We start from the raw sequence: 57,671 nt of genomic DNA, 5'->3' as shown, positions 1-57,671 counted from the left end.
GATTCGCTGGCAGGGATCGCCTCGCTGAAGTCATGGGGCAAGCGCGTGGTGGCGCAGCCGACTAGCAGCATCGCGAACAACATGGCGCAGAGGAACCGGGACATGGGCTGGCCCTCAACATCGACGGGTGTAGATAGGGACCCGGCATCCAGCCAGTACCGGCTGCCGAGAACATGCAGCCCTCGATAATCCGCACGACTTTTTCCAGTAAAGCCCGTTTCAGGCAACGTGTCGAAATTTACCGGTTCCCTGCAGAGATGCAGCCGGGCAGTAGAGAATTGCGAAAAAGATTTTTTGATGGCGGAAAAAACTAAGGGCCTGCATGAGGTATCTCACGCAAGCCCTTGATATTCATGGTGCCCGAAGCCGGAATCGAACCGGCACGCCCTTACGAGCGGGGGATTTTAAGTCCCATGCGTCTACCAGTTTCGCCATTCGGGCGGTAGCGCGGTGAATCGTCCAGGTTGTGCCAAATAACGATCTGGCAATTCTGACGCCTGTGCAGCAGAGGTGGAAATATATACATCCCGCCCCGGTGAAGCAAGTTCGCAAATACCCTTTTCAAGACTAAATCTTGCAGGCTGCTGAAAATAAAAAAGCTCCGTAAATCATAGATCTACGGAGCTTGTTTATTAGTGGAGGCCGAGGTCGGAATCGAACCGGCGTAGGCGGATTTGCAATCCGCTGCATAACCATTTTGCTACTCGGCCTCAAAACATTTGATATCTAGTAGCGCGACATCAAATGCGTACAAACTTGGAGCGGGAAACGAGACTCGAACTCGCGACCCCGACCTTGGCAAGGTCGTGCTCTACCAACTGAGCTATTCCCGCGTCTTGGTGTGGCGCATTCTATAGAATCCAGAAGCCCCGTCAACCCTTTGATTCAAAAAAGTTTTATTTCTTTTCAACGTCGGTCTTCAGATGTGGCCAGGCAGCCCGCAGGTACTGGACCATCGACCACAAAGTCAGGCCGGCCGACACCATCAGCAGCGTATAGCCCAGCAAGACCCAGAAACTGAAATCCTTGGGATTGGCCAGCAGGATCACCAGCGCGAGCATTTGCGCGGCGGTTTTCCATTTGCCAAGGTTCGATACGGCGACGTGGGCACGTGCGCCCAGTTCGGCCATCCATTCGCGCAGGGCCGAGACGACAATTTCTCGACCGATGATCACGGCAGCCGGCAGCGTGAGCCACAGGTTTGCGTGTTCCTGCACCAACAGTACCAGCGCAACCGCGACCATCAGCTTGTCGGCAACCGGATCGAGAAAAGCCCCGAACGGTGTGCTTTGTTCCAGGCGGCGGGCCAGGTAGCCGTCCAGCCAGTCGGTGGCGGCAGCAAAGGCGAAGACCGAGGCGGAAGCCAGGTAGCTCCACTGGTAAGGCAGGTAGAACAGCAAAATGAAGATCGGAATGAGCAGAACGCGTAGAACGGTAATCAGATTAGGGATATTCATCGGCACAACTGGCTACGAGGTGAGGGGGCATTCTACTCGCTGTGCAGATTTGCATAAATCAACTCTGCGAGCTTTTTACTGATCCCGGGGGTTTTGGCAATTTCTTCGATGCTTGCACGAGACAGCTCCTGCAATCCACCAAAATGTTTCAACAAATCCCGCCGACGTGTTGGACCGACGCCAGCGACGCCTTCCAGTGTAGACGTCCGACGGGTTTTTCCACGCCGGGCGCGGTGCCCGGTAATGGCAAATCGGTGGGCTTCGTCGCGAATCTGCTGGATCAGATGCAGCGCGGGAGAATCGCCGCGCAAGGTGAATTCATGCGCGGCGTCGTTCAGGTACAGGGTTTCGAAACCGGCCTTGCGCGTCGCGCCTTTTGCCACGCCGAGCAGGATCAGATCAGGTACGGCCAGTTCATCGAGCACGTCACGGGCCATGGACAACTGACCTTTACCACCATCCACCAGCAGGATATCCGGCAGCTTGCCCTCCCCGTCCTTCAGTTTGCTGAAACGTCGGGTCAACGCCTGGTGCATCGCCGCGTAATCATCGCCGGCCGTAACACCCTCGATGTTGTACCGGCGGTAATCGGACTTGATCGGGCCTTCGGGGCCGAAGACCACGCAGGACGCCACTGTCGCCTCGCCACTGGAGTGACTGATGTCGTAGCACTCCAGGCGTTGTGGAGGCTCATCGAGTTTCAGCACCTCGGCCAGTGCATCGAAGCGCGCCGTAATGTGCTGACGATTCGCCAGGCGCGCATTCAGCGCCTGCTCGGCATTGGTCACGGCCAATTGCTGCCAGCGCGCTCGCGTACCACGCACGCGATGGCTGATGGTCAATTCACGACCGCGCAGCTCGTCGATGGCCGCGATCAGTGTTGGAAAGTCATCGTGGACCACATTGACGATCAACTCGCTGGGCAAGTCGCGTTCAGGGCTGCTGATGAAGTATTGGCCAAGAAACGCGGCCATGACTTCAGAAACATCTTCTTCAATACCGACTTGAGGGAAGAAGTTCTTGCTGCCCAACACCCGCCCGCCCCGCACGCTGATCAAGTGCACACAGGCACCGCCCGGGTTGACGAACGCGGCGATCACATCGACGTCCCCGGTCCCGCCTTCCATGCTCTGCTGGTCCTGGACCCGGCGCAGCAACGCAATCTGGTCCCGCAGCTCGGCCGCTCGCTCGAACTCCAGATTGATCGCCGCTTCTTCCATCCCGGCAGACAACTCGTCAGTCAGCGCGCTGCTGCGTCCTTCAAGAAACATCACCGAGTGGCGCACGTCTTCGGCGTACACCTGGGGTTCCACCAGCCCGACGCAGGGTGCCTTGCAGCGTTTGATCTGGTATTGCAGGCAAGGACGGGTGCGGTTCTTGTAATAGCTGTCTTCGCATTGCCGAACGAAAAACGTCTTTTGCAGCAGGCTCAGGCTTTCGCGGATCGCGCCGGCGCTGGGGTAAGGACCGAAATACTTGCCCTTGGCCTTTTTCGCACCGCGATGAATGCTCAGGCGCGGAAACTCTCCGTCGGAGAGAAAGACATAGGGATAGGATTTGTCGTCGCGCAGCAGGATGTTATAGGGCGGGCGCCATTCCTTGATCAGCGTCTGCTCGAGCAGCAAGGCTTCGGTTTCGTTGGCCGTGATCGTCGTTTCGACCTGGGCGATACGCGCTACCAGTGCGGCGGTCTTGGGGGCAAGCCCGGTCTTGCGAAAGTAACTCGACAGGCGATTCTTGAGGTTTTTCGCCTTGCCGACGTAAAGCAACCGCGCTTCGCTGTCGAACATGCGGTACACGCCGGGGCGCCCGCTGACGGTCGACAGAAAGGCGCTCGGATCAAAGGTTTCGGTCATTTTCAGAGGCTGGCGTCGACCATGCCATGACGCACCGCCAACAGCGTCAACTCGACATCACTGCTGATCGAAAGCTTTTCGAAGATGCGGTAACGGTAGGTGTTCACGGTTTTCGGGGACAGGCACAATTTGTCGGAAATGATCTGTACTTTCTGGCAGCCGACTATCATCAGCGCGATCTGGATTTCCCGCTCGGACAGGGCATCGAAAGGCGAGTCGTTGGTGGGCTGGAAGGACTTGATCGCCAGTTGCTGGGCAATTTGCGGGCTGATGTAGCGTTGCCCGGCGAACACCAGGCGGATGGCCTGGACCATTTCCGGCAAACCTGCCCCCTTGGTCAGGTACCCTGCCGCACCGGCTTGCAACAGCCGCGTAGGAAACGGGTCCTCTTCACACACGGTCACCGCGACGACCTTGATATCCGGATGACTGCGCAATAATTTGCGAGTGGCCTCAAGACCGCCAATACCCGGCATCTTGACGTCCATCAACACCACATCGGGTTTCAGCTCACGCGCCTTGAGCAGGGATTCTTCACCCGACTCGGCCTGGCCGACTACTTGCAGGCCATCGATGTCAGCCAGCATTCGTGTAATGCCTGTACGAACGAGATCATGGTCATCGACTACTAGCACCCTAATCAAGCAGACACCTCGCGATATGGTCTTATTGGGTTGCCAGACACCTTAGCAAAAAGCATCTGGCAGACCTAGCGGAAAGCATCAGATTAAAAGTTTCAATTCATCTTGAAAGGCCGGTCGCAAACGCGTTGCGCCAATGTCATGGACTGATATCAAGCTGCATTCTCAGGAAACATTCATCCTTACCCACCACCGTGAATCCCTTGCGCTCGTACAACGCCCGCGCCGGGTTATTTTCAAAAACCGTCAAGCGTAACGCCGATCGCCGCTCCTGGTATGCGACTGACAGCACCTGATCGATTGCCCAGGAACCAATGCCCAGCCCGCGAAACGCTTCGACGACCTGCAGTTCGCGGATGTACAACGCTCTGGCATCACGGCTCAAGCTCACATAACCGGGCAACTGATCGCCGCTTGTCAGCATTCGGTTGTCCCGCCCTGACCAGGCCACGTCAAAAGCTTCGTCCAGCCATATCAGGTCGTGCCGAATGTAGTAGCGCAGCATGTTTTTACAGGTCAGGTGGCGGGCGAAGGCCAGGTCCTCTGGCGTGGCCGCACGCCATGCGCAATCCATCACACCGGCTCCACGGCGACGACTTCCCCGCTCCAGCCCTCGCTGTTGCGCCGGGCCACAACCAACTGGCTGCCGGTACCGGTGGCGGCCGCAATCAACAAACCGTCCGACGCCCAGATCGCGCTGCGTCCTGCCGACGTCCAGCCACCTGTCGCGCCACCATGATTGGCCATCAACACCACCATGGAGTGCTGCGCGGCATAGCCTTGCAGCAACGCGGTATCCGCGACGTAGCCGTTTTCCGTGATCAGCACGCCTGCGGCGTAGACATCTGCACCCTGGCACGCTGCAGCAGCGGCATGGCTGGAGTGGGAAAAGTCGGCGCAGACCGCCAGAGCAATAGTGTCTGTCCCGATGGTAAGGGGCTCCCCCCCGGCGCCCGGTGCAAACGCCACTTCTTCCCCGGGATGCAGATGCTGCTTGCTGTAGACCCCAAGCGAACCATCGGCCCCCAGCACCAGCGCACCGATCAGGACCGACTGGTTATCCGGCAGTCGAATCGGCATACCGACGACAGCCGTCACACCGACTGCCCGGGCGACGTCTCGCAGCGGTTGCAGAAGGGCGTCATCCGACACAATGGCCAGCTCGGCCGCGAGCCCGCGCTCGTAGCCGGTCAGCGACAATTCAGGGAACACCAGCAACTGCACGCCCTGCTCCGCGGCTGCCGCGATGAAGCGTTGGTGCCTGGCGATATTGCCAGCAATGTCTCCGGCGATAGAGATCGATTGGGCTGCGGCGATGGTCAGCGGTAACATGAGGCGTCCTTGTGTCGATGTACTTTTAAACAGACGCAGAGTTTGTCACAACCCTCAGGCCACTCAAGCGATAGAAAACCCTGTCGCCGGCCAATAGCATTTTCTGATTGAATCTGCGCACCGGCCTCTAGTAAGCTCGACCCATCCATCGGAGACAGACCATGTTCAGCACCCTCTCACAGCTTCGTACCGCCAGCGCCCTGCGCTCGGTTGCGGCTGCCCGGGTGAACGACGGCTGTGCTCCAGTCAGCTTTTATTTTGGGTATTGGTTTAGCCACTGGCGCGCCTGATACCCACACGGCGCCCACTTTAAACGGGTCGCCACCAGAGAATTCTCAACCCCCGGTCGGCCTCCCGACCGGGGGTTTTGTTTTTTCAGCCCCAAAGTTTTTAGCGACACACCAGACATTTAGAGGATTCAGACCATGAACTACGCCACTTATTACCGTTACGACAGTTTTACCGCCTGGCGATTTACCACCCACCGCTCGGGACAGCCTGCCGCCTCCGATCGGTCACCCACAGGTGGCAAGCGCACACACACAGCCAGTCTGGCCAATTGTCGAACACCCCAGTAGGGCCGAGCGCGCGGGCACGAACCCGCCACCAGCCCAGGAAGCCTTGAATATGAACTCGTCCGTCTCCGCACTGCCGCTGTCCACCTTGAGCCCTGCCAATGAAGCGCTGACCCTGCGTCTGCCCAGCTCATTGCAACTCAAACAGCAATTGCCCCTCGGTAACATCCTGACCCAGCAAGTCGCCACCCACCGCCAGGCGGTTCGCGCGATTCTCAACGGTGAAGACTCCCGTATGCTGGTCATCGTAGGCCCATGCTCGATCCATGATCCGGAATCAGCCCTCGAATACGCCAGCAACCTTGCCCGCCTCGCCACAGAAGTCAGCGACGAAATGCTCCTGGTGATGCGCGCCTACGTCGAAAAACCCCGTACCACGGTTGGCTGGAAAGGCCTGGCCTACGATCCGCACCTGGATGGTAGCGATGACATGGCCGCCGGCCTGACGCTGTCCCGCGAGCTGATGCGCGAAATGCTCCGCCTGGGTTTGCCCGTCGCAACTGAACTGCTGCAACCGATGGCAGCCGGCTACTTCGATGACCTGTTGAGCTGGGTGGCGATTGGCGCCCGGACCACGGAGTCGCAGATCCATCGGGAAATGGCCAGCGGCCTGGGCATGCCTGTCGGGTTCAAGAACGGGACTGACGGCGGTGTCGCTGTCGCCAGCGATGCCATGCGTTCCGCCGCCCATCCCCATCGCCATTTCGGTGTCGACAGCCAGGGCCATCCGGCGATCATTCAAACCCCGGGCAATGCGGACACTCACCTGGTATTGCGCGGCGGCCATCGCGGGCCGAACTACGACAGCGCCAGTATCGCCCGGGTCAACAGTGACTTGGCCCGGCTCAGGATTCCGGCCCGCATCATGGTCGATTGCAGTCACGCCAACAGCGGCAAAGACCCGTTGCGCCAGCCGGCCGTGTTCAACGATGTGCTTGAACAGCGCCTGCAAGGTGATCGTTCGCTGATCGGCATGATGATCGAGAGCCATTTGTTCGAGGGCTGTCAGCCGTTGAGTTCGTCAATGCAATACGGTGTGTCAGTGACCGATGGCTGCCTTGGTTGGGCCGGGACAGAACAGCTGTTGCTTGAAGCGGCAGATCGGCTGCGAGTGCAAGACAACGCCCAATAACCGGCATCACCTGTCCGCCCTCCGGCCTTCATCTGAAGACTGGAGGGCAAATGGCGATCAATGTCCCATCAGGGATTGCACCTTAACCCGTGTCACCCCGGATTGTTGAGAGCTGTCATCAAGGCGCTCGACCGAACAGGAAACACGGATCGCAGAATCTCGATGTTCCCTCCAGAACCGGTAGGGAACGATGAATATCAACGGCTCGCCCGCGGTGTCTCTGGTGATTTCGCGCTCGTCACAGTGATTGAATTTCTCCCCGTCACATCTCAGGCAAACCAGCTCCCCTTTTTCAGCCCTGGGGTTTTCGATGACGACGGTCACTCCATCCTGCACGTCATGCAGATCCACCCAGCCTTCGTCGGCTTCCAGCACAATAGGTGCTGGCAGTGGTCCCCGCTCCATCTTGCCAATCATCAGTGTCGTTACTTCAGAGTATCGAGGGCCATGCCCTGCTTGCTTGACGCAATAATCGACGGAAACGGATGACCCCAGATTGGGCGCAATGCACTCCGGGCTGACCCAGAACGACAACTCATTGCCCACAGCAAAGGACTCGACCTTGAGTGCATCACTGAAGCTTGCTTCGAGCGAAACACCCGTCCAGGTCAGCAACACCCAGTCGCCCGCCGTCATGCGCGCATAGGGTTTGATTGTAACGATCGCCCCTTCCTTGACCCGATCCGGATCAAGCGTTCTGCCCACCGCGTCGTCCACCGTCGCGGGTAACAGGTCTGATTGCACATCACCCACACACAGCTGTAAACGATGGGAGTGCACGATCCCGATAAAACGACTGCTCAAGAGCGAGTAGCTGATTTCGAGTGAACCACCGTCGAGCGCCTCGATATAAGCGCTACCCACGGCAAAGATCATGTCCTCGCCGACCCTGTCGTCACTGACGAAACGCGTCACCTGATGATTGCAGGCGAGGCCATCGGCATCAAGCCCCGCCCAATTCAATAGCAATTTGTCGCCGCAGGTCATGCCTGGGTAGGGGCGGACCCTGATGACGGCTTTTCGGTCAGAGGGGTTCAGAACACCGTTTTCCGCCTGCTCCAGTAAGGGCGGGGGCAATGGTTGCAGGACGAGATTCAAGGTGTCGGCTTCATAGACAGTCATTCATTCGCTCCAGTCCTTGGAATAAACACCGAACGGGTGGCCGGTTTTGGATGACGTCTATTTAACCTCACGACTATCCGCCGTGATGTCGGCCGCTCACTCAGCCTCGCTCGGAAAGTCGATACATGTGAAGTAGGTCTTTGATCAAGAGCCACCTGATTGCCGTGAAAAATCGTCAAACGATTCCGACAAAGCCTCAGAAAATCTTCAGCATTCACACTTGCACTATTCCGCTTTCCGGAGGTTTCAGCGGACTTTTCATACATCGCGCCAACCTCGAGTGTTTTAGAGTGAAACGCCATGCAGTCCCGACGAACTTCTGTGCAAAGGTGTGAATATGCAAAGGAATGCAAGCACTCGTTATCCAATACTGCTGATCCACGGCCTTTTCGGCTTCGAAAGAATCGGCAAGTTCGAGCTGTTTCACGACATCAGGCAGGCGCTGAGGAATGCCGGAGCAAGGGTGTTCGTTCCCCACTTGTCGGCCATCCATGACAACGAAGTACGCGGTAAGCAATTGCTCATGCAGATCGAGCGGGTACTGGAAGGAACCGGTGCCTGCAAAGTCAACCTCATAGGCCATAGCCAGGGTGCACTGGCCGCACGTTATGCCGCAGCGGTTGCACCACGCAGTGTGGCATCGGTGACTTCCGTCAGCGGGCCGAACCATGGCTCGGAGCTCGCCGATTTCCTGCGCAAGGCATTGACACCGGGCCGTCTGCCGGAACATGTGGCCGAGACGGTGGTGACCCTCTTCGCCGACTTCCTCGCGACCCTGAGCGACAACCGGTACCAGCCGCGCAACGCCATTGCCGCCCTCAATGCACTGACCACCGAGGGCGTAGGCGCCTTCAATGACAAATACCCGCAAGGGCTGCCCGCCACCTGGGGTGGCAAGGGTAACGAACGGGTCAACGGTGTTCGTTACTACTCGTGGAGCGGCATAGTGCCTTCGAATGTGCTCAAGGAGGGGCTCAATGCGCTCGATCCGCTCAACGGTTTCTGTCGGCTCCTTTCCGGGTATTTCGTCACGGAAGCCGGGCAGAACGACGGTTTGGTCGGTCGCTTCAGTTCTCACCTGGGCACGGTTATCCGCTCCGACTATGCGCTGGATCACCTGGACACCCTTGGCCAGCCGGCAGGCCAGTTGCGCACAGGCGTCGACCCGGTCGAACTGTATGTCCAGCATGCCGATCGCTTGAGAGCCGCCGGCCTTTGAGGGGCTACCTGCCGTGAATCCCGCATGGAACGGAACTTTGAGGAGAAATAGCTCACTGAATCCGGTAGGCTGCGCATTTTACCGAATATTGAATGGAGTATTTTCCCATGGCCAGAGCCACTGCCCGTCACATCCTTGTTGCCTCGGAAGCCAAGTGCAACGAACTCAAGGCCCAAATCGAGGCTGGTGCCGATTTCGCCGAAGTTGCCAAGGCAAACTCCACCTGCCCTTCCAGCCGCCAGGGCGGTGATCTGGGTTCGTTCGGTCCAGGCCAGATGGTCAAGGAATTCGACACCGTGGTTTTCAGCGCGCCGCTCAACGTGGTCCAGGGCCCGGTCAAGACCCAGTTCGGTTACCACCTGCTGGAAGTGACCAGCCGTCAGGACTGATCGACGCTTGAGCTATTCACACAACGGCCCGCCTTTTGGTGGGCCGTTGTGTTTCGCACGCGTAATTCGGCTGGCGAGGGACGCGCCGCTAGCGTACAAATTGTCGTTAACGACCACCCGGCTCTAAGGCTGACAATGCGACTGGCTTTCCCTACCTTGTTGTTCACGGCCGTGGCCCTGCTGTCGGGTGCCGCGGGTGTGAATGCGGCACCGCAACCGGCAATGACCGTGTACGGCGAACCGGCAAAATATCCTGCCGGCTTCAGTCATTTCGCCTACACCAATCCGCTGGCCCCCAAAGGCGGCACGATGCGGCGATCGGCGATCGAAATCGGGCAGTTCGACCATGTCTTGCCTTACATCGACAAAGGCATCGGCGTCACACAGATCGACGGCTTGCTCTATTCGCCGCTGGCCCAGCGCTCGCTGGACGAGCCGTACACCGTGTACGGCCTGGTGGCAGAGAAGATGGAGCGTTCCGAGGACGGCCTGTCACTGCGTTTTTACCTCAACCCCAAGGCGCGTTTTGCCGATGGCAAAGCCATTACCGCCGAAGACGTGCGCTATACCTTCGACCTGCTGATGACCCAGGGCAGCCTGCGTTACCGCACCCAGTTCGCCGACGTCAAAGGCGTGGAAGTGGAATCTCCTCTGACTATCCGCTTTGATTTCAAGAACAACGAAAATCGCACTCTGCCGCTGGATATCGCAACCCTGCCGGTGTTTCCCGAACACTGGTGGAAGACTCGCGATTTTGCCGGTGGCGGCGGCTATGAAGCGCCGTTGGGCAGCGGCCCCTATAAAGTGGGCAAGATCGATTCTGGGCGCAGCATCACCTTCGAACGCAATCCCGACTGGTGGGGCAAGGACCTGCCGGTCAGCCGTGGCCTGTACAACTTCGATCATTTCAGCATCGAGTACTTCGGCGATACCGACGTGGCGCGCCAGGTTCTGCGCGGTGGCGCCTATGACTACAACCGGGAATTTTCCGCCACCGGCTATTCCATCGGCTATGACAGTCCGGCACTGAGCGACGGTCGTCTGCAAAAGGCCCACCTCGCCACCCAGGCGCCGCAGCCAGCCCAGGGTTTTGTGTTCAATCTGCAAAAGCCCATGTTCCAGGACCGACGCGTGCGCCAGGCGCTGGTGATGCTGTGGGACTTCGAGTGGAGCAACCGGCAGATGATGCGCGACATGTACATCCGCCAGCAGAGCTTTTTCTCCAACACCGATCTCGCCGCCCGGCAACTGCCGGATGCCGGGGAGCTGGCGATTCTCGAACCGCTGCGCGGGCAGATTCCCGACGAAGTCTTCACCCAGGTGTTCGAGGCACCGAAGACCGATGGCAGCGGCGTGATTCGCGACAAGCAGCTACAGGCCCTGGACTTGCTCGAACAGGCCGGCTGGAAACCCGACGGCGACCAACTGGTCAACGCCGACGGCGAGCCGTTGAGCTTCACCTTCCTGGTCAGCCAGAACGGCATGGACCGTCTGCTGTTGCCCTATAAACGCACGCTGAAACAGATCGGCATCGACCTCAATATCCGCCGCATCGACTCGTCCCAGTACGTCAACCGCCTGATGAGCCGCGACTACGACATGATCGTCACCGGCTACCCCGTCACCACTTCTCCAGGAGGCGAACTGCTCAATTACTTCGGTTCCGAGGCGGCCACCGACCCGGGCTCCAACAACTACATGGTGTTGAAGAACCCGGCAGTGGACACCCTGATCACCGGGCTGATCCGGGCCAATACCCAGGCTGACATGCTGCATTACGCCCATGCCCTGGACCGGGTGCTGCAATGGAATTACTACTGGATTCCCAACTATTACCCGCCGGGCACCTCGACGGTGTGGTGGAACCGCTTCGGCATCCCGAACGTGCAAGCGAGCAATGACGAAGCCATCGAGAGCTGGTGGGAGATGAGCACCACGCCATTGACCAACCAGCAGATGACGGCCGAGCGTATCCGTCGTGGCAAACCCGGAGGGCCGCACTGATGTGGGCTTACATACTGCGGCGCCTGCTGTTGATCATTCCGACGCTGGTGATCATTCTTCTGGTCAACTTTGTCATCGTTCAGGCGGCACCGGGCGGGCCGGTCGAACAGGCCATCGCACACTTGCAGGGCATCGGCGGCGCGGCGGTCGGCGGCGGCTCCGGCGAGCCCATGAACGGCAAGTCCCGGGCTAGTCGCGGGCTTGATCCGCAGCTGATCAAGGACATTGAAAAACAGTACGGCTTCGATAAACCGGCACACGAACGCCTCTGGCTGATGCTCACCAGCTACGCGCGCCTGGACTTCGGCAAGAGTTTCTTCCGCGGCGCCACCGTCACCGACCTGATCCTCGACAAAATGCCCGTGACCATTTCCCTCGGGCTCTGGGCGACGCTGATCACTTACCTGGTGTCGATTCCCCTGGGCATCCGCAAGGCCGTGCACCATGGCAGCCATTTCGACATCTGGAGCAGTACCGCGATCATCATCGGCTATGCCATGCCGGCGTTCCTGTTTGCGATGTTCCTGATCGTGATGTTTGCCGGCGGCACTTCGCTGAACTGGTTCCCCGTTCGCGGACTGGTCTCGGACAACTTCGAATCGCTGTCGACTATTGGCAAAGTGGCCGATTACTTCTGGCATCTGGTGTTGCCGGTGACCGCGCTGGTGATCGGCGGCTTCGCCACGCTGACCATCCTGACCAAGAACTCGTTCCTCAATGAAATCACCCGCCAGTACGTGGTCACTGCCCGGGCCAAGGGTTTGAGTGAGCGACGGGTGCTCTATGGGCACGTGTTCCGCAACGCCATGCTGCTGGTGGTGTCGGGCATTCCCCAGGCGTTCATCAGTGTGTTTTTTGCCGGTTCCCTGCTGATCGAAGTGATCTTCTCCCTCGACGGCCTGGGCCGCATGAGTTACGAAGCAGCGGTTTCCCGGGACTATCCGGTGGTGTTCGGCTCGTTGTTCATCTTCACCCTGTTCGGCCTTTTGATAAAACTGGTCGGCGACCTCTGCTACACCCTGGTCGACCCGCGTATCGACTTTGCCGCGAGGAACGCCTGATGCTCAAGCTTTCACCGCTGGCGCGCCGGCGATTCGAGCGTTTCAAGAAAAACCGTCGGGGCTGGTGGTCGCTCTGGCTGTTTGTCGGCCTGTTCCTGATGACCCTGGGCGGCGAACTGATCGCCAACGACAAACCGCTGATAGTCAGCTATCAAGGCCAGTGGTACTTCCCGGTGTTCAAGCGCCACACCGAACAGGAGTTCGGCGGGCAACTGCCGTTCCAGGCCGACTACCGCAGCGACTACGTGCAGAAGCTGATCAAGAAGGATGGTGGCTGGTTGCTGTTTCCACCGATTCCATTCAGTGACGACACGCCCAACTATGACCTGAACAAACCCGCTCCAAGTCCGCCCACCAGCGTCAACTGGCTGGGCACCGACGACCAGGCGCGGGACGTTCTGGCCCGGGTGATCTTCGGTGCCCGGGTGTCGATCCTGTTTGCCTTGATGTTGACGTTTGTCAGCGCGCTGATCGGCATTGCGGCCGGTGCCCTGCAAGGCTATTACGGGGGCTGGGTGGATTTGCTCGGCCAGCGCCTGCTGGAAGTCTGGTCCGGGTTGCCGGTGCTGTACCTGCTGATCATCCTGTCGGGTTTCGTCGAGCCGAATTTCTGGTGGCTGCTGGGAATCATGGCACTATTTTCATGGCTGGCCCTGGTGGACGTGGTGCGCGCCGAGTTCCTGCGCGGGCGCAACCTGGAATACGTCAAGGCCGCGCGCGCGCTGGGCCTGACCGACCGCAAAGTCATAGTCCGGCACATTCTGCCCAACGCCATGAACGCGACCTTGAGCTACCTGCCGTTCATTCTCACCGGGGCGATTTCCACCCTGACGGCGCTGGACTTCCTCGGCTTCGGCATGCCCGCGGGCAGTGCTTCCCTGGGCGAACTGATCGGCCAGGGCAAGCAGAACCTGCAAGCGCCATGGCTGGGCCTGACGGCGTTCTTCACCCTGGCGCTGATTCTTTCTTTACTGGTGTTTATCGGCGAGGCGTTGCGAGACGCCTTCGATCCGAGATCTTGAGCGGACGGCGGCAATGACCAACCTGATCGAAATCCGTGACCTCAGCGTGGCCTTCAGTGGCCAGACCGTGGTGCGCAATCTGTGCCTGGACATCCGCCCCGGCGAATGCCTGGCGCTGGTGGGCGAATCGGGATCGGGCAAGTCGGTGACGGCCCACTCGATCCTGCAACTGCTGCCGCAAACCGATACCCGGACAACGGGCAGCATCCGCTATCGCGGCCAGGAACTGGTAGGTGCCGATGCCGGCAAGTTGCGACAACTGCGCGGCAATCGCATTGCGATGATCTTCCAGGAGCCCATGACGTCCCTGAACCCGCTGCACAGCATCGAAAAACAGATCGGCGAAACCTTGCTGGTGCACAAAGGCCTGGCAGGCAAAGCGGCGCAGGCGCGGATCCTTGAACTGCTGCACCTGGTGGGCATCCAGAAACCCGAGGAGCGCCTCAAGGCCTATCCGCATCAACTGTCCGGCGGCCAGCGCCAGCGGGTGATGATTGCCATGGCCCTGGCGTGCGAACCGGAACTGCTGATTGCCGACGAACCGACCACCGCGCTGGATGTGACTGTGCAGCGCAAGATCCTGCTGCTGCTCAAGTCCCTGCAACAGCGGCTGGGCATGTCGCTGCTGCTGATCAGCCACGACCTGAATCTGGTGCGCAGCATCGCCCAGCGCGTGTGCGTGATGAAGGCCGGGGAAATCGTCGAGCAAGCGCCGTGCGAAACCCTGTTCACTGAACCGAAGCACCCTTACAGCTGCGTATTGCTGCACGCCGAACCCGAGGGCGAAGCCTTGCCCCGGGATGAGCGCGAAAACGTACTGGAGGTGAACGATCTGCAGGTGCGGTTTCCCGTCAGTGGCGGCCTGTTCCAGCGCAAGACCTGGCTGCGTGCCGTCGATGGCATCAGCCTGAACATCCAGCGCGGCAAGACCCTGGGCATTGTCGGTGAATCCGGTTCCGGCAAGTCCACGCTCGGTCAGGCGATCCTGCGTTTGCTCGACTCCGAAGGCAGCATCCGCTTTCAGGGCCAGGCGCTGGATGGCCTGACACAAAAACAGCTACGGCCGTGGCGCAAGAAAATGCAGGTGGTGTTCCAGGACCCCTTCGGCAGCCTCAGCCCGCGAATGTCGGTGGCGCAGATCATCAGCGAAGGCCTGGAAGTGCACAGCCAGTTGAGCACGCAAGAGTGCAACGCCGAAGTGATCCGCGCACTGAGCGAAGTCGGCCTCGACCCGCAAAGCCGCCATCGCTATCCCCACGAATTCTCCGGTGGCCAGCGCCAGCGCATCGCCATCGCCCGGGCGCTGGTGCTCAAACCGGCGCTGATCCTGCTCGACGAACCGACCTCGGCGCTGGACCGCACGGTGCAGAAACAGGTGGTCGCCCTGCTCCGTCAACTCCAGGAAAAGCACGGTCTGACCTACCTGTTCATCAGCCACGACCTGGCGGTGGTGCGCGCCCTGGCCCACGACATGATCGTGATCAAGGACGGCAAAGTGGTGGAACGCGGCGCCAGCCATGAGGTGTTTGACTCACCGCAGCACCCGTATACCAAGGAGCTGTTGGCGGCGGCGTTGCTTGGGCAGGCATAATCGGCTGCATTCAGTTGGACCGCGGCGCGGCCTTCGTCGGAACGCCGCCCGGAGCAAGCTCGCTCCCACAGTTGATCTGTGTCGTTCACAAATCCCCTGTGGGAGCGAGCCTGCTCGCGAAGAGGCCGGCACAGGCAAAACATAATCAGGATCAACCCCCATGAACACCACCGAAAGCCTCAAGGACTACCAGCGCGTTCGCCAGCTGGCGATCCGTTCATTGTTCGAAATCATCGAGCAATCGAGCGAGGGCACGGTGATTGTCGACCGCGATGCCAACATCGTCTGGATGAATGAGCGCTATGCCCGACGCTTCGGCCTGCAATCGGCGCAAGTGGCGATCGGCAAGCCCTGCGAAAGCGTGATCCCCGGCAGCCTGTTGCGTGAAGTGGTGCGCACCGGCCGGCCGATTCTGCTGGACATGCAAGACACCCCAAAAGAACCGCTGGTGGTCATGCGCCTGCCGATTCACGACGATGCCGGCGTGGTCATCGGCGCCATCGGTTTCGCCCTGTTCGACGAACTGCGCAGCCTGTCGCCGATGCTCAAACGCTACATGAGCATGCAGGAAGAACTGGCCTCCACCCGCTCGCTGCTGCGGGCGCGGCAGACCAAATACAACTTCGCCCATTTCATCGGCACCAGCGCCGCCAGCCTGGAAGTCAAACGCCGCGCCCGGCGCAGTGCGAGTACCGAATCGCCTGTACTGCTGCTCGGCGAAACCGGCACCGGCAAGGAGTTGTTGGCTCAGGCCATCCACAATGCCTCGCCCCGTGCGCACAAGGCATTTGTCAGCATCAACAGCGCAGCGATTCCCGAATCATTGCTGGAGGCCGAATTCTTCGGCACCGCCCCCGGCGCGTTTACCGGTGCCGACCGCAAGGGCCGCGCCGGCAAATTGCAGATCGCCCAGGGCGGCACCTTGTTCCTCGACGAAATCGGCGACATGCCGCTGCCCCTGCAAAGCAAACTGCTGCGGGTGCTGCAGGAAAAGGAATTCGAACCGGTGGGGTCCAATGAAGTGATCCAGAGCGATGTACGGGTGATCGCCGCGACCTCGACCGACCTGGAAGCGGCGATCAAACGCGGCGAGTTCCGCGCCGACTTGTACTACCGGCTCAACGTGCTGCCGATCCAGGTTCCGCCCCTGCGCGAGCGCCTAGATGACGTACCGGCGCTCAGCGAAGCGATTCTCGAGGAACTGCGCAGCCAGCATGAGCTGCACCACGAAGCCCTGGAATTGTTGGGGCAACACGCCTGGCCGGGAAACATCCGCGAATTGCGCAATGTGCTGGAGCGCGCGGCGCTGCTCAGCGACGACTTGCGCCTGACGGCGGCGGACATCCGCGCGGCGATTGGTACGTTCACCCGGGTTGAGCGCGTGACGCCCTTGGCCCAGGAGCCCTTTGCCCATGAAACCTTCAGTGCGGCGCGGGAGCGATTTGACCGGCAACTGATCGAAACGACCCTTGCGCAATGCGGGGGCAAGGTCATTGAGGCGGCGGCGCGACTGGGGCTGGGGCGGTCGACGCTGTACAAGAAGATGGTGGCGCTGGGGATTGCTGAGTCTCTCTAAAGAGACATGCATCTCCATTGTTAGACAGACCTTCGCGAGCAAGCCCGCTCCCACAGGAGACTTGGCTCTCCTGACCAACTCGATCAACTGTGGGAGCGGGCTTGCCCGCGAAGAGGCCGGCACTGCCAAAGCAAGTCTCAAACCAGAGACAAAACCATCTGACCAGCTCATCATATTGACAATATATCTTTATATTTCAACAACTTAACAAGATGGCACAAAACTCGCTATACGCCTCCCTACACAGTTCCACCCAACAAAAATAACAACCCAGGAGACACACCATGAGTGTGATCATTGCCTTGGCAGCCCTCGCGCTGCTGATGCTGGCTGCCTACCGCGGCTATAGCGTTATCCTTTTTGCCCCGATTGCCGCCCTCGGCGCCGTCCTGCTCACCGACCCCTCTGCCGTCGCCCCCGCTTTCACCGGGGTGTTCATGGAAAAAATGGTCGGTTTCATCAAGTTGTATTTCCCGGTGTTCCTGCTCGGCGCAGTGTTCGGCAAGCTGATCGAGCTGTCCGGCTTCTCGCGCTCCATCGTCGCCGCCGCGATTCGCCTGCTCGGCACCCGCCAGGCGATGCTGGTGATCGTGCTGGTCTGCGCCCTGCTCACATATGGCGGCGTGTCGCTGTTTGTGGTGGTGTTCGCGGTCTACCCGTTTGCCGCTGAAATGTTCCGCCAGAGCAACATCCCCAAGCGCCTGATCCCGGCGACCATTGCCCTGGGCGCGTTCTCGTTCACCATGGACGCCCTGCCCGGCACGCCACAAATCCAGAACATCATCCCCAGCACCTTCTTCAACACCACTGCCTGGGCGGCGCCGTGGCTGGGCGTGATCGGCACGATCTTCGTGTTCTGTGCCGGCATGCTGTTTCTGCAGCGTCAACGCAACAAGGCACAGCGCGCCGGTGAAGGTTATGGCTGCGACCTGCGCAACGAGCCGGAAACCGCCCCCGACCTCAAGCTGCCCAATCCGTGGCTCGCGCTGTCGCCACTGTTGGCGGTAGGCATCATGAACCTGCTGTTCACCCATTGGATTCCGCAGGTGTACGGCAAGACCCACAGCCTCGCGCTGCCAGGCATGGCCGCGCCGGTGACCACGGACATCGCCAAGCTCACGGCGATCTGGGCGGTACAGGCAGCCTTGCTGGTCGGCATCCTCATGGTGCTGGTGTTTGGCTATAAGGCGATCAGCCGCAAACTCGCCGAAGGCAGTAAAAGCGCAGTCAGCGGCGCGTTGCTGGCGGCGATGAACACAGCCTCCGAATACGGTTTCGGCGCGGTGATCGCATCCCTGCCGGGCTTTCTGGTGTTGGCCGACTGGCTCAAGAACATTCCCGACCCACTGGTCAACGAAGCGATTACCGTGACCCTGCTGGCCGGCATCACCGGCTCCGCCTCCGGTGGCATGAGCATTGCGCTGGCGGCCATGTCCGAGCAGTTCATCAGTGCCGCCCATGCGGCGAACATTCCGCTGGAAGTGCTGCACCGGGTCGCCGCGATGGCCAGCGGCGGCATGGACACCCTGCCGCACAACGGCGCTGTGATTACCCTGTTGGCGGTCACCGGGCTGACCCACCGCGAGGCTTACAAAGACATTTTCTGTATTACGCTGATCAAGACCCTGGCGGTTTTCGTGGTGATCGGCACCTTCTACGCTACTGGCATTGTGTGAGGTATTCATGACGACTCTTTCGGGCAAGACCGCACTGGTCACCGGCTCCACCAGCGGCATCGGCCTGGGGATCGCCCTCAGCCTGGCCAAGGCCGGGGCCAACCTGATCCTCAACGGCTTCGGCGATGCGTCCCAAGTGATCGCCGAAGTACAACAGTTCGGCGGCAAGGTCGGCCACCACCCGGCCGATGTCAGCGATCCGGCACAGATTGCCGACATGATCACCTACGCCGAGCGTGAGTTCGGCGGCGTCGATATCCTGGTCAACAATGCCGGCATTCAACACGTGGCTGCGGTGGATGAGTTTCCGGTGGAGCGCTGGGATTCGATCATCGCGATCAACCTGTCGTCGGTGTTCCACAGCACCCGCTTGAGCCTGCCTGGCATGCGCGCCAAGGGCTGGGGCCGGGTGATCAACATTGCCTCGGTGCATGGCCTGGTCGGTTCGGTGGGCAAGTCCGCCTATGTCGCCGCCAAGCACGGGGTGATCGGCTTGACCAAAGTGGTCGCGCTGGAAACCGCGACCACCCAGGTCACCTGCAATGCGATCTGCCCAGGCTGGGTACTGACGCCGCTGGTGCAGAAACAGATCGACGATCGTGCCGCCAGCGGGGTTGACCCACAGCAGGCACAGCATGATCTGCTCGCTGAAAAGCAGCCATCGCTGGAGTTCGTGACACCGCCGCAACTGGGCGAGCTGGTGCTATTTTTGTGCAGCGACGCCGGCAGCCAGGTGCGGGGCGCGGCGTGGAATGTGGATGGTGGGTGGTTGGCGCAGTGATCAGCCGCTAACGCTGTGGCGAGGGGGCTTGCCCCCGCTGGGTGGCGAAGCCGCCCTATAAACTCACAGACGATTAAGGTTGTCTGATTTTACGACTGCTTCGCAGCCGAACGGGGGCAAGCCCCCTCGCCACACAAGCGCCCCGGTCACAGAAGCCTGCTCCACATCAGCTTGTATGAAGGCATAAACAAGAAGAGGCAAACCATGTCCGACATCCTCTGGCAACCCGACGTCAAACGCATCGGCAAGACCCGCATGGAGGCCTTCCGGCGCTTCATCAATCAGCGGTATCACCTCAAGATCGACGACTACCCTGCCCTGCACCAATGGTCCATCGAGCAACGCCCGGATTTCTGGCAGGCCATCGTCGATTTCTTCGACATCCGCTTCCACGAACAGCCCGACGCCGTGCTGCTCGAAGGCCCGCAGATGCCCAGCGCCCAGTGGTTTCCGGGCGCCACACTGAACTTTGCCGAACATCTGTTACAGCGCCGCGATGATGCAATCGCCGTGGTAGCCGTTGGCGAAAACGGTCAGCGTGAACATTTGACCTGGGCCGAGCTGGCAGAGCATGTCGCCGGCTTTCAAAACGGCTTGATCGCCGCCGGCGTCGGTGTGGGTGACCGGGTCGCCGCGTGCATGCCCAACACCTGGCAAACCCTGGTGGCCATGCTCGCCACCACCAGCCTTGGCGCTGTCTGGTCCTGTTCTTCACCGGACTTCGGCACCCAAGGGGTGGTTGACCGTTTCGGCCAGATCGAACCGAAAGTGCTGGTGACCTGCGCCGGTTACCGCTATGCCGGCAAAGAGATCGACCAGACCGCCAAGATCAACGAGATCCTCCAGCGCCTGCCGTCACTGCAACAGCTGATCGTCGTGCCTTACGCACGCCCACAGGTGCACATCGAACACTTCCGTACCCCGGCCAATGTGACGCTGTGGGACGATTTCTACGCACCCGGCGGCGAGCCGGATTTCGTCCCGGTGCCCTTCGCCCATCCGCTGTACATCCTCTACTCCAGCGGCACCACCGGCGTGCCCAAATGCATCATCCACAGCACCGGCGGCGTACTCCTGCAACACGTCAAGGAACACGGCCTGCACTGCGATCTCGGCCCCGGCGAGCGCCTGTTCTACTACACCACGTGCGGCTGGATGATGTGGAACTGGCTGGTCTCGGCCCTCGCGGTAGGCAGCGCGGTGGTGCTGTACGACGGCTCGCCGTTCCACCCTGACCCGCAACGCTTGATCGACCTGATCGACGACGAAGGGATCAGCGTGTTCGGCACCAGCCCGAAATACCTCGCGACCCTGGAAAGCAGCGGCATCAAGCCCCGTGAAAGCCATGACCTGGGCAGCCTCCGGACGTTGCTGTGCACTGGCTCGGCGCTGTCGCCGCAGAGTTACGACTTTGTTTATCGCGACTTCAAGGCTGACGTGTGCCTGGCCTCGATGTCCGGCGGCACCGACATCATCTCTTGCTTCGTCAACGGCAACCCTGTGTCGCCAGTGCGGCGCGGCGAAATCATGGGCAAGAGCCTGGGCATGGCCGTCGAAGTATGGAACGACGCCGGTCAGCCGGTGATCGGCGAAAAAGGCGAACTGGTCTGCACCCGGCACTTCCCGGCGATGCCCGTTGGCCTGTGGAACGATGCCGATGGCGAGAAACTGCGCCAGTCCTATTTCAGCCTGTTCCCCGGCGTCTGGGCCCAGGGCGACTACGCCGAACAATTGCCCCATGGCGGGATGATGATTCACGGCCGCTCGGATGCCGTGCTCAACCCCGGTGGCGTGCGCATCGGCACGGCGGAAATCTATCGCCAGGTGGAAAAGATCCCGCAGGTGCTCGACAGCGTGGCCATCGGTCAGCAATGGCAGGATGACGTGCGGGTGGTGCTGTTCGTACGCTTGCGCGACGGGCTTGAGCTGGACGAGGCACTACAGCAGCAGATCCGCCAGACGATTCGCGCCAACACCACGCCGCGTCATGTGCCGGCGAAGATTGTCGCGGTCACCGACATTCCGCGGACCATCAGCGGCAAAGTGGTTGAACTGGCGGTGCGCAATGTGGTGCATGGACAGAAGGTGAAAAACACCGATGCCCTGGCCAATCCCGAAGCGCTGGAGCAATTTCGAGACCGGCCCGAACTCATGAATTGAAATGGGATTACCTGTGGGAGCGAGCCTGCTCGCGATGGCGTAGAGTCAGGCGACATTGACTTTGAATGTACCGCCCTCTTCGCGAGCAGGCTCGCTCCCACTTTTACCGCTCAGGCCTCTGAATCAGTCGGCGCCTGCCACCTGTGCAAGAATAGGCGCCTGCTAAAGCGACTCAGGCGCAGGACTCCCGGATGAACGCAATACCCACCGCCAGCGATGCCCAGGCCCTGATCGCCCGGATCGACTGGGCAAGCAGCCCGCTGGGCGCTGCCAGCACCTGGCCACAGAGCCTGCGAACCGCCGTGGACATCGTCATTCACTCACCGATGCCGATGCTGCTGCTATGGGGCCCGCAACTGACACAGATCTACAACGACGGCTTCGCCCTGCTCGCAGGAAGCAAGCATCCGCAGGCTTTCGGACAACCGACACACCTGATCTGGCCAGAGTTGAAAGACTTTACCGACCCGATCTACAGCGCCGTCCTGCAAGGTCAGGTACGAACCTACAGTGAGCAGCGCTTTACCCTGCAACGTGAGGGCCGGGAGTCCGACTTCTGGCTCGACCTGACCTACAGCCCGATCCGCGACGAAGGTGCCGAGGTGGCCGGGATCCTGGTCACCGCCATCGAAACCAACGAACGCCGGCGCATCGCCCTCGAACTCGAACAACGTTCGGCGGCCAGCCTCAAGGCCCAGCGTGAAACCGAGGAACGCCTGCAAATGGCCCTCGCCGCCACCGATGCGGTGGGCACCTGGGACTGGGACATCAGCGAGGACCGTTTCATCGCCGATGTGCATTTCGCCCAGCTCCACGGCGTCGACCCGGCCATGGCCAACCAGTTGCCGATCAGCGAATACCTGCATGGCGTACACCCGCAGGACCGCGCCCTGATCGCCCGCAGCATCAAGCACTGCATCACCCACGGCAGCGAATACGCCGAGGAATATCGCCTGTTGCAAACCGACGGCCAGATGCGCTGGGTGTTTGCCCGCGGTCGCTGCTACAAGGACCATCACGGCCGGCCGATCCGATTCCTCGGCGCCGCCCTGGACCTGACCGAGCGCAAACACACCGAGCAAGCCCTGCGCCAGAGCCAGACCGAGCTGCAACTGATCATCAACGCCATGCCGATCCTGATCAGCTACGTCGACCGCGAAGAACGCTTTCGCCTCAACAACGCGGCATACCTCGACTGGTACGGGCTGACGCCGCAAGAGCTATATGGGCGAACCATTCTTGAAGTACTCGGCGAAGAAGCCTACGCGCTACGCGCCCCGTACATCACCGAGGCGCTGTCCGGCCGGCCCTGCTGTTTCAGCATCAGCACGCCGCACCGCGACGGCAGCATGCGCCAGGCCTTGATGAATTACCTGCCGCGTCACGGTGCAGATGGTGCGGTCAACGGCTTCTACATCTTCGTGATCGACGAAACCGAACGCAAAATGACCGAAGAAGCCTTGCGCAACCTGAACGAAACCCTTGAGGAACGGGTGGCTGCCCGCACCCGACAACTGGCCGAGGCCAACGAGCGTCTGCAAAACGAGATGTTCGAGCGTGAGCGTGCCGAAGACGCCTTGCGCCATGCGCAGAAAATGGAAGCCGTCGGCCAGCTGACCGGTGGCATCGCCCATGACTTCAACAACATGCTCACCGGCATCATTGGCAGCCTCGACCTGATGCAACGCTACATCGCCGAAGGCCGCGCCAGCGAGATCGGCCGGTTCACCGAGGCGGCAGTGTCCTCGGCCAACCGTGCCGCCGCCCTCACCCATCGCTTGCTGGCGTTCTCCCGGCGTCAGTCGCTCAATCGCACGCCGCTGAACCCCAACGACCTGATTCGCTCGCTTGAGGACCTGCTCAGTCGTACCAAGGGCGACCACATTGAACTCAAGCTGCAACTGGCCGAGCACACCTGGCGGGTCAACACCGATGTCAGTCAGTTGGAAAACGCCCTGCTCAACCTTGTGATCAACGCCAGGGACGCCATGCCAGGCGGCGGCGAGTTGCAGATCGAAACGGCCAACGTGTACCTCGACGGCAGCGACATCACGACCCTGGAACCGGTCAAGGCCGGCGACTACGTGATGATTGCCGTCAGCGACAACGGCACCGGCATGACGCCCTCGGTGCTGGCCAAGGCATTCGACCCCTTCTTCACCACCAAGCCCATCGGCCAGGGCACCGGCCTGGGTTTGTCGATGATCTACGGTTTTGCCCAGCAATCGGGGGGCCACGTCAGCCTGTTCAGCCTGCCCGGACGAGGCACCAGCGTGCGTTTGTACCTGCCGCGCCTGCATTCGACCGAACCGGAAAAAGTCCTGTCACCCGTGGTCGGCGAGGCGCCAGCTGCGATTGCCGGCGAAACGGTGATGCTGGTCGAGGATGATGCGGCGGTGCGCATGTTGGTGCTGGACCTGCTCAAGGAACTCGGTTATCGCGCCCACGAAGCCGAAGATGCCAAAGACGCGCTGCCGGTGCTGGAGTCGGACCTGCGGGTGGACCTGCTGGTGACCGACGTGGGGTTGCCGGGCATGAACGGCCGACAACTGGCAGAAATCGCCCGCCAGCATCGTCCCGGACTGAAAGTGTTGTTCATGACCGGTTACGCGCAGATCGCTTCCGAGCGCCAGGGTTTCCTTGAAGAAGGCATGGACATGGTGACCAAACCGTTTTCCATCGACCTGCTGGCCAACAAGATTCGCACGATGATCGGTCAACCGGACTGAGTTGAGGCATAATCGCGCGCCCCCGCTGCCACCCACATAACCAGCATCGTTGCAAGGTAACCGCCCCATGAAAGCTCAAGCCCGCCATATCCTGGTGAAAACCTCGGAAGAAGCCGAGCAGCTCAAACAACGCATCGCCAAGGGTGAAGCGTTCGATGTGCTGGCCAAGAAGTATTCGACCTGCCCGTCGGGCAAGCGCGGCGGCGACCTCGGCGAAGTGCGGCCGGGGCAGATGGTCGGCGTGATCGATGCGGTGATCTTCAAGAAACCGCTGCGGGTGGTGCATGGGCCGATCAAAAGCAAGTTCGGGTATCACCTGGTGCAGGTGTTTTACCGGGATTGATGCAGTTGGCTTGAGGGCCTCTTCGCGGGCGAGCCCGCTCCCACAGGGGAACGCGTTCCAAATGTGGGAGCGGGCTTGCTCGCGAAAGCCGCGCCGCGGTTTCAATCTTAGAAACAGGTTTCCATGGTCTCGATGACGTTCAACTGCTCATCGACAAGACAGCCAACACGCCACTTGTCGAACGTCAGGCACGGGTGCGAAGTGCCGAACGAAATGATGTCGCCCACCCGCAGATCAACCCCCGGCGCCACGGTCATGAACGCATGCTGGTCCATGACCGCGGTGACTTTGCAGGCACTCACATCATCGCCGTTGGCTGGTACCACGCCCGCCTTGTAGCGCCGCAACGGCACCGGCAAACCGGCGTCGTAGGCGACGTCGCGTTTGCCCAGGGCAATCACCGCAAACCCTGGCTCCGGCAACGACTGCACGTGCGCCCACACTTCCAGCGCCGGGCGCAGGCCTTCGTGCAGGTCGCTGCGACGGTCGAGCACGCAGCACTGCGCTTGCTTGTAGATGCCATGGTCGTGAGCCACGTAACTGCCGGGACGCAGCACGCTGAGGAAGCGTCCAGCGGCGTTCTGTGCTTCGAAGGACTCGGCAATCAGGTCATACCAGGCCGACCCCGACGCGGTGATGATCGGCTTGGCAATGGCGAAGGCGCCGCTGTCCTGCAACTGCACCGCCAGGCGCACCAGTGATGCGGCGAAATCGCGGATACCGGTAACAGCGTGATCACCATGGATCACCCCTTCGTAGCCTTCGATCCCGGTCAGGGCCAGGGCCGGTTGCGCAGCGATGGCCTTGGCCAGGTCGAGCACTTGCTGTTCGCTGCGGCAACCGCAACGCCCGCCGACCACGCCGTATTCGATCATCACGTTCAGGCGCACGCCACGGGAGGCGAAATAGGCGCCCAGGTCGGCGACGTTGTCCGGGTGATCAACCATGCAATAGAAGTCGAACGTCGGGTCGGCCAGCAGGTCGGCGATCAATGCCATGTTCGGCGTGCCGACCAACTGGTTGGCCATCAGGACACGGCGCACGCCATGGGCGTAGGCGGCACGGGTTTGCGTGGCGCTGGCCAGGGTGATGCCCCAGGCACCGGCGTCCAGTTGGCGACGGAACAACGCCGGGGTCATGCTGGTCTTGCCATGGGGCGCGAGTTCCGCTCCGCTGTCGCTGACGAACGCCTGCATCCAGCGGATGTTGTGTTCCAGCGCCTCGCGATGCAGTACCAGCGCAGGCAGGCTGACATCACGCACCAGGCTGGCACCGATGGGCGCCGCGCCTTTATCCACGTTGGCAGTTTGGGGGGCAGAAGACATGGTCGAACTCCTCGTTCACGCGGCTGCAGACAGCCGCTGTTACTCGTTGATGCGACGGGCCAGGCTATTGGCGCTTGCGATCAGCACCCGGCGGTAGTCGTTGTAGTTTTTCTTCGCATCGGCCCGTGGGGCGACGATGCACAGGGTCGCGATGGCCACGCCGTCGGGTTTTTTGACCGGCGCGGCGCAGTAATGGGTAAAGGTGTCGTCGACGCTATCGAAGGAAAAGAACCCCTCGATACCGGCCTGACGGGGCCGCCTTCGCGAGCGAGCCCGCTCCCACATTTGGAATGCGTTCCCCTGTGGGAGCGAGCCTGCTCGCGAAGAGGGCACCTCGGTTCAAGCCTTTTTCTTGTACGCAATGCAGTCGATCTCGACCTTGCAGTCGACCATCATGCTCGCCTGCACACAAGCCCGCGCCGGGGCGTGTTCGGGTTTGAAGTACTCGGCGAAGACCTTGTTGAAGCTGGTGAAATCCCGCGGATCCTCCAGCCACACGCCAGCACGCACCACATCTTCCAGGGCATAACCGGCCTCTTCGAGAATCGCGATCAGGTTCTTCATGGTCTGGTGGGTCTGTTCGACAATGCCGCCCGTAATAATCTCGCCGTCCACCGCCGGCACCTGCCCGGAAACGTGCAGCCAGCCATCGGCTTCAACGGCGCGGGCGAAAGGACGAGGCTGACCGCCAGCGGCGGTACTGCCGGTGCCGTAACGAGTAATGCTCATGAGTGTTTCTCCTGATTGAAAATTGAAAGATCAAAAACGGGTGCTTTTGAGAAATTCCGCCAGTCGTGGCGATTGCGGGCGTTCGAACAGGTCCTTGGGGGACTGGTCGTTTTGAGTATGATTTTGAGTCTGAGTCATGGCAAAGCCATCTTCCCGTCAAACAAGTGCTAGCGATAGCTACAGGGTGAAGTGATAACGCTCAATCAGTGTGCACATGACCACGACATGCCACAGGTCCATCTGCGTCCAGGCCGGCTGTCACCACTGTCAACTCTGACAGTAGACCTGCGCAAGACATGTAGAAATACTGGAGTCTCATCTGACTCATACCCCCCCCATTGAAGGGAATGTGAAATGAAGACGCCAAAGGGATTAGTTTTCTGTGCCGTACTGGGAGTTGGATTAGCAGGCTGTAACGTTCAACAGGACACGTCTGTGACCTCTGTAAACGAAGAATGCAAATATCTGGTCAACGGAAAATTTATCGGCCAAAACGGTCCGGAAGTTTGCGTCACGACACCGCTGTCAAAAAGCGCCACATCGATTACGGGAACTATCGTTGGTACCGGAACAACGGGACCGTTCATGGTGACTGCATTAACCAGCGATGGAACCATCCTTAAACAGGTCATCACCCTCGCCAACGGTGACTTCACGATGACACCGCTAAACCTGCAGAGCCTGCCTGGCAAGGGGATTTCAATCTCGGTTTTCGTTAACGATGTCAGTTCACCTCCCACCAAACTGGTCGTTGGGCAAGAACCCCCGGCGAAGTGCAGGCAAGGCACCCCCGGGTTTCCCCTGTGCGGTACTTACCCTGGCGCCATTTTCTTCCCGATAAAAACGTCCATCACCACAATATTCTTGCTTCCCCCCGGAGACGTCTTTGGGGGCGCAACGCTTGTCCCGAATTTTATGGGGTTGAGTTTTATTAACTGGAAGCCGGACAGAACCATTGCATATCAAATGTCCGTCGCTCCGTTACAGCCTGGAGATGAATCTCGTGTTTATGCGGAGAACAAAAACAACGAGTCGTTTGCCTACCTCGTGTCGCAAACAGTTCTTGCCAATAAAAAACAAGAATGAAAAATCGAGGTTTCCAAGAAAAAAGACATCTGGATAGCTGAGGCAACTCTGGAAAACATCGAGTCAATTCAACCGTGGAGCAAGGTCGGTGATGTACAAAATCATTGAAGACGAAGTGTTGAAAAAAATCGGCGCCGGCTGAGGTTAAAGCCGAGTTTTCCAGCATGAGTTTGATCGGCTACACACCTATTGCCTATTGATCTACTCAACTGCGCCAATTCACCAATTTCCATTGCGGCCTCATTTTCCCGCTTGACATTAAAGTTAACTTTAAGCTTAGCCTCTGCTCATCAGTATGAGGAGTCAAGCATGTCACCCTTCCGAATCTTGAATTTGCCCAACGGCCAGGCCATCGCCAATCGCATTGCCAAAGCCGCGATGGAAGAGAACCTCGCCAACACCAATCAAGTACCCGATCACGCACTGCTTCGCCTGTATCAAGCCTGGGCCGAAGGTGAAGCCGGTTTGCTGCTGACCGGCAATGTGATGATCGACCGCCGCGCCATGACCGGCCCTGGTGGTGTCGCACTGGAGGACGAGCGGCATCTGGAACGCTTCCGCCAGTGGGCCAGTGTCGGCCGGGCCGGCGGTGCGCACTTCTGGATGCAACTCAATCACCCTGGCCGCCAGACCATGGCCAACCTCGGCCAGCAAACACTGGCGCCGTCGGCGGTTGCGCTGGATCTCGGCCAGTTCTCGAAGATGTTCGCCGAACCCAAGCCCATGGGCGAGGACGACATCCAGGAGGTGATCCGACGTTTCGCCACCAGCGCCGCACTGGCGGAGAAAGCCGGTTTTACCGGTGTGCAGATCCACGCCGCCCATGGCTATCTGCTCAGCCAGTTCCTGTCGCCGCTGACCAATCGACGCACTGATCGCTGGGGTGGTTCGCTGGAGAATCGCGCGCGCCTGCTGTTGTCCGTCGTCGAGGCGGTTCGCCAGGTGGTATCGCCGCAATTTTGCGTGTCGGTAAAGCTCAACTCAGCGGATTTCCAGCGCGGTGGCTTCGATGCCGATGATGCACGGCAAGTGATCCAGTGGCTCAACGAGCGACCGATCGACCTGCTGGAACTCTCCGGCGGCAGTTACGAAGCACCGGCCATGCAAGGCGAAGCGCGCGACGGCCGAACCCTGGCCCGGGAGGCGTACTTTCTGGAAATGGCCGGTGAACTGGCCAGCGTGGCGCGCATGCCAGTGATGGTGACAGGCGGGATCCGGCGTCTGGCAATCGTCGAACAGGTCCTCGACAGCGGCATCGCCATGGCCGGCATCGGCACCGCCCTGGCCGTGGAGCCGCACCTGGTCAAGCATTGGCGCGAAGGCAAGAACAGCCACCCACAACTGCCGCCGATCCGCTGGAAGCGTAAACCCCTGGCGGCACTGGCGAGCATGGCGGTGGTGAAGTTCCAGCTGCATCGCTTGAGCCGTGGGCGCAAGACCCGACCTGAAGTCTCGGCGCTGTGGGCGTTGATTGTCGACCGGTTGTACATAGGCAAGCGTACCCGGCAGTACCGGCAGGCGATGGGCAAGTGATTCAAATTTGAGGTTGGCAGGTACACCGCTTTCGCGAGCAGGCTCGCTCCCACAGGGGTTTTCGGGCGATTACAAAGCTTGTGTTCAACACCGATCAATTGTGGGAGCGAGCCTGCTCGCGAAGAGGCCGGAACTGCCAAACAGAACTCAACCAGGCAGCAACTCGTCAATATGCCGATACTCGGCCTGCAACTGCGCCGCCAACACCCGGCTACGCCCAAGCCGAATCGGTCCGCGCTCGATGTCGATCAACAGCCCCGGACACGCAAGCGTCGGCAACAGCGACCAGTCCTTCAGCCGGCCATCGGTCACCAGCAACAAGCGCTGCTGCTCTGCCGGAAAACGTTTCTGCCGTGCGGCAAGCCACTGCCCTGCTTCGCTCAATGCCGCCAGCAGCGGCGTGCCACCACCGGCACCCAGGCTGTCGAGCCAATGGCGCAGCCCCGTGGAAGCCTTCAATCCCTGCACCTGCCACTTGGGAGCAGCACCGCTGGCCGTGAGCAAGGCCAGGCGTGCGCGCTGGCGATAGGCATCGTCGAACAACTGCGCCAGCAAGCCCTTGGCATCACTCAATGCCTGATGACGGCGGGTCGATGCGGAGGCATCGACTATCACCAGCCACAGTTCATGGGGCGAACGCGTGCGCAGTTGAAATATCAGGTCGTCGCGCTGACGCGGCCGGCCATTGAGCAAGGTGCCGGGCCAGTTGACCGAGCCGCTGCGGGCGGCGTGACGCTTGCCCTGTTTGCCATGGTCCAGTCGCCCGGCTCGGGGTCTGGCATTCGCCCCCGCGTCGCAGCGAGGGCGAATGCCTAGGGCTTTTTTGGCCAGCTCGGCACTTCACGTCGAGCGCCGGTCGCCAGCGCCTGGGCAGGCAATTCGCCCCACTGGCCCTGCCCTTCACTCGGATTGTCGTTCTGCGGCGCAGTTTGTTGCACAGTTTGAGATTGCGCAGGTGCCGGCGGCGAATGCTCGCGACGACGATGGCGCAAGGCGAACTCGGCAACGGCGTCGATATCTTCCTCGGCGATAGCGTTCGCCCCGCGCCAGGCAGCGTGAGCCCGAGCGGCACGCAGCCAGACCAGGTCAGCGCGCAAACCATCGACGCCAGCGGCAAAGCAGCGCTCGGTAATCCGGGCCAGCGCCTGGTCGTCGAGAGGAATACTCGCCAGGGCGTTGCGTGCGTGCTGGCAACGTTCGCGCAGAGATGACTGCGCCGACTCCCATTCGGCGCAGAATCCTTGCGGATCGCTGTCGAAATCCAGGCGACGACGGATGATCTGGCCTCGTTCGGTCGGCGCTGTGTGGCCACCAAGGGCGACATTCAAGCCGAAACGGTCGAGCAGTTGCGGACGCAGTTCACCCTCTTCGGGATTCATGGTGCCAATCAGCACGAACTTCGCCGAGTGCCGATGGGAAATGCCGTCACGCTCAACCAGATTGGTGCCGCTGGCGGCCACATCGAGCAGCAAGTCAACGAGGTGATCAGGCAACAGATTGACCTCGTCGACGTAGAGCACGCCACCGTCAGCCCTGGCCAGTACGCCGGGTGAGAACTGCGCGCGACCTTCGCCCAACGCCGCGTCGAGATCGAGAGTGCCAACCAGGCGCTCTTCGGTGGCGCCCAGCGGCAAGGTGACGAACTGACCGCTGGCCAGCAAGTCCGCCAGACCACGGGCCAGGGTCGACTTGGCCATGCCGCGCGGACCTTCGATCAGGACTCCGCCGATTTTCGGGTCGATGGCGGTCAGGTACAGGGCCAGCTTCAAATCATCGGCGCCGACCACGGCGGAGAGCGGGAAATGCGGGGTGTCGGTCATTGTTTTATCTCGGTCATGGTCGGTGATCTCACAGGCGCCTCAATCCTTGTGGGAGCGGGCTTGCTCGCGAAAGCAGTGTCTCATCCAACCTATACGGCGACTGACACGACCTCTTCGCGAGCAAGCCCGCTCCCACAGGTTTTGCGGTGATTAGCTGTCTTCTTCTATATCCAGCAACAGATTCTCCAATGCCTCGCGGTAGGCGCCCGGCTCCTTCCACATCCCGCGTTGTTGCGCCTCGAGCATGCGTTCAGTCATGTCGCGCAAGGCATGGGGATTGTGTTCACGGACAAAATCCCGGGTTTCAGGGTCGAGCAAATAGGCGTCGGCCAGCAACGCGTACTGGTGATCGTCGATCAACTGCGTGGTGGCATCGAAGGCGAACAGATTATCGACGGTCGCAGCCATTTCGAACGCACCTTTGTAGCCGTGGCGCTTTACCCCTTCGAGCCACTTCGGATTGGCCGCCCGGGAGCGGATGACCCGGTTCAGCTCTTCCTTCAAGGTGCGAATCTTCGGCAGGTCCGGCTGACTGTGATCGCCATGATAACTGGCCGCCGCCTCGCCTTTGAGGCTTTCCACCGCCGCGAGCATACCGCCCTGGAACTGGTAGTAATCATTGGAGTCGAGCAAATCGTGCTCGCGGTTGTCCTGGTTTTGCAGCACCGCCTGTACCTGGCTCAGGCGCTGGCTGAACTGATCACGGGCGGCGGTGCCTTCGTCGGAACCGCCGTAAGCGTAGCCGCCCCAGTTGAGGTAAACCTCGGCCAGGTCATCCCGGGTTTGCCACAGGCGACCGTCAATCGCGCCCTGCACGCCTGCGCCGTAGGCTCCGGGCTTGGCTCCGAAAATCCGCCAGCCGGCCTGCCGTCGTGCAGCGTCTTCATCCAGCCCGGCCTGCAACAAGGCTGCACGCTCGGCACGCACCTTGGCCGCCAACGGATTGAGGTCGTCCGGCTCATCCAGGTCGGCCACCGCTTGCACCGCCGCGTCAAACAGGCGGATCAGATTGGCAAAGGCATCGCGGAAGAAACCGGACACGCGCAAGGTCACGTCGACCCGAGGACGGTCGAGCAAACTCAACGGCAGGATCTCGAAATCATCGACCCGCTGGCTGCCAGTGGCCCAGACCGGACGCACACCCATCAACGCCATCGCCTGGGCGATGTCATCGCCGCCAGTGCGCATGGTCGCGGTGCCCCACACCGACAGGCCGAGCTGGCGCAGATGATCGCCGTGGTCCTGCAGGTGCCGCTCCAGAATCAGGTTGGCCGACTGGAAACCGATGCGCCACGCCGTGGTGGTCGGCAAATTGCGCACGTCCACCGAGTAAAAGTTACGCCCGGTGGGCAGCACGTCCAGACGACCGCGACTCGGCGCACCGCTGGGGCCGGCCGGGACGAAGCGACCGCTGAGGGCGTCGAGCAGACCGCGCATTTCCGCTGGGCCGCAGGCGTCCAGGCGCGGGGCAACTACATCGCGAAGGCCATCGATTATGGCACTCACTTCAGCCCAACCTGCCTCCTGTGGGAGCGGGCTTGCTCGCGAAAGCGGTGGGTCAAGCGACATCAATGTTGAATGGTCCACCGATTCGCGAGCAAGCCCGCTCCCACAGGGGTCATTCAACACGCCCGAAATCAACTGCGCTGCATACAGTTCCAGGCGCTCGCGGGTATCGCCCGCCGTGCGCCAAATCTCGTCACTGACAAGCAAAAGAGACTCGGGACGCGGCCCGGTCCATGGCTCGGCCAGCGCACAATCCAGTGGGTCAAACCCCAACGCAAACGCCTTGGCCAGCGCCCGCAGCAGACTCGATTGCGCACCGCGTCCATCGCCCCGTGGAATGCGCAACAACGCCAGCAAGGTGTCGATGCGCAAACGCCCGGTGGGCGATTCGCCGAACACATGCAGACCATCGCGGATCTGCGACTCTTTCAAGTCGCACAGGTAAGTGTCGAGTCGCGGCAACCAGATCGCTACGTCGGCATCGCTGTCGAGTTGCTCGTCCAGTTGCAGTTCACGGTCGATGTGCGAGTCACGCACCAATTGCAGGATGTCGCGCTGCAACTCGCGTGCGCGACGCGGATCGAGCAACTGCGCTTCGTAATACTCATCGGCCAACAGTTCGAGGTTGCGCAGCGGGCCATAGGTTTCGGCGCGGGTCAGCGGTGGCATCAGGTGATCGATGATCACCGCCTGGGTACGCCGCTTGGCCTGGGCGCCCTCGCCCGGGTCATTGACGATGAACGGATAGATGTTCGGCAGCGGCCCGAGCAGCGCATCCGGCCAGCAGTTTTCCGACAGCCCCACGCCCTTGCCCGGCAGCCATTCGAGGTTGCCGTGCTTGCCGACGTGGATCACGCCGTGGGCGCCATAGGTGTGGCGCAACCAGAAGTAAAACGCCAGGTAGCCGTGGGGCGGCACCAGGTCCGGGTCGTGATACACCGCGCTCGGATCGACCTGATAACCCCGCGCCGGTTGAATGCCGACGAAGGTCTGGCCAAAGCGCAGGCCGGCGATCATCATCCGTGCGCTGCGGCACATCGGGTCGTTTTCCGGCGCGCCCCAACGTTCGAGCACCGCCGCACGATTGGCTTCGGGCAGGGCATTGAACATCGCCAGATAGTCGTCCATTGCCAGGCTTTGCTGGCACGGACGCAGGTCGAGGGTATCGAGATCGTTGCTGACACCGCCCAGCAACTGCTGGATCAGCGCGGTTCCACTGTCCGGCAATTGCGCCGGCAGCGGATAACCTTCGGCATGCAGCGCCCGCAGGATATTCAGCGCCGCGGCCGGAGTGTCGAGGCCGACCCCATTGCCGATGCGCCCGTCGCGAGTCGGGTAATTGGCGAGAATCAAGGCAATGCGTTTTTCGGCGTTTGGCACCCGTGCCAGTTCAACCCAACGTCGCGCCAGTTCGGCAACGAAGTCCATGCGCTCCGGTTGCGGCCGGTAGCAGACCACATCCGACTGACTGCGCTCACTGCGCCACGCCAGGTCCTTGAAGCTGATCGGGCGGCTGATGATGCGTCCGTCCAGCTCCGGCAAGGCAATGTGCATCGCCAGATCGCGCGGGCCAAGCCCCTGTTCACTGGCGCGCCAACCCGGTTCGTTGTCCTGGGCGCAAATCGCCTGGATCACCGCAATATTGCGACGGAACGGCCGCAGGTGTGGCGCTTCGGGGCTGGACTGGGCGAAGCCGGTGGTGTTCAGGATCACCGAGACGCTGGCCTCATCCAGCCAGTCCTCGACCGCGCCCAGGCAGCCGGGCTCCTTCAAACTGGCCAGCGCAATCGGTAACGGATTCAACCCCGCTGCCTGCAAGCGTTGGCAAAAAACATCGATGAAAGCGGTGTTCGCCGCCTGCAAATGCGAGCGGTAAAACAGCACCGCCGCCACCGGTTGATCGGCGCGCCAGTCGGCCTGCCAGTCACTCAGTACGGCAGAATGTTTGAGCGGATGGTAAATCGCCGTGCGCGGCAGGGTTTGCGGCTCACCCCAGGTGTAATCGCGCGCCAGCCAGCGGTTGGCCAGGCAGCGGAAGAAATCCAGGGCGTTGCCCATGCCACCCTGACGTAGAAACTGCCAGAGCCGGTCGCGGTCCTCGGCGCCGACGGTACTCAGGTCGCTGAGCTCCGGATCCGGGCGGTCATCGCCCGGCACCAGAATCACCTGCACGCCGCGCTGGGACAGCTCGACCAGGCGCTCGATGCCGTAACGCCAATAGGCGATGCCGCCGTGCAGCGAAATCAGGATCACCCTGGCGTGACGCAGCACTTCATCGACGTACAAATCGACCGAGGCATGGTTCTGCACCTGCATCGGGTTGGCCAGGCGCACGCTCGGGTAATCCTCGGGCAACTGCTGCGCCGCCTCGGCGAGCAGCGCCAGGCTGGAGTCGCCGCTGCACAGGACCACCAGTTCGGCGGGGGTTTGTCCAAGGTCGGCGATGTTGTCATCCGACACGAAACCGCCGGGCTGGGTCCTGAGCAGGTGCATGGGTTACACGCTGAGCGCAGCGCGCAGTTGCGCTTCGAGCACGGCGGCGTCCAGTTCCTGGCCGATCAGCACCAGACGGGTGATGCGCGTCTCTTCGACGCCCCACTGGCGGTCGAAGTGCTTGTCGAAACGCGTGCCCACGCCCTGGATCAGCAGGCGCATCGGTTTGTTCGGGACGGCGGCGAAACCTTTGACGCGCAGGATGCCGTGCTGGACCACCAACTGGGTCAGCGCGTCCATCAGCAGGCTTTCGTCGGCTTGCGGCAGTTCGATGGAGATCGAGTCGAAGGCGTCGTGATCGTGGTCGTCATGATCATCGTCGCCATCGTGATGATGGTCGTGGTGACTGTGGCGGCTGTCGATGTGTTCTTCGGAGCCGGCACCCAGGCCAATCAGCACGTCCAGCGGCAGGCGACCGCTGCTGGCTTCGATGATTTTCACTGCTGGCGGCAACTCTTCGGCGACTTCAAGGCGCACGCGGGCCAGGTCGGCCGGGTTGATCAGGTCGGATTTGTTGAGAATCACCAGGTCGGCGCTGGCCAACTGGTCGGCAAACAGCTCGTGCAATGGCGATTCGTGGTCCAGGTTCGGGTCGAGTTTGCGCTGGGCATCGACCTGGTCCGGGAAGGCGGCAAAGGTTCCGGCGGCCACAGCCGGGCTGTCGACCACGGTGATCACCGCGTCAACGGTGCAGGCACTGCGGATTTCCGGCCACTGGAAAGCCTGGACCAGCGGTTTTGGCAGGGCCAGGCCCGACGTTTCGATGAGGATGTGGTCGAGATCGCCGCGACGAGCCACCAGTTCGCGCATCACCGGGAAAAATTCTTCCTGGACGGTGCAGCACAGGCAGCCGTTGGCCAGTTCATACACACGGCCGCTGGCTTCTTCTTCGGTGCAACCGATGGAGCACTGCTTGAGGATTTCGCCGTCGATGCCCAGCTCGCCAAATTCGTTGACGATCACAGCGATGCGGCGCCCCTGGGCGTTGTCGAGCATGTGCCGCAGCAGCGTGGTTTTACCCGAGCCGAGAAAGCCTGTAACGATGGTGACGGGAAGTTTGGCCAGTGTTTTCATCGGATGCCCTATGGCTAGGTGGCGGGCATACGGGACGACGACCGGCAACGCAGATGCGCGTGCCTGAAGAGTTCGCCACCGGATCACCCCGCCCGGTTGAATTTGAGAATCTGTGTCGAGGCAGGTCTCCTGGCTGACGGTGTGCCGGCCTTGGGCCTGGCATTCGCTGCGCCTTCCCGCCGGCCTCATGGATTGAGCCTGCAGTGGCGTGGCAACGAACATCACCGTTCACAGTTGCGGGGGCAGCCGCGGCATTGACCGCGTTCCCTTCTTAGCTTCGACAAACGCCGAAGAACCTCGAAAGCGCAAGGCTACGCATGGTATTGGGGCGGGTCAATGTTCACGTGACTTCTGCGGTGTGCCCTTCGCGAGCAAGCCCGCTCCCACATTTGATCGGGTTCTTTCAGAGGAAAAGGGTCAAGTGTGGGAGCGGGCTTGCTCGCGAAGAAAGCGACTCGGTTTCCAGTTGAGAACCCTTGCCAATTGACGCCCAACCCTCGCCCATGCTCTCCTACGCATCTTGTTACGGGTGCCCTTCACAGGGTGAAACGGGAAACCGGTGAATCATGTGCTTTACTCTAAAGCCATGTCAGTCCGGTGCTGCCCCCGCAACGGTAAGCGAGCGAAGCATCAGATCCACTGTGCCACTACGGCATGGGAAGGTGATGCTTGCAGGATCAGGCCCAAGCCTTTGCCCCTCGTGAGCCCGGAGACCGGCCCGCAACATAAAGTGACCATAACGATCACTGATACAACAAACCCGCGGTGGGCGGGCGCTGTTTGAAACGCTGCGCGCCTGGTCGTGCAGCTTTTTGCATGCGCTCTTGATTCCCCGCTGACAGACCAGAGGGAAACGCCATGTCGATCATCAGCAGCACCGGCCACACTACAGCCAGCACCACTTCTACCCTGACTCAACGTCTGACCGCCGCCGTCTGCGCGTCGATCCTGGGCGCGTGCCTTGTGTATTTCGCCGGTTTCTCGCACATCGAAGCGGTGCACAATGCCGCCCACGATACCCGTCACAGCTCCGCGTTCCCGTGCCATTGAGACCTGCTGAGATGATCAAGCGTATTGCGCAAACCGCAGGTTTCACCGGGCTGCTGGCCGCCCTGTTGCTGACCCTGCTGCAAAGCTTCTGGGTCGCACCCCTGATTCTGCAGGCCGAAACCTACGAAAAAGCCGAACCGGCTGCCGTTGAAATGCATGAACACGCCGATGGCGCGATGGCGGCCCACACCCACGACGCCGAAGCCTGGGAACCGCAAGACGGCTGGCAGCGCGTGCTGTCGACCACTGGCGGCAACCTGGTGGTGGCCGTCGGTTTCGCCCTGATGCTGGCTGGCCTGTACACCTTGCGTGCACCGACCAAAACCTCCCAGGGCCTGCTCTGGGGTCTGGCCGGCTATGCGACCTTCGTGCTCGCACCGACCCTCGGCCTGCCACCTGAACTGCCAGGCACTGCCGCCGCCGATCTGGCACAACGGCAACTGTGGTGGATCGGTACCGCCGCCTCCACCGCCGTCGGTATCGCGCTGATCGTGTTCAGCCGTCACTGGCTGATGAAAGTCCTCGGCGTGGCGATCCTTGCCGTTCCCCATGTGATTGGCGCACCGCAACCGCAAGTGCATTCGATGCTCGCTCCGGAGGCACTGGAAACCCAATTCAAAATCGCTTCGCAACTGACCAACGTGGCGTTCTGGCTGGCCTTGGGCCTGATCAGCGCCTGGTTGTTCCGTCGCAAAAGCGATGGCCAATACCACGCATGACGGACGTCAGCACTGCGCCGACCCTGGTGGTCGGCCTGGGCTGCCAAAAGGGCTGCCCCGTCAGCACCTTGCTGGCGCTGCTCGACCAGGCACTGGAGGCGCACCAGATTGCGCGCCATGAAATCAAGGCCCTGGCCAGCATCGATTCGAAGCGCGACGAACCCGCACTGATCGAACTGGCTCAGCAGCTTGGCCTGGAATTGATGTACTTCAGCAGTGAACAACTGGCCCCCTATGAGCCGCAACTCAGCCATCAATCGCAAATAGCGTTTGAACGCACCGGTTGCTACGGCGTGGCGGAAAGCGCCGCACTGGCCCTAGCCGAACAACTGGCCCAGGCCCCGGCTAAACTGCTGATCCCTCGACAAAAATATGCCCAGGCAACCCTGGCATTGGCCGGCGCGGCATAAAATCCCCGATAATCCCCGCCTCGATCATGAACATTCTTCATCTGAAGCCCTGTTCAACCCCTTTTTTCCCCACAGGAACCGACGATGACCGTCTACTTCATTGGCGCAGGTCCCGGCGACCCCGAACTGATTACCGTCAAGGGCCAGCGGCTGATTCGCAGTTGCCCGGTGATCATTTATGCCGGCTCGCTGGTGCCAGCCGCGGTACTGGAAGGTCATTGTGCCGAGCAGGTAGTCAACAGCGCCGAACTGCACCTTGAACAGATCATCGACCTGTTCAAGGCCGCCCACGCCAAAGGCCAGGACGTGGCCCGAGTACACTCCGGCGATCCGAGCCTGTATGGCGCCATTGGCGAACAGATTCGCTATCTGCGTGAGCTGGGCATCGGGTTCGAAATCGTTCCGGGCGTGACGGCCACCGCCGCGTGTGCAGCGCTTCTGGGTGCTGAACTGACGCTGCCGGACGTTTCACAGAGCGTGATCCTGACTCGCTACGCCAACAAAACCGCCATGCCACCCGGAGAGGAATTCGCCAGCCTGGCCCGGCACGGCGCGACCATGGCGATTCATTTGGGGGTCAATCACCTGCCGAAGATCGTTGAGGAACTGCTGCCGCATTACGGCGCCGATTGCCCGATTGCGGTGGTTCACCGTGCGAGCTGGCCGGATCAGGACTGGGTGACGGGAACGCTTGATGACATTGCCGAAAAGGTTGCCGCCAAAGGGTTTCGGCGCACGGCTTTGATACTGGTGGGACGGGTGCTGGGCAGTGATCACTTCAGTGAGTCATCGCTGTATCGCGCGGGGCATGCACATCTCTATCGCCCATAAGGCCCCTTCGCGAGCAGGCTCGCTCCCACATTGGAATATGGTCAACTGTGGGAGCGAGCCTGCTCGCGAAGGCGTCAGCGAATTTAACTCATAAAAAACGGCGCTCACGGGGCGCCGTTTTTTTATTTTGCAGCGAACACCTTAGTAGTAGGCGTTTTCTTTCTGCGTGTGGTCGGTCACGTCGCGAACGCCCTTGAGCTCGGGAATACGCTCAAGCAGGGTACGCTCGATGCCTTCCTTGAGCGTCACGTCGGCCTGGCCGCAGCCCTGGCAACCACCGCCAAACTGCAGGACGGCGATGCCGTCTTCGACTACGTCGATCAGGCTGACCTGACCGCCGTGGCTGGCCAGCCCAGGGTTGATCTCGGTTTGCAGGTAGTAGTTGATGCGCTCGTTGACCGGGCTGTCGGCGTTGACCATCGGTACTTTGGCGTTTGGCGCCTTGATGGTCAGCTGGCCGCCCATGCGGTCGGTGGCGTAGTCGACAACGGCATCGTCCAGGAAGGCTTCGCTGAAGTGGTCGATGTAGGCGGTGAAGCTTTTCAGCCCCAGCGCGGTGTCTTCGGGTTTTTCTTCGCCCGGCTTGCAGTAGGCAATGCAGGTTTCGGCGTACTGGGTGCCAGGCTGGGTGATGAAGACGCGGATGCCGATGCCCGGGGTGTTCTGCTTGGAGAGCAGATCAGCCAGATAATCGTGGGCGGCGTCGGTAATGGTAATAGCGGTCATGGAAACTCCTCGCAGGCTTGGGCGCAGTTTACGCCAATCGGCGCGCCGGACAAAGTCCCAGTATTTTTGTCAGGAAAGAATTGTGGGAGCGGGCTTGTGTGGCGAGGGGGCTTGCCCCCGCTGGGTCGCGAAGCGGCCCCAGAAAATGGGACTGCTGCGCAGTCCAACGGGGGCAAGCCCCCTCGCCACAAGCCCCCTCCCACAGGGGATCAGCGGTGTTTCAGAGGTTCTCGAAGCGGTTCATGTCCAGCACGCCCTCTTCCACCGGATCGGTCTCCTGGATGTAGCGGCTCAGGTCATGGAAATACAGCCAGAATTGCGGATGACTGCGGCGTATTCCCCAACGTTCGACGATTTTCTCAAAACTGTCGCTATCCTTGGCGTTCTCCATCGCATCCACAAACGCCGGCACTTGCCCGGCCGGAATGTTGAACATGAAGTTCGGGTAGCTGCTGAGCACACCCGGGAAAATCGTCAGGGTATCGAGCCCCGGCTGATAGCGCAGCGATTCGCCGAGCAGGAATGCCACATTGCTGTGGGCCCGGTTGCGCAGCAGGCTGTAGACCTCACGCTTGCCGCTGCCGGTTTCGATACGCAGCATGGTCGCTTCCGGCAGTTGATCGATGACCTTGAGCCCCGCCGCCGGACGCGAGGTCAGGCGGCTCAACACCTGCTCGGCATTTTGCAGATCCGGATCAATGTTCGGCCGCGAGCAGTATGCGCCGTCGCAACGGTTGATCGGGTCGGGACTGGCGTTGAGGTCGCCATAACGGGTCAGCAATTGCCGGGCGAAATCGCGCTTGGGATCCTGCGGATCAAGCTTCAGTGCGGTTGGTTTGTCATCGTCGATGGACTCGTAGTCCAGCCACATCTTGAATTTGCCACTGTTCTGATACCAGTCGTCGAGGTAGCCCTCCCGCGAATCGGCGGGCATCAGACGCAGGAAATTCTGCTCGGCGCCGTTACGGATCAGGTCGAAATACAAGCGCGTCTGGGCCTGATGGGACACGTTGCCGAACACATCGAAATTGACTGCCAGTTGGTAGTAGGTGCGCTCCAGCAGCGGATAGTCGAACAGCCACATCGTCTGCGGCACTTCGCCGATCAGGCCTTTGGTCACTGAGGCGCTGTCAAAATGGCGAAAGATGCTCAGCAGTGCGTTGTCGTTGCCGGCCCACAGGGTCGACCAGCTCGGCGCGGGCAAGTCTGCGTAACTGTCGCGGCGCAGGGCCTCGTATTCGTTGCGTTTGTCGCGGTAGTCATGCCACAGGGTCAGGACGCTGCCGACATCATCATTCTGCCCCGGCATCGCCAGCAAGGGCGTGGCTTGCCCGCGATAGTTCGGGTCGGTGATGTAGAGGTCGTGTTCAGGTGCCTGGAACAGCGCCCAGAAGTTATCGCGAATCACGTCCGTGGCGATCTGCCCACGACAGACTGGCCCACGGATAAAGGTGCGCACGAAGTACTCGGCGTTATCGAGCATGAACTGGTAGCGCGCCTGGGCCGGAATCGCTTCGAAGGTGGTAAAGGGGTTGGCCCGGCTCTTCGGCCCGTAGCCCGGCAATGCATTGGCCTCCCAGTTGCCGCTGTAGAACAGGGATTTGACCCGTGCCAGCTTCGCCGCGCTCAGCGGATAGGTGATGTGGGTCTTGTGCACGATCACGCCCTGCACCGGCCACAAGCGGTAGTAAAACTCCGAGCCCGGATCATCGTTGGGGCGCCGGGTATTGATCAGGTCAATCGGCTGGCCGGTCGGCGTGCGCGAACGCACCCACTGGAAGAAATGCCCGGGCTCACCCTCCTTGAAGTAAAGATGGGCGAGGAACCAGTGTTCATACAGCCAGCGCCCCACCAGGCTTTGCCGGGCGCCCGGCGAATTGAGCAGGTTTTCCCACTGGATCACTTGCTGCGCTTCTTGCGCACTCGGGGCCAGGGCCTGTTGATCGATAGGTGCGCCTGCGGCCAGCCAGCGTTGCAGCGTCTGGTACTGCGGGTCGGTCAGGCCGGTCACCGCCAGCGGCATGCCTTCCTTCGGGTGCGAAGCGGCGTAGCCATCGAACTGCGCGGGCATGGAACACATGTTCTCCCGGTTCAGGCCCAGGACGATGTCTTGCGGCAGCCTGGCGTTGGGTTGCAAGGGGGTGTTGTGGCCCAGTTCCAGCATCCGCGCCATCAATGAGGCCTGGCTGCCCTGGGCATCAAGCACCGAAAAGAAGCCCTTTTGCTGCCAGGCGGCTTTGCCGGAGGCGTCCAGAAACAGCCGCGTCGGTGCCACCGCTTTAGTACGGTCACCGTCGTAAACCGGGACTTTCGTCGCGCCGCGTGCCGCGCCTTCGCCGCTGCCCAGGTTGAGCTGACAGGCGGCGTCGTTGCAGGCGTGGCAGGCCACGCACTTTTCAGTGAAGATCGGTTGAATGTCTCGACTGTAGGAAATGGCAGAGGAGTTCGCCGGACTTTGCGCCGCAGCGCCCCAGCTTAAAAGCATCAACACACTGCTGATGACGAAGCGATAAGACATGTCCCTGGTCCCGGATCCTGAAAAAACGCCGCGATTCTACCGGTCTGCCATGCCTGCCAACATGAACGATATTCATGCAAAACCGAGTCATGCTCTAAAAGCGCACAGGTTTGCTATCATCCCGGCCCTTCGTCATGGTCTTACCGAGTAGTCCAAATGTCCGATCGCAGCGTTCGCCTTCAAGCTCTCAAGCACGCCCTCAAAGAGCGCATCCTGATTCTCGATGGCGGTATGGGCACGATGATCCAGAGCTATAAGCTCGAAGAGCAGGATTACCGTGGCAAACGCTTCGCTGACTGGCCGAGCGATGTCAAAGGCAACAACGACCTGTTGGTACTGACTCGTCCGGACGTGATTGGCGGCATCGAGAAAGCCTACCTCGACGCTGGCGCCGACATTCTGGAAACCAATACCTTCAACGCCACCCAGATTTCCCTGGCCGACTACGGCATGCAAGGTCTGGCGTATGAATTAAACGTAGAAGGCGCTCGCCTGGCACGCAAGGTCGCCGACGCCAAGACCCTGGAAACCCCGGACAAACCGCGCTTCGTCGCCGGCGTGCTCGGCCCTACAAGTCGCACCTGCTCGTTGTCCCCGGACGTGAACAACCCCGGCTACCGCAACGTGACCTTCGATGAGCTGGTGGAAAACTACACCGAATCCACCAAAGGCCTGATCGAGGGCGGCGCCGACCTGATCCTGATCGAAACCATCTTCGACACCCTCAACGCCAAGGCCGCGATCTTCGCCGTACAGGGCGTGTTCGAAGAACTGGGCGTCGAACTGCCGATCATGATTTCCGGCACCATCACCGACGCCTCGGGCCGCACCCTGTCGGGCCAGACCACCGAAGCCTTCTGGAACTCCGTGGCCCACGCCAAGCCGATTTCCGTTGGCCTGAACTGCGCCCTCGGCGCCAGCGAGTTGCGCCCCTACCTCGAAGAGCTGTCGAACAAGGCAGGCACCCACGTGTCGGCGCACCCGAACGCCGGCCTGCCGAACGAATTCGGCGAGTACGACGAACTGCCGTCGCAAACCGCCAAGGTCATCGAAGAGTTCGCCCAAAGCGGCTTCCTCAACATTGTCGGCGGCTGCTGCGGCACCACACCGGGCCACATCGAAGCCATCGCCAAAGCCGTGGCCGGTTATGCCCCGCGCCAGATCCCGGATATTCCCAAGGCTTGCCGCCTTTCGGGCCTGGAACCCTTCACCATCGATCGCAGTTCGCTGTTCGTCAACGTCGGCGAGCGCACCAACATCACCGGTTCCGCCAAGTTCGCCCGGCTGATCCGCGAGGACAACTACACCGAAGCCCTGGAAGTCGCCCTGCAGCAGGTCGAGGCCGGTGCCCAGGTTATCGACATCAACATGGACGAAGGGATGCTCGATTCGAAGAAGGCCATGGTGACCTTCCTCAATCTGATTGCCGGCGAACCGGACATCTCCCGCGTACCGATCATGATCGACTCCTCGAAGTGGGAAGTGATCGAAGCCGGCCTCAAATGCATCCAGGGCAAGGGCATCGTCAACTCGATCAGCATGAAAGAAGGCGTGGAGCAGTTCATTCACCACGCCAAACTGTGCAAGCGCTACGGCGCCGCGGTCGTGGTGATGGCCTTCGACGAAGCCGGCCAGGCCGACACCGAAGCGCGCAAGAAGGAAATCTGCAAACGCTCCTACGATATTCTGGTCAATGAAGTGGACTTCCCGCCGGAAGACATCATCTTCGACCCGAACATCTTCGCCGTGGCCACCGGTATCGAAGAGCACAACAACTACGCCGTCGATTTCATCAACGCCTGTGCCTACATCCGTGATGAGCTGCCGTACGCGCTGACTTCCGGTGGCGTGTCCAACGTGTCGTTCTCCTTCCGCGGCAACAACCCGGTGCGTGAGGCGATCCATTCGGTGTTCCTGCTCTACGCAATCCGCGCCGGGCTGACCATGGGCATCGTCAACGCCGGGCAACTGGAGATCTACGACCAGATCCCGGTGGAACTGCGCGACGCCGTTGAAGACGTGATCCTCAACCGCACCCCGGAAGGCACCGACGCCCTCCTCGCCATCGCCGACAAGTACAAGGGCGACGGCAGCGTCAAGGAAGCCGAGACCGAAGAGTGGCGCAACTGGGACGTCAACAAGCGCCTGGAACATGCGCTGGTCAAAGGCATTACCACCCACATCGTCGAAGACACCGAAGAATCGCGCCTGTCCTTCGCTCGCCCGATCGAAGTTATCGAAGGTCCGCTGATGGCCGGCATGAACATCGTCGGCGACCTGTTCGGTGCCGGCAAAATGTTCCTGCCCCAGGTGGTGAAATCCGCTCGGGTGATGAAGCAGGCCGTGGCGCACCTGATCCCGTTCATCGAACTGGAAAAAGGCGACAAGCCTGAAGCCAAGGGCAAGATCCTCATGGCGACCGTGAAAGGCGACGTGCACGACATCGGCAAGAACATCGTCGGCGTGGTGCTCGGTTGCAACGGCTATGACATCGTCGACCTGGGCGTGATGGTCCCGGCGGAGAAGATCCTCCAGGTGGCCAGGGAGCAGAAGTGCGACATCATCGGCCTGTCCGGCCTGATCACTCCGTCGCTGGATGAGATGGTCCATGTTGCCCGCGAAATGCAGCGCCAGGACTTCCACCTGCCGTTGATGATCGGTGGCGCCACCACCTCCAAGGCGCACACGGCGGTGAAGATCGAGCCCAAGTACAGCAACGACGCAGTGATCTACGTCACCGACGCCTCCCGCGCCGTGGGCGTGGCGACCCAGTTGCTGTCCAAGGAGCTCAAGGCCGGTTTCGTCGAGAAAACCCGCCAGGACTACATTGAGGTTCGCGAACGCACCGCCAACCGCAGCGCCCGCACCGAACGCCTGAGCTATGGCGCGGCCATCGCCAAGAAACCACAGTTCGACTGGGCGAGCTACACGCCGGTCAAACCGACTTTCACCGGCACGCGGGTGCTGGACAACATCGACCTCAACGTTCTGGCCGAGTACATCGACTGGACGCCGTTCTTCATATCCTGGGACCTGGCCGGCAAGTTCCCGCGCATCCTCCAGGACGAAGTGGTCGGTGAAGCCGCCACCTCGCTGTACAACGATGCAAGGGAAATGCTGCGCAAATTGATCGACGAAAAGCTGATCAGCGCTCGCGCAGTGTTTGGCTTCTGGCCGGCCAACCAGGTGCATGACGACGACATCGAGCTCTATGGCGATGACGGCAAGCCAATGGCCAAACTGCATCACCTGCGCCAGCAGATCATCAAGACCGACGGCAAGCCGAACTTCTCCCTGGCCGACTTCGTCGCGCCCAAGGACAGTGAAGTGACCGACTACGTGGGTGGTTTCATCACCACCGCCGGCATCGGCGCCGAAGAAGTGGCCAAGGCCTACCAGGACGCTGGCGACGACTACAACTCGATCATGGTCAAGGCCCTGGCCGACCGCCTGGCCGAAGCGTGCGCCGAATGGCTGCACCAGCAGGTGCGTAAAGACTACTGGGGCTACGCCAAGGATGAAGTGCTGGATAACGAAGCGCTGATCAAGGAGCAATACACCGGCATCCGTCCGGCACCGGGTTATCCGGCCTGCCCGGATCACACCGAAAAAGCCCAGTTGTTCGCCTTGCTCGATCCGCAAGCCCAGGAAATGCGCGCAGGCCGCAGCGGCGTGTTCCTCACCGAACACTACGCCATGTTCCCGGCGGCAGCGGTCAGCGGCTGGTACTTCGCTCACCCGCAGGCGCAATACTTCGCCGTGGGCAAGGTCGACAAGGACCAGGTGCAGAGCTACACCTCGCGCAAAGGCCAGGAGTTGAGCGTGACCGAGCGCTGGCTGGCACCGAACCTGGGTTACGACAACTAAGCGGCTCTATTGGCCACGATATTGTGGCCAACACATACCTCTGTGGGAGCGAGCTTGCTCGCGATGGCGGACTGACAGTCGCATGGATATCGACTGTTACGGCCTCATCGCGAGCAAGCTCGCTCCCACATTTGTTTTGTGCATGCTGTGATTTGTCTATGCTTGCCTCACACACATTCGTGGCGAGGGTTTTATGGACGATCCAGCCGACAACAAGCCGCCGAGCTTCTGGCAAATGCTGCACAGCGTCATGGCGGCGGCGTTCGGGGTGCAGAGCGGGAAGAACCGGGCCCGTGATTTTACGCACGGCAAGCCCAGTCATTTCGTGATTCTGGGGATCCTGTTCACGGTGGTGTTTGCCTTGACGCTGTTCGGCATCGTCAAGCTGGTGCTACTCCTGGCCGGGGTTTGACGCGGCTCAGTGCATCAGGGTTTGCAGGGTGAACGGGTAACGCCAGGACGCGGGACGGCCCTTGGCCGAGAGTTTGTGAAAATCCACACCGAAGTCCTGCGTTGCCCCCATCGCCAGCAGTCGCCTGGCCTGCGCCCGGTCGATCAGTTGCAGCAACGGAATCTGGCGGTCACGGCCGCCGTACTGGCTGATGTCCACGCCTTCATCGTAGTCATGCAATTGCACCAGCGCCCAGCCACCCAGAGTGAAGTGCCCGCCCAGTAACACACTCAGGCGACGGTCCAGCAGTGCCTGCAACGCCGCGGGTGAATTGTTGATTGCGCCGAACAGCACACCTTTGCCCGGCACACCGCCGGCCTCGACATACGCCTGCATCACACCTAGCGCCATCTCGTCGTTCGCGGCCCAGACCAGCGACGTCTGCGGGTAGCGCTTGAACAACAGCCTGGCCTGCTCGTAGGCGCGTTGCCGGGTCCAGCCGCCGTACACCAACTGGCGCAAACGCACTTCGGGGTGCTCGGCCAAGGCGCGCCGCAGGCCTTTTTCGCGATACTGCGCGGACGGGGTGATCTTCAAACCGGAAAAGGCCAGCAGCTCAATCGTCTGGCCGGGGGCCACCGGACCGTGCTGCCGGATCAATTCCTTGAGCATCAGGTAGCCGCCCTCCTCGTCATTGGGCACCAGGCTGCCGAGCAAATCGGGATACTTGTCAGGCCGCGCGCCAATCAGTTTCATCTGATCCGCCGTCAGGGCATTGTTGACCATGAACAGCTTCACCCCGCTGCCTTTGGCCAGCCGCAGGACCTCGGGGGCGATGTATTGCTCGTTGACGAAGACCAGGTAGTCGGGACGATGGTAGCCCTGAAGGGCTTCACGAGCCTGGCCAATGGTGTTTTCGGAGACGCGGTCGGAATACTGGATACGCAAGTCCATCCCCAGGTCCGTCGCCGCAGCCTGCATGAACTGGGAGTAACTCGACCAGAAAGCTTCCGTTGGGGTTCCCGGATTCAGGAACAGCACTGACGCCGCTTGGGCACAAGGTCCCACGACCATGCCCAGCGTCAGCAATGCGCCATACAGAAACTTCAACATTGGTCGTCCGAGCCCCCGGAAATTCGCCGCGCATTATAGCCAGCGAACATCCGTAAAACGGCGATTTTTCCGGTTTTTATCGGACAATCGTCGGAACCGGGCCCGGACGGGTCGTTTATTGGTGGCTGACCCAGAAAACCGCCGTCCCCACGACCAGCATGATCAGGAACAAGATTGCCCAGGCATCTACGGTGCTATCGCTTTTCCGTGCTTTGGTTGGGTTGCTCATTGCATCGCCTCTTGTCGGTTTTATCGGTGATTGCATAAAGACTCGAGCAGAGTAAAGACGACGATTGCCCGCATCACAAACAGGGTCTTTGCCACAACGATTCTCATTAGGCGATTTGGTTCTTTACATATGCTCAAACATCACTTTTACGCATAACTGCAAACTGGTATCTTGCCTCGGCTCCGTAGGGAGTGCGCGGCCGTGCGCGCAGAATTGCCGAGGTTTTATCGGACGCCAGCCAGCCAAAAAACGCCGCTGTTTCCGACCGGCCCAAGCCTGAGAACAGGACTTATATGTACGTATACGACGAATACGATCAGCGGATCATCGAGGACCGCGTCAAGCAGTTCCGTGATCAGACCCGACGCTATCTGGCAGGCGAGCTGAGCGAAGAAGAATTCCGCCCCCTGCGCCTGCAAAATGGCCTTTATATCCAGCGTTTCGCACCGATGTTGCGAGTCGCCGTGCCTTACGGCCAACTGACTTCGCGGCAAATGCGAATGATGGCCAAAATCGCCCGTGACTACGACAAGGGCTACGCCCACATCAGTACCCGGCAGAACGTGCAGTTCAACTGGCCGGCCGTGGAAGACATTCCGGACATTCTCGCTGAACTGGCCACCGTGCAGATGCACGCGATCCAGACCAGCGGCAACTGCCTGCGCAACGTCACCACCGACCAGTTTGCCGGTGTCGCCGCCGATGAACTGATCGATCCGCGCCCATGGTGCGAGATCGTGCGCCAGTGGACGACTTTCCACCCGGAATTCGCCTACCTTCCGCGCAAGTTCAAGATCGCCGTCAACGGTTCGACTTCCGACCGCGCCGCCATCGAAGTCCATGACATCGGCCTTGAGCCGGTGCACAACGCCGCTGGCGAACTGGGTTTCCGTGTGCTGGTAGGTGGTGGTCTGGGCCGTACGCCGGTGGTGGGGGCATTCATCAACGAGTTCCTGCCATGGCAAGACCTGTTGAGCTACCTCGACGCCATCCTGCGGGTCTACAACCGCTATGGCCGTCGTGACAACAAGTACAAGGCGCGGATCAAGATCCTGGTGAAAGCACTGACGCCTGAAGTCTTCGCGCAGAAAGTCGACGCGGAAATGGAGCACCTGCGCGGTGGCCAGACCACGCTGACCGAAGCTGAAGTGCAGCGCGTCGCCAAACATTTCGTCGACCCGGACTACAAGGCGCTGGACAACCAGACCGCCGCCCTGACCGAGCTCGACCTGCAGCACCCGGGCTTCGCCCGTTGGCGCGCACGCAACACCCTGGCCCACAAGAAACCGGGCTACGTGGCCGTGACCTTGTCCCTCAAGCCTACCGGCGTTGCACCGGGCGACATCACCGACAAACAGCTCGACGCCGTGGCCGACCTGGCCGAGCGTTACAGCTTCGGTCAACTGCGTACCTCCCACGAGCAGAACATCATTCTGGCCGACGTCGAGCAGGACAAGCTGTTCGTCCTGTGGGGCGAGCTGCGCGAGCAAGGCTTCGCCACGCCGAACATCGGCTTGCTGACCGACATCATCTGCTGCCCGGGTGGCGACTTCTGCTCCCTGGCCAACGCCAAGTCGATCCCGATCGCCGAATCGATCCAGCGCCGTTTCGACGACCTGGACTACCTGTTCGACATCGGCGAGCTGGACCTGAACATCTCCGGTTGCATGAACGCTTGCGGCCACCACCACGTGGGCCACATCGGCATCCTCGGGGTGGACAAGAAAGGCGAAGAGTTCTATCAGGTTTCCCTCGGCGGCAGCGCCAGCCGTGACGCCAGCCTGGGCAAGATCCTCGGCCCGTCCTTTGCCCAGGAAGCCATGCCTGACGTGATCGAAAAGCTGATCGACGTGTACATCGAACAACGTACCGAAGACGAACGCTTCATCGACACCTATCAGCGCATTGGTATCGACCTCTTCAAGGAGCGTGTCTATGCAGCGAATCATTAAGAACAACGAGGTCGTCGACGAGACCTGGCACCTGCTGCCCAAGGACTTCAGCATCGACGAGATCACCAACTGCGACGACTACATCGTCCCCTTGCAGTTGTGGCGCGAACACAGCCGTATGCTCCTGGCCCGCGACGGCGGCCTGGGCATCTGGCTTGACGCCGATGAAGAAGCCGAGGAAATCGGTGAAGACGTCGCGCAGTTCCAGGTCATTGCCCTGAACTTCCCGGCATTCACCGATGGCCGCAACTACTCCAACGCCCGCCTGCTGCGTGACCGTTACGGTTTCAAGGGCGAATTGCGGGCCATTGGTGACGTGCTGCGTGACCAGCTGTTCTACATGCATCGCTGTGGTTTCGACGCGTTCGCCATTCGCCCCGACAAGGATCCGCACGAAGCCCTTGAAGGCCTCAAGGACTTCTCGGTGACCTATCAGGCGGCGACCGACGAACCGCTGCCGCTGTTCCGTCGCCGCTGACCGTCACCCCTTGGACCCCGGCCCCGGGGTTCAAGGGGGTTTACCCTTCGCGCTAGAACACCGGATGTTCCACCAGCGGAATCGGCCGCCCCATGGCGACCCAGTCACGGTATAGCCGGACTCGTTCTTCCAGCACCACGAACATCCTGAACGGGTTTTCTGCATCGCCAACCCGCGTTTCGATACTCTGACGCAACCAGCCCCACAACTCCTCTGACGTATCCGCTTCGTGCAGCAAGTGCCACACACGCGCCTGCAGCGACAGATAGCCGACCTGGAAATCCGCCGTCAGGCGCAATCCATCCATGACCCGAAGCAACGCACTGCCCGATGGCTTGACGGCCAGTCGTTGCCAGATCTGTTGCCGCGCTTCGCGCACACTTTCGTCGCCCTCCTCCAGCCAGGGTGTCGCACTGCCGTAATCGGCACCCGGTTCACTCAGCCACAAGTTGATGCCGGTACGCTCGCGATGATCGACCAGGCGCAGCAAGGTATCTTCATCCGTCAGCGGATTACCCCACAGTTTCACCCGGTCCCGGGAGACCGCCTGATTCAGTATCGATTGGGGAACCCGGCTGATCCGGTTGCCTCGCAAGTCGAGCGAGGTGAAGTACGGCTGATCGGTGATGCCTATCGGACAACGGCTGATCCCGGTGTTTCTCAGGTTCAATACACGCAACTCATTGAGGCCCAGGACAACGGGCGGGACGGTCAAGGGGTTGTCACTCAGGTCCAGCGTTTGCAAGCTCACCAGATCACCCAATTGTGCAGCCGTGTTCTCCTGAAACTGCAGCAAAGTGGTACTCAGGTTGAGCGTAGTGAGACGGGTCATTTGCCGAATCGGTGGAGGCAACACACCTTCCAGTACGCCGTCTGCGTTGAGTAGACGCAGGTCGACACGCTCCAGGTTCAGGGAACGCAGGTTCGGAAAACTTTCGAGAAAGGCGCTCAGGCTCTCGCGCTCGACCAGGTGCAGGCCCAGCATCGATAACTCGACGACCTCATTGAAGCGTACGTTCATCGTCGGCAACCGATGGTAGTCCTCGAAAGCCAGGTCCAGCCTGTACCCGGAGAACGACTCACCCGACATCACCCTATTGATCCGGGGCGCGCATTTTTGCCAGATGCTCATCAGTTCATCGCCCAGCTCGGTCCGAGTTTCACGCTCGTAATCGATCACGGTTTGCAGCAGTTGGACATTGTGCGCCGCCACCTCCCCGGGGCTCATGCCCTCTGCATCATCATCGCCAACGGCCAGAAAATCGATGTCCATGTCATCGGCATCCAGCAAGGACTGGTCGATCCACTGGCGCAGATCGCCATGCAACTGCTGCATCTGCGCAATCAGGCGATCCACCAGTGCCTGAGCCCCGGCACCCGCTTCAATCAGCAACTCATCCGCCTGGGCATCGGTGAAATCCGGATACAGATCCTTGATCTGCAGACGCATGACACCATGGGTCAGCGCTGCGGCCTGTGGCGTGTTCGGGAAGCCGCCACCGCGCAATCCCAAGGCTTCGAAAGGCAACCGCGAATCCATTCGATTCAAGCCCAGTATCAACTCGGAACGGGCCAAGGCATGACCGCCAATGCGCAACCGCAACTCGCTGGCAGCATCCGGCGAGTGAAGCGACATCGCCGTACGTTCCTCCACGGACAAGAGGTCGAGCAGCGCGGTAAACAGATCCGAACCCTCGCCGTCGGTAGCCGCCACCGCGGTGTATCGATAGCGCCCGCCGACCTTGATCAAACGCCGGCAATCCGTGGAATCGAGCGGACCGCAGCGGTCCAGGACACGGCCACTGATTGCCCCGTCGAGCACCTCGATACGCAGGCCTTGCGGCCAGTCGGGCAGGCGATGCAGGGAGTGCAGTGCCAGGACATCGGTTTCGGGATGCAGGACCGAACGCAAGTACAAGCCTTCATAGGCCCGGTTGAGTCGTACATGCTGTTGGTAGTCCCGCGATTTGTTGTCCAGTCGCCTGAGCAATTGCAGCGCCTCGTCAGCGTCGAAGGGCCGATGGATGTCGACTCCCGAACGGTCGAGGATTTGCTCCACGGCGCCTTTCGGCAATCCTGGGTATTCGCGCTGAAACAGGCGAACCCATTCCTGCTCCGAGTGCTGGAGCGCCTGATAGCGGGTGTTGAACAATCCGGCCCGTGCTTGCGCATCGGTGACGCCTTCGAGTTCCTGATCGAGCTTGAAGCGTGTGATGGTATCGGCCAGCAGCGGCGTTGGTGGGCGACCTGCCTGCATCAGGCGCAGCATATCGTCGTCGACCGTGCTGACCCGGGCGATCTGCCCCAGTACCTCATCACTGAAGGCAGCATGGGGTGCGCACACCTCACGCAACAGCGCTACGCGGGTCGACACCGGCACCGGAGTCGATCCGGCTACGGGCTTGACCGGCGTTCCGGGATGCGGCTCGCTTGCGGGTTCTCCAGACTCGTTCACGGTTCCGGCGATTTTTTCTTCGCCCTTGAGTGCCACCACGGCCCCGACCAGCGGGAGCGCATTGAGCAAGCCGAAGACGGTGCGCGTCACGCCCTCGGAGCGCTGCTCCGGTGTCTTGCCGTTGATGGCCTGATCAAGGCCATAACCGGCGTCGATCAGGCCGGCCAGCACCAGGACACCCTCGCCTCCCGGAATGAACAATGCCAATGGCCCCAGCCGGTTGATCCAGCGCACCAGCGGTTCCACCACCGCACTCAGGTTGTCGCGATTGACCTGGGCATCGTCACGGATGGTTTTGACGCTGGCCATCGAGGCCTGCTTCATGGCCAGCACCAGTTGCGCGAACGGATCGGTGCCTGAGGGCGGGCGCTCAAGATCGATGTAATCCTGCGGATCCCAGAAACCGTCGTCGTTGAAGAGCCCGGCGCTCCTTTTCAGCCAGTGTTCGTTCGGGTAAACCGCCATGCCCTCCAGCGCGGTCGACACGCCCGCATGGAAGGTGCCGTCTTCCCGATCGTTCTCGGCAAAATGCGCGAGCAGCGCCTGGCGTGTGGCCGGCACCTGCCCCTGGGCCACGATCCATTGGCGCAGGTGCTGCCAGTCGGTGAATTCATGCAAGGGTGAGGAGTTGCCCGGGATATTCAGCAGGACCCGGCCGCTGTGACGGTGGCGATAACACCAGATATCGTCCGACGTGTAGCGATAGATCGTCAGCCGACCGGCCTCGATCAGTGCGCTGACACGAGTCGGCGCCTGTAGCTGATCGATGGTCAACGCACTCCACGCCTGCTCCGCCGGCAACCCGGCGGCCTGCATGGCCAGGGCCAGGCCTTCCTGACTCAAACTGCCCTCCTGGTGTTGCAGGCAGGCGCTCATGATAAAGGCGGCCTTGGCCGAGGTTCTCAGGTCGTAAGGCTGCGCCTGGACGATTCGCTTGTCAGAGGGCCAGGTGCGATCAAGGTAAGCCTGATAGCGGGTTTGCAAATCCAGCTCCCACACCCACTGTTTGAACGCCGCCGGCCTGAGGGCAATTTGCGTTGTCGGCCCATACACCTGGGGCGTGGTCTGGCGGTAGATGCCTTCGTAGGTATGGTGATTGCCATTACCGTGGTCGGCGAACTCATCGACATGTTCCACGATGCGAATGGACGGGCCGACATCGGGCGGTGTGTAAAAGCCAAACGCGCTTTCGGCGAAGCGCCCGTCGCCGACGGTCTGGTAATTCTCCAGCAACGCCTGGACCAGGGTTTGGGTGCTTGCCACCTGACCCTGCTCGATGCCGTCCTGCGGCGGGTGCCCGCGGTAGTGGTAATCAAGAGTGACTAACAGCGCAGTGTGCGGGTCGATGTCTTGCCCCCATTTCTCCCTGATCAACTGCGCACCGAACTGCTCGGGAGATTGCGGTAAAGCCGCGCTCACCACAGATTGCAGTGTTTCGCGCAGCGGCACAGGCTGGGGATTTAGCGGTGTCTGATGGTCATTCATGTGCATTCCATGGCAACTGTTTTTGGAACACCAACATACCCAGCCGCCGCGTTGCCGAAAGCAGGAACGGTCGCCTGCCGACTACAGAGATTTCGCCGTGCCGTGGAAGACATCGGGCAAGCGTTCGCAGGCAAAAAAAGATTCCCGGGAACCTGTAGGAGCCAGCCTGCTGGCGATGGACTCAAGTGCGCCGCGTTCATCCAGTCCACACGCGTTATCGTTAACGACCATCGCTGGCAAGCCAGCTCCCACAGGGGACCCTGCCCACGCTTAAACTGTAGGAGCCAGCCTGCTGGCGATGGACTCCAGTGCGCCGCGTTCATCCAGTTCACCCGCATTATCGTTAACGACCATCGCTGGCAGGCCAGCTCCTACAGGGGACCGCGGCCACGCTGAAAATGAATTGCCCTCCAAACCAGTGAAAACACGCCAAAAAAACCGGGGCAAATGCCCCGGCTGGATGTTTGGCAAATTTCCTGGCCCGTTACCAGAAACGTTGCTGGGTCAAACGGCTCCACCAACTCAACAACACGCGGTCGACCGAGCCGCTGGCGGCCATGCCGATGCGCTCCGGCAGGCTTTTGCGTTCGGCGTAATGCAAGTGATAGAGCTCGGACTTGCTGGCGCGCTCGGCGAGGTATTCATCGCTGGTCTTGAGTTCGTCGACCAGGTGCTTGTCCAGCGCCGCGACGCCGAGCCAGATTTCGCCGGTGGCCACTTCATCGATCGCCAGTTGCGGACGGTAGCGCGACACGAAGTTCTTGAACAGTTGATGGGTGATGTCCAGGTCTTGCTGGAACTTCTCCCGGCCCTTCTCGGTGTTTTCGCCAAACACGGTCAGGGTGCGTTTGTATTCACCGGCGGTCAGCACTTCGAAGTCGATGTCGTGCTTTTTCAGCAGGCGATTGACGTTGGGCAACTGCGCCACCACGCCAATCGAGCCGAGGATCGCGAACGGTGCGCTGATGATTTTCTGGCCGATGCACGCCATCATGTAGCCACCACTGGCCGCGACCTTGTCGATGCACACGGTCAGGGGCACGCCGGCTTCGCGGATACGCGCCAGTTGCGAGGAGGCCAGGCCGTAGCTGTGAACCATGCCGCCGCCGCTTTCCAGGCGCAGGACCACTTCGTCCTTGGGTGTGGCGAGGGTCAGCAAGGCCGTGATTTCGTGGCGCAGGCTTTCGGTGGCCGAAGCCTTGATATCGCCGTTGAAATCGAGCACGAATACCCGGGGGTTTGAGCTCGGGTTTTTCTTCTGCTTCTTGTCGGTCTTGGCCTGGGTCTTGCGCAGGGCCTTGAGCTGGTCCTTGTCGAGCAAGGTTTGCTCCAGGCGTTCGCGCAGCTCTTTGTAGAAATCATTGAGCTTGCTGACCTGCAACTGGCCGGACGACTTGCGCCGCCCCTTGCTGCGCAGGGCCGCAAAACTGGCCAGGACCACCAGAATGGCGATCACCAGGGTCACGGTCTTGGCCAGAAAAATGGCGTACTCGGAAAAAAACTCCACGGGGACTCCTCAAACGATGCGCGGCTTGAACGCGCGCGGGATACCTCCAGCATACCCATGCGCCGACCTTGCGACCAGCCGTGAAACCTCTGGCAACGGGCCTGTAACAAGCATTTCAAACAAGCGTATGTTTTTTCATTGACAGCTCACCGCCATCCTCATAACCTCGCCAAACCTTCAACGTACCGGGATGACGCGGACGTGGGCAGTATCTATTTGATTCGACATGGCCAGGCCTCCTTCGGTGCAGACGACTACGACGTCCTGTCGCCGACCGGCATTCGTCAGGCTGAAATCCTTGGCCGGCACCTGGCCGAACTCGGGATCAGCTTCGACCGCTGCCTGGCAGGGGATCTGCGCCGCCAGCAGCACACGGCCAACAGCGCGCTGGAACAATTCGCTGCGGTGGGCCTGCCGGTGCCGCTGCTGGAAACCGACTCCGCCTTCAACGAATTCGACGCCGATGCGGTGATCCGCGCGCTGTTGCCGGCCATGTTGCCGGACGAACCCGAAGCGCTGAACATCTTGCGCAACGCCGCGCAAAACCGTGGCGAGTTCCAGCGTATCTTCGCCCTGATCATCGAACGCTGGCTCGCCGGCACCTACGACACACCGGGCCTGGAAAGCTGGCTGGGGTTTGTCGAGCGGGTGCGGGCCGGCTTGCATCGCATTCTCGACCAGGCCGACAACACCCAGAAAATCGCCGTGTTCACGTCCGGCGGCACCATCACCGCCCTGCTCCACCTGATTACGCAAATGCCTGCCCGGCAGGCCTTTGAATTGAACTGGCAAATCGTCAACACCTCGCTCAACCAGCTGAAGTTTCGTGGTCGCGAGGTGTCGCTGGCTTCCTTCAACAGTCATGCGCACCTGCAACTGTTGAAGGCCCCGGAACTCATCACGTTTCGCTGAGTCCGGACTATTGTGACCCTGGCAGTAATCACCCTGCTCTTATTACCCAAGAAAGGATCGAAACATGACCTCCGTAGCAGACGCCGTACAAGCAATGAAAGCCAAGTTCAACCCAGCCGCTGCTGCCGGTCTGGACCTGGTCTTCGGTTTCCGCATCGACGACACCAAGAACTTCTCGCTGATCGTCAAAGACCAGACTTGCGAGCTGCAGGAAGGCGAGAACCCGGACGCCCAGGTGACTCTGGTGATGGACGGCGAAACACTGGAAGGCATCGTCGACGGTTCGACTGACGGCATGCAAGCGTTCATGGGCGGCAAACTGCGCGCTGAAGGCGATATGATGCTGGCCATGAAACTGTCCGAGCTGTTCCCGTCGTAAGCACCTGGCTCCCGGCCTTCGGGAGCGTGACTGCGGCAAACGAATCCCGCCCCTAGTGGCGGGATTCGTCGTTTTTGCTGGCCATCAGATGAACCCTGTGGCTAGGGGGCTTGTCGGATCGCCGCATCGCCCCGTTCGGCTGCGAAGCAGTCGTCCCACCCTTGATTTCGACTTATCGGAAGGACGCCAAGGGCCGCTTCGCGCCCCAACGGGGGCAAGCCCCCTCGCCACAGGTTCGGTGGTGATCTTACAATGTCCGCACTTTCGACACCGGCCGCCCCATGGACATCGACCTCGCCCGCACCTTCCTCGAAATCGTCCGCCATGGCAGCCTGGCTGCCGCCGCGCAAAAGCTCCATGTCACCCAGACCGCGATCACCGCACGGGTGCAGAAGCTCGAGAGCCAACTGGGCAGTA

General features: G+C 60.8%; 44 protein-coding genes, 3 tRNA genes, 1 pseudogene and 2 riboswitches (2 of these 50 cut by a window edge). Of the genes and pseudogenes, 26 read left to right on the top strand and 22 right to left on the bottom strand.

Going from position 1 to position 57,671, the window contains the following annotated elements; all coding sequences use genetic code 11:
* The 9 genes from PPUTUW4_RS12165 to PPUTUW4_RS12125 form a co-directional block, all read right to left on the bottom strand.
* On the bottom strand, positions 1-104 hold the start of the coding sequence (locus tag PPUTUW4_RS12165) for a phospholipase D family protein (RefSeq protein ID WP_015094914.1). 1,444 nt of this gene lie to the left of the window's left edge; the window shows 104 of its 1,548 coding nt (coding positions 1-104); it begins with the start codon at positions 102-104; its stop codon lies off the left edge, out of view.
* A gap of 250 nt (positions 105-354) precedes the next feature.
* A tRNA-Leu gene (locus tag PPUTUW4_RS12160) sits at positions 355-441 on the bottom strand.
* 195 nt (positions 442-636) lie between these two features.
* Positions 637-710 (bottom strand) — tRNA-Cys (locus PPUTUW4_RS12155).
* Positions 711-757: 47 nt separating this feature from the next.
* Positions 758-833: transfer RNA gene (locus PPUTUW4_RS12150), tRNA-Gly, on the bottom strand.
* Between the two features lie 63 nt (positions 834-896).
* Positions 897-1,457: a CDP-diacylglycerol--glycerol-3-phosphate 3-phosphatidyltransferase gene (gene pgsA, locus PPUTUW4_RS12145; protein ID WP_015094913.1), complete on the bottom strand. Its 561-nt coding sequence runs from the start codon at positions 1,455-1,457 to the stop codon at positions 897-899.
* Between the two features lie 32 nt (positions 1,458-1,489).
* A complete protein-coding gene (uvrC, locus tag PPUTUW4_RS12140) occupies positions 1,490-3,313 on the bottom strand; it encodes an excinuclease ABC subunit UvrC (RefSeq protein WP_015094912.1) in 1,824 nt (607 codons plus the stop codon).
* 2 nt (positions 3,314-3,315) lie between these two features.
* The gene (uvrY, locus tag PPUTUW4_RS12135) at positions 3,316-3,957 is read right to left on the bottom strand and encodes a UvrY/SirA/GacA family response regulator transcription factor (protein WP_008015884.1); all 642 of its coding nucleotides are present in this window, start codon (positions 3,955-3,957) and stop codon (positions 3,316-3,318) included.
* Positions 3,958-4,093: 136 nt separating this feature from the next.
* The gene (locus PPUTUW4_RS12130) at positions 4,094-4,528 is read right to left on the bottom strand and encodes a GNAT family N-acetyltransferase (RefSeq protein WP_015094911.1); all 435 of its coding nucleotides are present in this window, start codon (positions 4,526-4,528) and stop codon (positions 4,094-4,096) included.
* Entirely contained in the window at positions 4,528-5,286 is a 759-nt protein-coding gene (locus tag PPUTUW4_RS12125) for a carbon-nitrogen hydrolase family protein (RefSeq protein WP_015094910.1), read from the bottom strand. Before PPUTUW4_RS12125 ends, PPUTUW4_RS12130 begins: the two co-directional genes overlap by 1 nt.
* A 627-nt stretch (positions 5,287-5,913) precedes the next feature.
* Here PPUTUW4_RS12125 and PPUTUW4_RS12120 point away from each other — a divergent pair.
* The gene (locus PPUTUW4_RS12120) at positions 5,914-6,993 is read left to right on the top strand and encodes a 3-deoxy-7-phosphoheptulonate synthase (protein ID WP_015094909.1); all 1,080 of its coding nucleotides are present in this window, start codon (positions 5,914-5,916) and stop codon (positions 6,991-6,993) included.
* Positions 6,994-7,050: 57 nt separating this feature from the next.
* Here the strand turns inward: PPUTUW4_RS12120 and PPUTUW4_RS12115 are convergent, their stop codons facing one another.
* A complete protein-coding gene (locus tag PPUTUW4_RS12115) occupies positions 7,051-8,115 on the bottom strand; it encodes a hypothetical protein (protein ID WP_015094908.1) in 1,065 nt (354 codons plus the stop codon).
* A gap of 337 nt (positions 8,116-8,452) precedes the next feature.
* Here PPUTUW4_RS12115 and PPUTUW4_RS12110 point away from each other — a divergent pair, with 337 nt between their 5' ends.
* The 12 genes from PPUTUW4_RS12110 to PPUTUW4_RS12055 all read left to right on the top strand — a co-directional run bounded on the left by PPUTUW4_RS12110 (position 8,453) and on the right by PPUTUW4_RS12055 (position 24,666).
* Entirely contained in the window at positions 8,453-9,334 is an 882-nt protein-coding gene (locus PPUTUW4_RS12110) for a triacylglycerol lipase (protein ID WP_015094907.1), read from the top strand.
* A 107-nt stretch (positions 9,335-9,441) separates the two neighbouring features.
* Positions 9,442-9,723: a peptidylprolyl isomerase gene (locus tag PPUTUW4_RS12105; RefSeq protein ID WP_015094906.1), complete on the top strand. Its 282-nt coding sequence runs from the start codon at positions 9,442-9,444 to the stop codon at positions 9,721-9,723.
* A gap of 135 nt (positions 9,724-9,858) precedes the next feature.
* The gene (locus PPUTUW4_RS12100; RefSeq protein ID WP_015094905.1) at positions 9,859-11,727 is read left to right on the top strand and encodes an extracellular solute-binding protein; all 1,869 of its coding nucleotides are present in this window, start codon (positions 9,859-9,861) and stop codon (positions 11,725-11,727) included.
* Positions 11,727-12,788: a microcin C ABC transporter permease YejB gene (locus PPUTUW4_RS12095; protein ID WP_015094904.1), complete on the top strand. Its 1,062-nt coding sequence runs from the start codon at positions 11,727-11,729 to the stop codon at positions 12,786-12,788. Before PPUTUW4_RS12100 ends, PPUTUW4_RS12095 begins: the two co-directional genes overlap by 1 nt.
* Complete coding sequence (locus tag PPUTUW4_RS12090) at positions 12,788-13,810, top strand: ABC transporter permease (protein WP_015094903.1); 1,023 nt, start codon at positions 12,788-12,790, stop codon at positions 13,808-13,810. The genes PPUTUW4_RS12095 and PPUTUW4_RS12090 overlap by 1 nt, the downstream gene beginning before the upstream one ends.
* Positions 13,811-13,823: 13 nt before the next feature.
* Positions 13,824-15,401, top strand: coding sequence for an ABC transporter ATP-binding protein (locus tag PPUTUW4_RS12085; RefSeq protein ID WP_015094902.1), 1,578 nt, complete (start codon positions 13,824-13,826; stop codon positions 15,399-15,401).
* Between the two features lie 160 nt (positions 15,402-15,561).
* Entirely contained in the window at positions 15,562-16,977 is a 1,416-nt protein-coding gene (locus tag PPUTUW4_RS12080; protein ID WP_015094901.1) for a sigma 54-interacting transcriptional regulator, read from the top strand.
* Positions 16,978-17,261: 284 nt separating this feature from the next.
* Positions 17,262-18,653 carry a GntP family permease gene (locus PPUTUW4_RS12075; protein ID WP_015094900.1) on the top strand — a complete coding sequence of 464 codons (1,392 nt, stop codon included), beginning with the start codon at positions 17,262-17,264 and terminating at the stop codon, positions 18,651-18,653.
* A gap of 7 nt (positions 18,654-18,660) precedes the next feature.
* Positions 18,661-19,434 carry a 3-hydroxybutyrate dehydrogenase gene (locus PPUTUW4_RS12070; protein ID WP_015094899.1) on the top strand — a complete coding sequence of 258 codons (774 nt, stop codon included), beginning with the start codon at positions 18,661-18,663 and terminating at the stop codon, positions 19,432-19,434.
* 204 nt (positions 19,435-19,638) lie between these two features.
* Positions 19,639-21,594, top strand: coding sequence for an acetoacetate--CoA ligase (locus PPUTUW4_RS12065; RefSeq protein WP_015094898.1), 1,956 nt, complete (start codon positions 19,639-19,641; stop codon positions 21,592-21,594).
* A 191-nt stretch (positions 21,595-21,785) separates the two neighbouring features.
* Complete coding sequence (locus PPUTUW4_RS12060) at positions 21,786-24,323, top strand: PAS domain S-box protein (RefSeq protein WP_015094897.1); 2,538 nt, start codon at positions 21,786-21,788, stop codon at positions 24,321-24,323.
* 67 nt (positions 24,324-24,390) lie between these two features.
* Positions 24,391-24,666, top strand: a complete 276-nt coding sequence (locus PPUTUW4_RS12055) for a peptidylprolyl isomerase (protein ID WP_007898282.1) — start codon at positions 24,391-24,393, stop codon at positions 24,664-24,666.
* 107 nt (positions 24,667-24,773) lie between these two features.
* On the opposite strand, the gene PPUTUW4_RS12050 is transcribed toward PPUTUW4_RS12055, so the two are convergent.
* The 3 genes and pseudogenes from PPUTUW4_RS12050 to PPUTUW4_RS12040 form a co-directional block, all read right to left on the bottom strand.
* The gene (locus PPUTUW4_RS12050) at positions 24,774-25,991 is read right to left on the bottom strand and encodes an amino acid deaminase (protein WP_015094896.1); all 1,218 of its coding nucleotides are present in this window, start codon (positions 25,989-25,991) and stop codon (positions 24,774-24,776) included.
* Positions 25,992-26,030: 39 nt separating this feature from the next.
* Positions 26,031-26,243 (bottom strand): annotated as a pseudogene (locus PPUTUW4_RS12045) (IclR family transcriptional regulator); the annotation flags it as partial.
* 87 nt (positions 26,244-26,330) lie between these two features.
* Positions 26,331-26,720: a RidA family protein gene (locus PPUTUW4_RS12040; protein ID WP_015094895.1), complete on the bottom strand. Its 390-nt coding sequence runs from the start codon at positions 26,718-26,720 to the stop codon at positions 26,331-26,333.
* A 354-nt stretch (positions 26,721-27,074) separates the two neighbouring features.
* Here PPUTUW4_RS12040 and PPUTUW4_RS12035 point away from each other — a divergent pair, with 354 nt between their 5' ends.
* Positions 27,075-27,806, top strand: a complete 732-nt coding sequence (locus PPUTUW4_RS12035; protein ID WP_015094894.1) for a hypothetical protein — start codon at positions 27,075-27,077, stop codon at positions 27,804-27,806.
* 309 nt (positions 27,807-28,115) lie between these two features.
* On the top strand, positions 28,116-29,339 hold the full coding sequence (locus tag PPUTUW4_RS12030) for an NADH:flavin oxidoreductase/NADH oxidase family protein (RefSeq protein ID WP_015094893.1): 1,224 nt from the start codon (positions 28,116-28,118) through the stop codon (positions 29,337-29,339).
* Positions 29,340-29,486: 147 nt separating this feature from the next.
* Here PPUTUW4_RS12030 and PPUTUW4_RS12025 read toward each other — a convergent pair whose 3' ends face one another.
* The 4 genes from PPUTUW4_RS12025 to cobW all read right to left on the bottom strand — a co-directional run bounded on the left by PPUTUW4_RS12025 (position 29,487) and on the right by cobW (position 36,232).
* A complete protein-coding gene (locus PPUTUW4_RS12025; RefSeq protein WP_015094892.1) occupies positions 29,487-30,032 on the bottom strand; it encodes a VWA domain-containing protein in 546 nt (181 codons plus the stop codon).
* A 119-nt stretch (positions 30,033-30,151) separates the two neighbouring features.
* Positions 30,152-31,159, bottom strand: coding sequence for an AAA family ATPase (locus PPUTUW4_RS12020; RefSeq protein WP_015094891.1), 1,008 nt, complete (start codon positions 31,157-31,159; stop codon positions 30,152-30,154).
* Positions 31,160-31,309: 150 nt separating this feature from the next.
* Complete coding sequence (cobN, locus tag PPUTUW4_RS12015; RefSeq protein WP_015094890.1) at positions 31,310-35,158, bottom strand: cobaltochelatase subunit CobN; 3,849 nt, start codon at positions 35,156-35,158, stop codon at positions 31,310-31,312.
* 3 nt (positions 35,159-35,161) lie between these two features.
* Positions 35,162-36,232, bottom strand: a complete 1,071-nt coding sequence (gene cobW / locus PPUTUW4_RS12010; RefSeq protein WP_015094889.1) for a cobalamin biosynthesis protein CobW — start codon at positions 36,230-36,232, stop codon at positions 35,162-35,164.
* A 101-nt stretch (positions 36,233-36,333) separates the two neighbouring features.
* A riboswitch (cobalamin riboswitch) is annotated at positions 36,334-36,547 on the bottom strand.
* A gap of 195 nt (positions 36,548-36,742) precedes the next feature.
* Positions 36,743-36,969: riboswitch (cobalamin riboswitch) on the top strand.
* 121 nt (positions 36,970-37,090) lie between these two features.
* Between cobW and PPUTUW4_RS12005 the strand changes: the two genes are divergently transcribed.
* From PPUTUW4_RS12005 to cobM, 4 genes are all read left to right on the top strand, one after another.
* Complete coding sequence (locus PPUTUW4_RS12005; RefSeq protein WP_007974650.1) at positions 37,091-37,282, top strand: CbtB-domain containing protein; 192 nt, start codon at positions 37,091-37,093, stop codon at positions 37,280-37,282.
* Between the two features lie 11 nt (positions 37,283-37,293).
* Positions 37,294-38,001 carry a CbtA family protein gene (locus PPUTUW4_RS12000; RefSeq protein WP_015094888.1) on the top strand — a complete coding sequence of 236 codons (708 nt, stop codon included), beginning with the start codon at positions 37,294-37,296 and terminating at the stop codon, positions 37,999-38,001.
* Complete coding sequence (locus PPUTUW4_RS11995) at positions 37,998-38,411, top strand: cobalamin biosynthesis protein (RefSeq protein ID WP_015094887.1); 414 nt, start codon at positions 37,998-38,000, stop codon at positions 38,409-38,411. The genes PPUTUW4_RS12000 and PPUTUW4_RS11995 overlap by 4 nt, the downstream gene beginning before the upstream one ends.
* A gap of 84 nt (positions 38,412-38,495) precedes the next feature.
* Complete coding sequence (gene cobM, locus PPUTUW4_RS11990) at positions 38,496-39,242, top strand: precorrin-4 C(11)-methyltransferase (RefSeq protein WP_015094886.1); 747 nt, start codon at positions 38,496-38,498, stop codon at positions 39,240-39,242.
* Positions 39,243-39,383: 141 nt separating this feature from the next.
* Here cobM and nfuA read toward each other — a convergent pair whose 3' ends face one another.
* A complete protein-coding gene (gene nfuA, locus PPUTUW4_RS11985) occupies positions 39,384-39,968 on the bottom strand; it encodes a Fe-S biogenesis protein NfuA (RefSeq protein ID WP_007912592.1) in 585 nt (194 codons plus the stop codon).
* A 220-nt stretch (positions 39,969-40,188) separates the two neighbouring features.
* The gene (locus PPUTUW4_RS11980) at positions 40,189-42,486 is read right to left on the bottom strand and encodes a fatty acid cis/trans isomerase (protein ID WP_015094885.1); all 2,298 of its coding nucleotides are present in this window, start codon (positions 42,484-42,486) and stop codon (positions 40,189-40,191) included.
* 156 nt (positions 42,487-42,642) lie between these two features.
* Between PPUTUW4_RS11980 and metH the strand changes: the two genes are divergently transcribed.
* Positions 42,643-46,353 (top strand): methionine synthase, encoded by a 3,711-nt coding sequence (gene metH / locus PPUTUW4_RS11975; protein ID WP_015094884.1) that lies wholly within the window; start codon positions 42,643-42,645, stop codon positions 46,351-46,353.
* A gap of 193 nt (positions 46,354-46,546) precedes the next feature.
* Complete coding sequence (locus tag PPUTUW4_RS11970) at positions 46,547-46,765, top strand: DUF2970 domain-containing protein (RefSeq protein ID WP_007980782.1); 219 nt, start codon at positions 46,547-46,549, stop codon at positions 46,763-46,765.
* A 6-nt stretch (positions 46,766-46,771) separates the two neighbouring features.
* On the opposite strand, the gene PPUTUW4_RS11965 is transcribed toward PPUTUW4_RS11970, so the two are convergent.
* Positions 46,772-47,857, bottom strand: coding sequence for an ABC transporter substrate-binding protein (locus PPUTUW4_RS11965; RefSeq protein ID WP_015094883.1), 1,086 nt, complete (start codon positions 47,855-47,857; stop codon positions 46,772-46,774).
* Positions 47,858-48,379: 522 nt separating this feature from the next.
* On the opposite strand from PPUTUW4_RS11965, the gene PPUTUW4_RS11960 reads away from it, so the two are divergent.
* Complete coding sequence (locus PPUTUW4_RS11960) at positions 48,380-50,038, top strand: nitrite/sulfite reductase (protein ID WP_015094882.1); 1,659 nt, start codon at positions 48,380-48,382, stop codon at positions 50,036-50,038.
* Positions 50,022-50,516, top strand: a complete 495-nt coding sequence (locus PPUTUW4_RS11955; protein ID WP_007976503.1) for a DUF934 domain-containing protein — start codon at positions 50,022-50,024, stop codon at positions 50,514-50,516. Before PPUTUW4_RS11960 ends, PPUTUW4_RS11955 begins: the two co-directional genes overlap by 17 nt.
* 52 nt (positions 50,517-50,568) lie before the next feature.
* On the opposite strand, the gene PPUTUW4_RS11950 is transcribed toward PPUTUW4_RS11955, so the two are convergent.
* A complete protein-coding gene (locus tag PPUTUW4_RS11950; RefSeq protein ID WP_015094881.1) occupies positions 50,569-54,456 on the bottom strand; it encodes a DUF6543 domain-containing protein in 3,888 nt (1,295 codons plus the stop codon).
* A 484-nt stretch (positions 54,457-54,940) separates the two neighbouring features.
* The gene (gene sohB / locus PPUTUW4_RS11945; protein ID WP_015094880.1) at positions 54,941-55,963 is read right to left on the bottom strand and encodes a protease SohB; all 1,023 of its coding nucleotides are present in this window, start codon (positions 55,961-55,963) and stop codon (positions 54,941-54,943) included.
* Positions 55,964-56,164: 201 nt separating this feature from the next.
* Here sohB and PPUTUW4_RS11940 point away from each other — a divergent pair, with 201 nt between their 5' ends.
* The 3 genes from PPUTUW4_RS11940 to PPUTUW4_RS11930 all read left to right on the top strand — a co-directional run.
* Positions 56,165-56,875, top strand: coding sequence for a histidine phosphatase family protein (locus PPUTUW4_RS11940; RefSeq protein WP_015094879.1), 711 nt, complete (start codon positions 56,165-56,167; stop codon positions 56,873-56,875).
* A gap of 64 nt (positions 56,876-56,939) precedes the next feature.
* Positions 56,940-57,254, top strand: a complete 315-nt coding sequence (locus tag PPUTUW4_RS11935; RefSeq protein ID WP_015094878.1) for an SCP2 sterol-binding domain-containing protein — start codon at positions 56,940-56,942, stop codon at positions 57,252-57,254.
* A 281-nt stretch (positions 57,255-57,535) separates the two neighbouring features.
* Positions 57,536-57,671, top strand: partial view of a LysR family transcriptional regulator gene (locus tag PPUTUW4_RS11930; protein WP_015094877.1) — the start only. 728 nt of this gene lie beyond the right edge of the window; only the first 136 of its 864 coding nucleotides appear in the window; the start codon lies at positions 57,536-57,538; its stop codon lies beyond the right edge, outside the window.

The sequence above is a fragment of the Pseudomonas sp. UW4 genome (assembly GCF_000316175.1).
Taxonomy (GTDB): Bacteria; Pseudomonadota; Gammaproteobacteria; order Pseudomonadales; family Pseudomonadaceae; genus Aquipseudomonas; species Aquipseudomonas laurylsulfatiphila.
This window is presented reverse-complemented; position numbering and strand designations above follow the sequence as displayed.

Excerpts from the sequence above, each read along its gene's own strand:
- PPUTUW4_RS11960 (WP_015094882.1), top strand. The coding sequence starts at position 48,380 with ATGTACGTATACGACGAATACGATCAGCGGATCATCGAGGACCGCGTC.
- cobN (WP_015094890.1), bottom strand. The coding sequence starts at position 35,158 with ATGCACCTGCTCAGGACCCAGCCCGGCGGTTTCGTGTCGGATGACAAC.
- PPUTUW4_RS12030 (WP_015094893.1), top strand. The coding sequence starts at position 28,116 with ATGTCACCCTTCCGAATCTTGAATTTGCCCAACGGCCAGGCCATCGCC.
- PPUTUW4_RS12065 (WP_015094898.1), top strand. The coding sequence starts at position 19,639 with ATGTCCGACATCCTCTGGCAACCCGACGTCAAACGCATCGGCAAGACC.
- PPUTUW4_RS12055 (WP_007898282.1), top strand. The coding sequence starts at position 24,391 with ATGAAAGCTCAAGCCCGCCATATCCTGGTGAAAACCTCGGAAGAAGCC.
- PPUTUW4_RS12075 (WP_015094900.1), top strand. The coding sequence starts at position 17,262 with ATGAGTGTGATCATTGCCTTGGCAGCCCTCGCGCTGCTGATGCTGGCT.
- PPUTUW4_RS12100 (WP_015094905.1), top strand. The coding sequence starts at position 9,859 with ATGCGACTGGCTTTCCCTACCTTGTTGTTCACGGCCGTGGCCCTGCTG.
- PPUTUW4_RS12050 (WP_015094896.1), bottom strand. The coding sequence starts at position 25,991 with ATGTCTTCTGCCCCCCAAACTGCCAACGTGGATAAAGGCGCGGCGCCC.
- PPUTUW4_RS12005 (WP_007974650.1), top strand. The coding sequence starts at position 37,091 with ATGTCGATCATCAGCAGCACCGGCCACACTACAGCCAGCACCACTTCT.
- PPUTUW4_RS12070 (WP_015094899.1), top strand. The coding sequence starts at position 18,661 with ATGACGACTCTTTCGGGCAAGACCGCACTGGTCACCGGCTCCACCAGC.
- PPUTUW4_RS11970 (WP_007980782.1), top strand. The coding sequence starts at position 46,547 with ATGGACGATCCAGCCGACAACAAGCCGCCGAGCTTCTGGCAAATGCTG.
- PPUTUW4_RS11935 (WP_015094878.1), top strand. The coding sequence starts at position 56,940 with ATGACCTCCGTAGCAGACGCCGTACAAGCAATGAAAGCCAAGTTCAAC.
- PPUTUW4_RS12130 (WP_015094911.1), bottom strand. The coding sequence starts at position 4,528 with ATGGATTGCGCATGGCGTGCGGCCACGCCAGAGGACCTGGCCTTCGCC.
- metH (WP_015094884.1), top strand. The coding sequence starts at position 42,643 with ATGTCCGATCGCAGCGTTCGCCTTCAAGCTCTCAAGCACGCCCTCAAA.
- PPUTUW4_RS12125 (WP_015094910.1), bottom strand. The coding sequence starts at position 5,286 with ATGTTACCGCTGACCATCGCCGCAGCCCAATCGATCTCTATCGCCGGA.
- PPUTUW4_RS12110 (WP_015094907.1), top strand. The coding sequence starts at position 8,453 with ATGCAAAGGAATGCAAGCACTCGTTATCCAATACTGCTGATCCACGGC.
- PPUTUW4_RS11995 (WP_015094887.1), top strand. The coding sequence starts at position 37,998 with ATGACGGACGTCAGCACTGCGCCGACCCTGGTGGTCGGCCTGGGCTGC.
- PPUTUW4_RS11965 (WP_015094883.1), bottom strand. The coding sequence starts at position 47,857 with ATGTTGAAGTTTCTGTATGGCGCATTGCTGACGCTGGGCATGGTCGTG.
- PPUTUW4_RS11955 (WP_007976503.1), top strand. The coding sequence starts at position 50,022 with ATGCAGCGAATCATTAAGAACAACGAGGTCGTCGACGAGACCTGGCAC.
- PPUTUW4_RS12020 (WP_015094891.1), bottom strand. The coding sequence starts at position 31,159 with ATGACCGACACCCCGCATTTCCCGCTCTCCGCCGTGGTCGGCGCCGAT.
- PPUTUW4_RS12120 (WP_015094909.1), top strand. The coding sequence starts at position 5,914 with ATGAACTCGTCCGTCTCCGCACTGCCGCTGTCCACCTTGAGCCCTGCC.
- PPUTUW4_RS11980 (WP_015094885.1), bottom strand. The coding sequence starts at position 42,486 with ATGTCTTATCGCTTCGTCATCAGCAGTGTGTTGATGCTTTTAAGCTGG.
- PPUTUW4_RS12115 (WP_015094908.1), bottom strand. The coding sequence starts at position 8,115 with ATGACTGTCTATGAAGCCGACACCTTGAATCTCGTCCTGCAACCATTG.
- PPUTUW4_RS12095 (WP_015094904.1), top strand. The coding sequence starts at position 11,727 with ATGTGGGCTTACATACTGCGGCGCCTGCTGTTGATCATTCCGACGCTG.
- uvrC (WP_015094912.1), bottom strand. The coding sequence starts at position 3,313 with ATGACCGAAACCTTTGATCCGAGCGCCTTTCTGTCGACCGTCAGCGGG.
- nfuA (WP_007912592.1), bottom strand. The coding sequence starts at position 39,968 with ATGACCGCTATTACCATTACCGACGCCGCCCACGATTATCTGGCTGAT.
- cobW (WP_015094889.1), bottom strand. The coding sequence starts at position 36,232 with ATGAAAACACTGGCCAAACTTCCCGTCACCATCGTTACAGGCTTTCTC.
- cobM (WP_015094886.1), top strand. The coding sequence starts at position 38,496 with ATGACCGTCTACTTCATTGGCGCAGGTCCCGGCGACCCCGAACTGATT.
- PPUTUW4_RS12040 (WP_015094895.1), bottom strand. The coding sequence starts at position 26,720 with ATGAGCATTACTCGTTACGGCACCGGCAGTACCGCCGCTGGCGGTCAG.
- PPUTUW4_RS12060 (WP_015094897.1), top strand. The coding sequence starts at position 21,786 with ATGAACGCAATACCCACCGCCAGCGATGCCCAGGCCCTGATCGCCCGG.
- pgsA (WP_015094913.1), bottom strand. The coding sequence starts at position 1,457 with ATGAATATCCCTAATCTGATTACCGTTCTACGCGTTCTGCTCATTCCG.
- PPUTUW4_RS12105 (WP_015094906.1), top strand. The coding sequence starts at position 9,442 with ATGGCCAGAGCCACTGCCCGTCACATCCTTGTTGCCTCGGAAGCCAAG.
- PPUTUW4_RS12000 (WP_015094888.1), top strand. The coding sequence starts at position 37,294 with ATGATCAAGCGTATTGCGCAAACCGCAGGTTTCACCGGGCTGCTGGCC.
- PPUTUW4_RS12085 (WP_015094902.1), top strand. The coding sequence starts at position 13,824 with ATGACCAACCTGATCGAAATCCGTGACCTCAGCGTGGCCTTCAGTGGC.
- PPUTUW4_RS12035 (WP_015094894.1), top strand. The coding sequence starts at position 27,075 with ATGAAGACGCCAAAGGGATTAGTTTTCTGTGCCGTACTGGGAGTTGGA.
- PPUTUW4_RS11950 (WP_015094881.1), bottom strand. The coding sequence starts at position 54,456 with ATGAATGACCATCAGACACCGCTAAATCCCCAGCCTGTGCCGCTGCGC.
- PPUTUW4_RS12090 (WP_015094903.1), top strand. The coding sequence starts at position 12,788 with ATGCTCAAGCTTTCACCGCTGGCGCGCCGGCGATTCGAGCGTTTCAAG.
- PPUTUW4_RS12080 (WP_015094901.1), top strand. The coding sequence starts at position 15,562 with ATGAACACCACCGAAAGCCTCAAGGACTACCAGCGCGTTCGCCAGCTG.